The organism is Pseudomonas sp. Au-Pse12 (assembly GCF_021341665.1).
Taxonomy (GTDB): domain Bacteria; phylum Pseudomonadota; class Gammaproteobacteria; order Pseudomonadales; family Pseudomonadaceae; genus Aquipseudomonas.
This window is the reverse complement of sequence record NZ_JAJTTH010000011.1, coordinates 54639-110152: the sequence shown is the minus strand read 5'-3', so window position 1 is coordinate 110152 and position 55514 is coordinate 54639. Positions and strand designations below refer to the sequence as shown.

Annotated in this window: 56 protein-coding genes, 1 tRNA gene, 1 pseudogene and 1 riboswitch (2 of these 59 cut by a window edge); of the genes and pseudogenes, 33 read left to right on the top strand and 25 right to left on the bottom strand. The window is 62.6% G+C overall.

All coding sequences use genetic code 11. From position 1 onward, the window contains the following. Window positions 1-897, top strand: partial view of a LysR family transcriptional regulator gene (locus LXM55_RS26500; RefSeq protein WP_233323112.1) — the 3' portion only. The gene continues 36 nt to the left of window position 1, outside the view; only the last 897 of its 933 coding nucleotides appear in the window; its start codon lies beyond the left edge, outside the window; it ends in the stop codon at window positions 895-897. Here LXM55_RS26500 and LXM55_RS26495 read toward each other — a convergent pair. The 5 genes from LXM55_RS26495 to LXM55_RS26475 form a co-directional block, all read right to left on the bottom strand. Further along, the gene (locus LXM55_RS26495; RefSeq protein ID WP_233323111.1) at window positions 886-3621 is read right to left on the bottom strand and encodes a LuxR C-terminal-related transcriptional regulator; all 2736 of its coding nucleotides are present in this window, start codon (window positions 3619-3621) and stop codon (window positions 886-888) included. The two genes, LXM55_RS26500 and LXM55_RS26495, sit on opposite strands and share 12 nt — an antisense overlap. 308 nt (window positions 3622-3929) lie before the next feature. Next, window positions 3930-5294 (bottom strand): DUF1329 domain-containing protein, encoded by a 1365-nt coding sequence (locus LXM55_RS26490; RefSeq protein ID WP_233323110.1) that lies wholly within the window; start codon window positions 5292-5294, stop codon window positions 3930-3932. A gap of 30 nt (window positions 5295-5324) precedes the next feature. Further along, window positions 5325-7187, bottom strand: a complete 1863-nt coding sequence (locus LXM55_RS26485; RefSeq protein ID WP_233323109.1) for a DUF1302 domain-containing protein — start codon at window positions 7185-7187, stop codon at window positions 5325-5327. Between the two features lie 337 nt (window positions 7188-7524). Next, window positions 7525-9207 (bottom strand): fatty acid--CoA ligase, encoded by a 1683-nt coding sequence (locus LXM55_RS26480; protein WP_233323108.1) that lies wholly within the window; start codon window positions 9205-9207, stop codon window positions 7525-7527. A gap of 146 nt (window positions 9208-9353) precedes the next feature. Then, window positions 9354-10538 (bottom strand): MFS transporter, encoded by a 1185-nt coding sequence (locus tag LXM55_RS26475; RefSeq protein ID WP_233323107.1) that lies wholly within the window; start codon window positions 10536-10538, stop codon window positions 9354-9356. 85 nt (window positions 10539-10623) lie between these two features. Here LXM55_RS26475 and LXM55_RS26470 point away from each other — a divergent pair, with 85 nt between their 5' ends. Further along, window positions 10624-11397, top strand: a complete 774-nt coding sequence (locus LXM55_RS26470) for an AraC family transcriptional regulator (RefSeq protein WP_233323106.1) — start codon at window positions 10624-10626, stop codon at window positions 11395-11397. Here the strand turns inward: LXM55_RS26470 and LXM55_RS26465 are convergent. After that, complete coding sequence (locus tag LXM55_RS26465; protein WP_233323105.1) at window positions 11381-12010, bottom strand: LysE family translocator; 630 nt, start codon at window positions 12008-12010, stop codon at window positions 11381-11383. The two genes, LXM55_RS26470 and LXM55_RS26465, sit on opposite strands and share 17 nt — an antisense overlap. Before the next feature lie 84 nt (window positions 12011-12094). Between LXM55_RS26465 and LXM55_RS26460 the strand changes: the two genes are divergently transcribed. The 3 genes from LXM55_RS26460 (at window position 12095) to LXM55_RS26450 (ending at window position 14940) form a co-directional block, all read left to right on the top strand. Continuing rightward, window positions 12095-13060 (top strand): 2-hydroxyacid dehydrogenase, encoded by a 966-nt coding sequence (locus LXM55_RS26460; RefSeq protein WP_233323104.1) that lies wholly within the window; start codon window positions 12095-12097, stop codon window positions 13058-13060. Between the two features lie 30 nt (window positions 13061-13090). Then, window positions 13091-14089, top strand: a complete 999-nt coding sequence (locus tag LXM55_RS26455) for a class I SAM-dependent methyltransferase (protein WP_233323103.1) — start codon at window positions 13091-13093, stop codon at window positions 14087-14089. Between the two features lie 51 nt (window positions 14090-14140). Further along, window positions 14141-14264: riboswitch (yybP-ykoY riboswitch) on the top strand. A 91-nt stretch (window positions 14265-14355) separates the two neighbouring features. After that, window positions 14356-14940, top strand: a complete 585-nt coding sequence (locus tag LXM55_RS26450) for a TMEM165/GDT1 family protein (RefSeq protein ID WP_233323204.1) — start codon at window positions 14356-14358, stop codon at window positions 14938-14940. An 84-nt stretch (window positions 14941-15024) separates the two neighbouring features. On the opposite strand, the gene LXM55_RS26445 is transcribed toward LXM55_RS26450, so the two are convergent. After that, entirely contained in the window at window positions 15025-15843 is an 819-nt protein-coding gene (locus LXM55_RS26445) for a M48 family metallopeptidase (RefSeq protein WP_233323102.1), read from the bottom strand. Between the two features lie 273 nt (window positions 15844-16116). On the opposite strand from LXM55_RS26445, the pseudogene LXM55_RS32815 reads away from it, so the two are divergent. Both LXM55_RS32815 and LXM55_RS32810 read left to right on the top strand, forming a co-directional pair. Next, window positions 16117-17403 (top strand): annotated as a pseudogene (locus LXM55_RS32815) (HAMP domain-containing protein); the annotation flags it as partial. A gap of 12 nt (window positions 17404-17415) precedes the next feature. Further along, a complete protein-coding gene (locus tag LXM55_RS32810; RefSeq protein ID WP_442799790.1) occupies window positions 17416-18258 on the top strand; it encodes a methyl-accepting chemotaxis protein in 843 nt (280 codons plus the stop codon). A gap of 19 nt (window positions 18259-18277) precedes the next feature. Here LXM55_RS32810 and LXM55_RS26435 read toward each other — a convergent pair whose 3' ends face one another. The 3 genes from LXM55_RS26435 to LXM55_RS26425 are packed head-to-tail and all read right to left on the bottom strand — an operon-like array spanning window position 18278 to window position 19393. Further along, window positions 18278-18898: an SOS response-associated peptidase gene (locus LXM55_RS26435; RefSeq protein WP_233323100.1), complete on the bottom strand. Its 621-nt coding sequence runs from the start codon at window positions 18896-18898 to the stop codon at window positions 18278-18280. A 35-nt stretch (window positions 18899-18933) separates the two neighbouring features. Then, window positions 18934-19194, bottom strand: a complete 261-nt coding sequence (locus LXM55_RS26430; protein WP_233323099.1) for a putative signal transducing protein — start codon at window positions 19192-19194, stop codon at window positions 18934-18936. A 16-nt stretch (window positions 19195-19210) separates the two neighbouring features. Then, window positions 19211-19393 (bottom strand): CPXCG motif-containing cysteine-rich protein, encoded by a 183-nt coding sequence (locus LXM55_RS26425; RefSeq protein ID WP_016967048.1) that lies wholly within the window; start codon window positions 19391-19393, stop codon window positions 19211-19213. Window positions 19394-19533: 140 nt separating this feature from the next. Between LXM55_RS26425 and LXM55_RS26420 the strand changes: the two genes are divergently transcribed. Continuing rightward, complete coding sequence (locus tag LXM55_RS26420) at window positions 19534-20700, top strand: 1-acyl-sn-glycerol-3-phosphate acyltransferase (protein WP_233323098.1); 1167 nt, start codon at window positions 19534-19536, stop codon at window positions 20698-20700. A gap of 66 nt (window positions 20701-20766) precedes the next feature. Here the strand turns inward: LXM55_RS26420 and LXM55_RS26415 are convergent, their stop codons facing one another. Beyond that, complete coding sequence (locus tag LXM55_RS26415) at window positions 20767-21054, bottom strand: hypothetical protein (protein WP_233323097.1); 288 nt, start codon at window positions 21052-21054, stop codon at window positions 20767-20769. 189 nt (window positions 21055-21243) lie between these two features. Between LXM55_RS26415 and LXM55_RS26410 the strand changes: the two genes are divergently transcribed. After that, window positions 21244-21450, top strand: coding sequence for a hypothetical protein (locus LXM55_RS26410; protein ID WP_233323096.1), 207 nt, complete (start codon window positions 21244-21246; stop codon window positions 21448-21450). 85 nt (window positions 21451-21535) lie between these two features. Here LXM55_RS26410 and LXM55_RS26405 read toward each other — a convergent pair whose 3' ends face one another. Further along, window positions 21536-22120, bottom strand: a complete 585-nt coding sequence (locus LXM55_RS26405; protein ID WP_233323095.1) for a YajG family lipoprotein — start codon at window positions 22118-22120, stop codon at window positions 21536-21538. A 206-nt stretch (window positions 22121-22326) separates the two neighbouring features. Between LXM55_RS26405 and LXM55_RS26400 the strand changes: the two genes are divergently transcribed. Both LXM55_RS26400 and mqo read left to right on the top strand, forming a co-directional pair. Then, window positions 22327-22560, top strand: coding sequence for a hypothetical protein (locus tag LXM55_RS26400; RefSeq protein ID WP_233323094.1), 234 nt, complete (start codon window positions 22327-22329; stop codon window positions 22558-22560). Between the two features lie 735 nt (window positions 22561-23295). Then, on the top strand, window positions 23296-24807 hold the full coding sequence (mqo, locus tag LXM55_RS26395) for a malate dehydrogenase (quinone) (protein ID WP_233323093.1): 1512 nt from the start codon (window positions 23296-23298) through the stop codon (window positions 24805-24807). Window positions 24808-24874: 67 nt separating this feature from the next. Here mqo and LXM55_RS26390 read toward each other — a convergent pair whose 3' ends face one another. From LXM55_RS26390 to LXM55_RS26375, 4 genes are all read right to left on the bottom strand, one after another. After that, window positions 24875-25162: a PA4642 family protein gene (locus LXM55_RS26390; RefSeq protein ID WP_233323092.1), complete on the bottom strand. Its 288-nt coding sequence runs from the start codon at window positions 25160-25162 to the stop codon at window positions 24875-24877. 63 nt (window positions 25163-25225) lie between these two features. Next, entirely contained in the window at window positions 25226-25711 is a 486-nt protein-coding gene (locus LXM55_RS26385; RefSeq protein WP_233323091.1) for a hypothetical protein, read from the bottom strand. A 101-nt stretch (window positions 25712-25812) separates the two neighbouring features. Continuing rightward, a complete protein-coding gene (locus LXM55_RS26380) occupies window positions 25813-26286 on the bottom strand; it encodes a WbuC family cupin fold metalloprotein (RefSeq protein ID WP_233323090.1) in 474 nt (157 codons plus the stop codon). A gap of 3 nt (window positions 26287-26289) precedes the next feature. Further along, window positions 26290-26847, bottom strand: coding sequence for a hypoxanthine-guanine phosphoribosyltransferase (locus LXM55_RS26375; protein WP_011063385.1), 558 nt, complete (start codon window positions 26845-26847; stop codon window positions 26290-26292). Window positions 26848-27012: 165 nt separating this feature from the next. On the opposite strand from LXM55_RS26375, the gene upp reads away from it, so the two are divergent. Both upp and LXM55_RS26365 read left to right on the top strand, forming a co-directional pair. Continuing rightward, window positions 27013-27651, top strand: a complete 639-nt coding sequence (gene upp / locus LXM55_RS26370; protein ID WP_011063386.1) for a uracil phosphoribosyltransferase — start codon at window positions 27013-27015, stop codon at window positions 27649-27651. A gap of 2 nt (window positions 27652-27653) precedes the next feature. Beyond that, the gene (locus LXM55_RS26365; RefSeq protein ID WP_016965962.1) at window positions 27654-28928 is read left to right on the top strand and encodes a uracil-xanthine permease family protein; all 1275 of its coding nucleotides are present in this window, start codon (window positions 27654-27656) and stop codon (window positions 28926-28928) included. Window positions 28929-28992: 64 nt separating this feature from the next. On the opposite strand, the gene hemH is transcribed toward LXM55_RS26365, so the two are convergent. After that, complete coding sequence (gene hemH / locus LXM55_RS26360; protein WP_233323089.1) at window positions 28993-30018, bottom strand: ferrochelatase; 1026 nt, start codon at window positions 30016-30018, stop codon at window positions 28993-28995. 8 nt (window positions 30019-30026) lie between these two features. Continuing rightward, the gene (locus tag LXM55_RS26355) at window positions 30027-30935 is read right to left on the bottom strand and encodes a TIGR01777 family oxidoreductase (RefSeq protein WP_233323088.1); all 909 of its coding nucleotides are present in this window, start codon (window positions 30933-30935) and stop codon (window positions 30027-30029) included. Between the two features lie 194 nt (window positions 30936-31129). On the opposite strand from LXM55_RS26355, the gene LXM55_RS26350 reads away from it, so the two are divergent. The 12 genes from LXM55_RS26350 (at window position 31130) to LXM55_RS26295 (ending at window position 41164) form a co-directional block, all read left to right on the top strand. Continuing rightward, window positions 31130-32116, top strand: a complete 987-nt coding sequence (locus LXM55_RS26350) for an NAD(P)/FAD-dependent oxidoreductase (RefSeq protein WP_233323087.1) — start codon at window positions 31130-31132, stop codon at window positions 32114-32116. Continuing rightward, window positions 32113-32328 carry a TIGR02450 family Trp-rich protein gene (locus tag LXM55_RS26345; protein WP_233323086.1) on the top strand — a complete coding sequence of 72 codons (216 nt, stop codon included), beginning with the start codon at window positions 32113-32115 and terminating at the stop codon, window positions 32326-32328. Before LXM55_RS26350 ends, LXM55_RS26345 begins: the two co-directional genes overlap by 4 nt. 120 nt (window positions 32329-32448) lie before the next feature. Further along, window positions 32449-33399 carry a YbgA family protein gene (locus LXM55_RS26340; protein ID WP_233323085.1) on the top strand — a complete coding sequence of 317 codons (951 nt, stop codon included), beginning with the start codon at window positions 32449-32451 and terminating at the stop codon, window positions 33397-33399. A 3-nt stretch (window positions 33400-33402) separates the two neighbouring features. Then, the gene (locus LXM55_RS26335) at window positions 33403-34338 is read left to right on the top strand and encodes a MerR family transcriptional regulator (RefSeq protein ID WP_233323084.1); all 936 of its coding nucleotides are present in this window, start codon (window positions 33403-33405) and stop codon (window positions 34336-34338) included. 13 nt (window positions 34339-34351) lie between these two features. Continuing rightward, window positions 34352-35797, top strand: coding sequence for a deoxyribodipyrimidine photo-lyase (phrB, locus tag LXM55_RS26330; RefSeq protein ID WP_233323083.1), 1446 nt, complete (start codon window positions 34352-34354; stop codon window positions 35795-35797). Continuing rightward, the gene (locus LXM55_RS26325; RefSeq protein WP_233323082.1) at window positions 35790-36215 is read left to right on the top strand and encodes a nuclear transport factor 2 family protein; all 426 of its coding nucleotides are present in this window, start codon (window positions 35790-35792) and stop codon (window positions 36213-36215) included. Before phrB ends, LXM55_RS26325 begins: the two co-directional genes overlap by 8 nt. Then, complete coding sequence (locus LXM55_RS26320; protein ID WP_233323081.1) at window positions 36212-36982, top strand: SDR family NAD(P)-dependent oxidoreductase; 771 nt, start codon at window positions 36212-36214, stop codon at window positions 36980-36982. The genes LXM55_RS26325 and LXM55_RS26320 overlap by 4 nt, the downstream gene beginning before the upstream one ends. Beyond that, window positions 36979-38226: an NAD(P)/FAD-dependent oxidoreductase gene (locus tag LXM55_RS26315; RefSeq protein WP_233323080.1), complete on the top strand. Its 1248-nt coding sequence runs from the start codon at window positions 36979-36981 to the stop codon at window positions 38224-38226. Before LXM55_RS26320 ends, LXM55_RS26315 begins: the two co-directional genes overlap by 4 nt. Beyond that, a complete protein-coding gene (locus LXM55_RS26310) occupies window positions 38223-39038 on the top strand; it encodes a DUF1365 domain-containing protein (protein ID WP_233323079.1) in 816 nt (271 codons plus the stop codon). The genes LXM55_RS26315 and LXM55_RS26310 overlap by 4 nt, the downstream gene beginning before the upstream one ends. Beyond that, window positions 39025-40296, top strand: coding sequence for an SAM-dependent methyltransferase (locus LXM55_RS26305; RefSeq protein ID WP_233323078.1), 1272 nt, complete (start codon window positions 39025-39027; stop codon window positions 40294-40296). The genes LXM55_RS26310 and LXM55_RS26305 overlap by 14 nt, the downstream gene beginning before the upstream one ends. Further along, window positions 40289-40804, top strand: a complete 516-nt coding sequence (locus LXM55_RS26300) for a DUF2878 domain-containing protein (protein ID WP_233323077.1) — start codon at window positions 40289-40291, stop codon at window positions 40802-40804. The genes LXM55_RS26305 and LXM55_RS26300 overlap by 8 nt, the downstream gene beginning before the upstream one ends. A 54-nt stretch (window positions 40805-40858) precedes the next feature. Beyond that, complete coding sequence (locus tag LXM55_RS26295) at window positions 40859-41164, top strand: YkgJ family cysteine cluster protein (RefSeq protein ID WP_233323076.1); 306 nt, start codon at window positions 40859-40861, stop codon at window positions 41162-41164. 8 nt (window positions 41165-41172) lie between these two features. On the opposite strand, the gene LXM55_RS26290 is transcribed toward LXM55_RS26295, so the two are convergent. From LXM55_RS26290 to hemA, 6 genes are all read right to left on the bottom strand, one after another. Next, window positions 41173-41691 (bottom strand): acyloxyacyl hydrolase, encoded by a 519-nt coding sequence (locus LXM55_RS26290; protein ID WP_233323075.1) that lies wholly within the window; start codon window positions 41689-41691, stop codon window positions 41173-41175. A gap of 115 nt (window positions 41692-41806) precedes the next feature. Then, complete coding sequence (murI, locus tag LXM55_RS26285; protein ID WP_233323074.1) at window positions 41807-42598, bottom strand: glutamate racemase; 792 nt, start codon at window positions 42596-42598, stop codon at window positions 41807-41809. Then, on the bottom strand, window positions 42591-43346 hold the full coding sequence (locus LXM55_RS26280; RefSeq protein ID WP_233323073.1) for a molybdopterin-synthase adenylyltransferase MoeB: 756 nt from the start codon (window positions 43344-43346) through the stop codon (window positions 42591-42593). Before LXM55_RS26280 ends, murI begins: the two co-directional genes overlap by 8 nt. Then, window positions 43340-44170, bottom strand: a complete 831-nt coding sequence (gene prmC / locus LXM55_RS26275; RefSeq protein ID WP_233323072.1) for a peptide chain release factor N(5)-glutamine methyltransferase — start codon at window positions 44168-44170, stop codon at window positions 43340-43342. The genes LXM55_RS26280 and prmC overlap by 7 nt, the downstream gene beginning before the upstream one ends. After that, complete coding sequence (gene prfA, locus LXM55_RS26270; RefSeq protein ID WP_233323071.1) at window positions 44171-45253, bottom strand: peptide chain release factor 1; 1083 nt, start codon at window positions 45251-45253, stop codon at window positions 44171-44173. It lies immediately after the preceding gene. Beyond that, window positions 45253-46527, bottom strand: coding sequence for a glutamyl-tRNA reductase (gene hemA / locus LXM55_RS26265; protein ID WP_233323070.1), 1275 nt, complete (start codon window positions 46525-46527; stop codon window positions 45253-45255). The genes prfA and hemA overlap by 1 nt, the downstream gene beginning before the upstream one ends. Window positions 46528-46710: 183 nt before the next feature. On the opposite strand from hemA, the gene LXM55_RS26260 reads away from it, so the two are divergent. From LXM55_RS26260 to ychF, 8 genes are all read left to right on the top strand, one after another. Next, a complete protein-coding gene (locus tag LXM55_RS26260) occupies window positions 46711-48435 on the top strand; it encodes a tetratricopeptide repeat protein (protein ID WP_233323069.1) in 1725 nt (574 codons plus the stop codon). Window positions 48436-48439: 4 nt separating this feature from the next. Continuing rightward, complete coding sequence (gene lolB / locus LXM55_RS26255; protein WP_233323068.1) at window positions 48440-49057, top strand: lipoprotein insertase outer membrane protein LolB; 618 nt, start codon at window positions 48440-48442, stop codon at window positions 49055-49057. A gap of 1 nt (window position 49058) precedes the next feature. Beyond that, window positions 49059-49910, top strand: a complete 852-nt coding sequence (gene ispE, locus LXM55_RS26250) for a 4-(cytidine 5'-diphospho)-2-C-methyl-D-erythritol kinase (protein WP_233323067.1) — start codon at window positions 49059-49061, stop codon at window positions 49908-49910. A gap of 36 nt (window positions 49911-49946) precedes the next feature. After that, window positions 49947-50021, top strand: a tRNA-Gln gene (locus tag LXM55_RS26245). 48 nt (window positions 50022-50069) lie between these two features. Further along, a complete protein-coding gene (locus LXM55_RS26240) occupies window positions 50070-51011 on the top strand; it encodes a ribose-phosphate pyrophosphokinase (RefSeq protein WP_003171603.1) in 942 nt (313 codons plus the stop codon). Between the two features lie 138 nt (window positions 51012-51149). Beyond that, window positions 51150-51749 carry a 50S ribosomal protein L25/general stress protein Ctc gene (locus LXM55_RS26235; RefSeq protein ID WP_233323066.1) on the top strand — a complete coding sequence of 200 codons (600 nt, stop codon included), beginning with the start codon at window positions 51150-51152 and terminating at the stop codon, window positions 51747-51749. Window positions 51750-51917: 168 nt separating this feature from the next. After that, a complete protein-coding gene (pth, locus tag LXM55_RS26230; RefSeq protein ID WP_047306057.1) occupies window positions 51918-52502 on the top strand; it encodes an aminoacyl-tRNA hydrolase in 585 nt (194 codons plus the stop codon). Window positions 52503-52525: 23 nt separating this feature from the next. After that, window positions 52526-53626, top strand: coding sequence for a redox-regulated ATPase YchF (gene ychF / locus LXM55_RS26225; protein WP_016967414.1), 1101 nt, complete (start codon window positions 52526-52528; stop codon window positions 53624-53626). A 57-nt stretch (window positions 53627-53683) separates the two neighbouring features. Here the strand turns inward: ychF and LXM55_RS26220 are convergent, their stop codons facing one another. After that, window positions 53684-55514: the 3' portion of a TonB-dependent receptor domain-containing protein gene (locus LXM55_RS26220; protein WP_233323065.1), read on the bottom strand. 224 nt of this gene lie beyond the right edge of the window; 1831 of the gene's 2055 nt are visible here — the last part of the coding sequence; its start codon lies beyond the right edge, outside the window — the gene reads right to left on this strand; the stop codon is at window positions 53684-53686.

Here is a 55514-nt window from a genome sequence, read left to right as displayed (position 1 = left end):
ATCACCACCGTCGAGTGCGGCAGCGTCGCCGAGGCGTCGCGCAAGCTGTACATCGCCCAGCCATCGATCTCCACCGCCATCAAAGGCCTGGAAGACAGCTTCGGGGTGCAGTTGCTGATCCGCCATCACGCCCTCGGTGTATCGCTGACCCCCAGCGGTGCACGCTTTTACCGCAAGGCCCAGGAGCTGTTGCGCATGGCCAAGGAGTTCGAGCAGAACGCACTGGCGGACAACGACGTGGTGTCCGGGCAGATCGATATCGGCTGCTTTGAAACCGTGGCTCCGTTGTACCTGCCGCAGCTGATCGCCGGTTTCAGCGCGCTCTATCCCGGCGTGGAAATCCGCATCCGCGACGGTGAGCAACAGGAACTGGTGCAGGGCCTGACCGGGGGCGCGTTCGACCTGGCAATCCTCTATGAGCACGACCTGGACGGCACCATCGAAACCGAGCCTCTGATGCCGCCGCAACGGCCCTACGCACTGCTGCCGGCCGGTCATCGCTATGCCAAGCAGCCCCAGGTATCGCTGCGCGACCTGTGCCTGGAACCGATGATCTTGCTGGACGTGCAACCCAGCCGGACCTACTTCGTCAGCCTGTTCGAAGAACTGGGGCTGACGCCGCAGATAGCCTTCAGCTCGCCGTCCATCGAAATGGTCCGCGGGATGGTGGGACAGGGCTTCGGCTTCTCGATCCTAGTGACCCGCCCCCACTCGCCGTTCTCCTACGACGGCAAGCCGGTGGTCTGTGTGGACATTGTCGAGGACGTCACCGGCTCGGGCCTGGTGGCGGCCTGGCTCAAGCGCGGCCAGTTGACCAAGCCGGCGCGGCTGTTCGCCGATTACTGCAAGGAGCATCTGGCCCGGCAGCCATTGCCGCCGGCAGCACTACCCCAATAGCCCCAACTCCTGGGCCCGGGCCACGGCCTGGGTACGACGCTCGACCCCCAGCTTGCTATTGATGTGGCTGGCATGGGTTTTCACCGTATGCAGCGAAATGAACAGGCGCTCGCTGATTTCCTGGTTGGAGCAGCCCTGGGCAATCAACTGCAGCACCGAAAGCTCGCGGGAGCTCAAGGATTCACTATGCGCGGCCGCCTCCTGAGGTTCACGGGGCGCCGCCGGTAGCCGCTCCAGCAATGCCTGGGTCAGGGCTGTCGATACGCCGTATTGCAACTGCTCGCGCATCCAGCCGGGGTGCTGCTGGAGCAGTGCCATGAACGGCTGCACAGCGCCTCCGACCCCGGCTTCCAGGGCCTGGGCCAGGTCCTGGCGGGCCTCGGGACCGCGGCCAAGCGCCAGCAACAGAGCGGCTTTCTGGGTCAGGGCCATCACGCTCAACAGTTGTCGACCACTGTGCTGGCCATGCTCGACCAAACGGTTCAAGCGCTGCTCCGCCCGGCTCGGATCGCCCTTGATGGTTTCCAGCTGGGCCTGCTGCAATTCGATGTGCAACGGCAGTTGCGGATGGAACTCCGGTGGCGCGGCCGCCTGCTCGCCGGTATAGGTCTGGCCCAGACGGGCCAGCCAGGCTTCGGCCAGATCGGTACGCCCCTGGGCCAGCCAGAGCTCGCATTTCACCAGGGTGATCATTGCCAGGTAATAGATCGGCGGCACGTCCCAGATGTGCATCAGGCGCTCGGCCTCAGCCAGCTCGGCAAAGGCCCGGGAGAATTCGCCGCACAAGCCTTCCTGCTTGGCGATCACGCAATGGCCGATCAGCACGCTGATATCACGGCAGGCCCGGGCCTCCACCAGCCCAGCCTGCAAGCGCAGCAGGCCGGCCTCGGGCTGGGCGCGCAAGGTCAGCAGATAACCGTCATACAGGGTCAGCCGGGCTCGCACCGCATACAGCCGCAGGGACGACAGCCCCTGCAACCGCCACAGCCCCTGGTGCACTTCCTCCAGCGCCCGCAGTATTTCGCCACGGGCCTGCAGGACCCGCGCCCGATCGTAGTGGGCCAAGGCCTCGAACAACGGATTGCCGACCCGTTGCGCCAGCTCCAGGGACTCGCGATTGAGGCTGCGGGCGCGCCACAGGTCGGCATCGGTAATCGCCAGGTTGGACAAGGTCGACAGGCACATCAGGCGCTGCCCATAACGTTTCGGGGGCAGGCTTTGCAGGGCCTCGCTGCAATAGGCCAGGGTGTTTTCCCGTTGGCCGCGACCACGGGCGATGATCCCGCTCAGGGCCAGCCATTGCGCCAGCATCGACTTTTGCGCAGTGGCCGAGGGCGCCGGCAGGAAACGGCTCAGATGGCTGGCCAGTTCCTCCGCCGCGTCCAGCTGGCAGGCCAGGCCCAGAGCCCAGCTGTAGAGCACGATCAGCCGCGGAGTGCTGATCAGCAGGCTGTCCGGCAGGTCCATCTTCCAGCGCAGCAGCATGCCAACGTTCTGCTCCGCCAGCAGTTGCTCTTCGGACAGGTTCTGCACCAGGTTGGCCGCCACATCCAGATGCCCGGCACGCAGGGCCTGCTCCACCGCTTCGTCGAGCAGCCCCTGGGCGTTGAACCAGCGGCAGGCGCGTAAATGCAGGCTGGCGGCCGGCACCAGGGCATTGACCGCAGGCCGGCTGCGCAGCAGGTCGGAAAACAGATGGTGATACCGGTACCAGTGGCCGTGTTCGTCCAGGGGCACCAGGAACACCTGGTGGGCCTGGAGGAAACCCAGGATCTCGGCGCTGTCATGGGCTTCGCGCAGGGCATCGCACAGCTCGGCGCAAAACCGCTCCTGGGGCGCCGTGTCATACAGGAATGACTGGACTTCGGCGGGCAGGCAATCGATGACCTCTTCCAGCAGGTAGTCGCGGATCAGCCCTTCTCCACCGTGCAGCCCCTGGGGCAGCGCGCCCACCGCTCCGGCTTCGGACGCCGCCAACAACCAGAAGCGCAGCCCGGCCACCCAGCCCTCGCTGCGCTGGATGAGGTTTTCCAGGGCCTCGCCGCGCAACGAACTGCTGTGCCGGTCCAGCAGGCTCAGCGACTCGTCGTAAGTCAGGCGCAGGTCCTGTTCATTGAGCTCCAGCAACTGCCGGGACAGCCGCAGCCGGGCCAGGTGCCAGTCCGGACGCTGGCGGCTGGTGACCAGCACCAACAGGCCATCGGGCAGGTGATTGAGAAAAAACTGCAGGCAACGATCGAGTACCGGGCCCTGGGCCAGGTGATAGTCGTCCAGCACCAGCAACAGAGGGTTGGCACCGGACAATTGCACCGCCAGCTCGTCCAGCAGCCCGTCCAGCCACTCTTCAAAGGCGAAGGGCTGGTGACGCTGACGCATTTTCAACAGGCCCAGGGACTGTCGGCCCAATTGCGGAAAATACTGCTGCAAGCCGGCCAACAGGCGCTCAAGAAAGCGCCCGGGATCGCTGTCCCGGCGGCTCAACCCCAGCCACAGGCTCTGCCAATTCCCCGGCAAACCCTGACAGAACTCCACCGCCAACGAGCTCTTGCCGAACCCGGCCGGCGCACTGACCAGCAACAGCCGGCCCTGCAACCCGGCGCTCAAGCGTTCGCAAAGACGCGGCCGCTGCACGTATCCGTCGGGCAGGGGGGGTCGATAGAAACGCCCTTCCAACGCGGGAATCACCGCGCTGGCAGACCGTTGAAGGGGGGACAGCTCAGTCATGGCCAACTCTTATAGATGTAGGGGTGTCGGCGTAGCAGATGCCCGCAGACTAGCGGTAAAAAGCGACCAGTTGAAGATTTTTGCGACCATTCGGGTGAAAAAGACTATGACCAAATGGATCAGATACATCTGATTAATAAACCGACATTTCACTCATTTATCCGACAACTTACTAATTCGCTTGGAGAAAACCGGCCGGGCCAGCCTAGATTGTTGTGCATTTCCGCAAATGCACAATTTTCCAGGCAAAAAAAAGCCCCGAACCAGTCGGGGCAATTTCCGAGGATGCGGCCTCTATTTGCAGCGGATCAGCGAACCCCGTCCTGACGCAGCGCGGCTGGGGTGAAATCGCTGGTGGTCGCGGTGAAGCCGAAGTCGTACGCCTGTTTCTCTTCGTTCTTCATGCCCAGCGCCAGGTAGCGGCCGGACTGCAGGTCGTAGAGGGTTTCCAGGGCGTACCACGGCACTTGCTTGTCGTAGTAGTTCTCGGCATGGGCCTCGGCCACGCGCCACAGTTGGCCACGACCGTCGTAATGGTCGATCACCGCCGCCTGCCAGGTGTCTTCGTCGATATAGAAGTCACGCTTGGCGTAGATGTGGCGCTGGCCTTCCTTCAGGGTCGCGACCACATGCCAGACCCGGCGCAGCTCGTAGCGAGCCAGGTCCTGGTTGATGTGCCCGGCCTTGATGATGTCGGCGTACTTCAGGCTCGGCGAGTCGAGCTTGTAGCTGTCGGAGGCGATGTACATCTCCTTCTTGCCTTCCAGCTTCCAGTCGTAGCGATCCGGAGCACCGTTGTACATGTCCAGGTTGTCCGAGGTACGCAGGCCGTCGGCGGCAGTACCCGGGCCGTCATAGGAGACTTGCGGAGCACGGCGCACACGACGCTGGCCAGCGTTGTAGACCCAGGCCGAACGCGGTTCCTTCACCTGGTCGAGGGTTTCGTGGACCAGCAGCACACCACCGGCCAGACGCGCCGGAGCGGTCACTTTCTGCTTGAAGTAGAACAGGATGTTGCCCGGGTTTTTCGGGTCGTAATCCTTCATCTTGTCGCGGAACACGAACTGGTCCTGGAAGTACACCAGGCTGTAGGAGCCGTTGGCCTGTGGCGTGGCCTGGGTCACCAGGCGGGTCACGCTGCCACCGCGATAGCGGGTGATGTGGTTCCAGATCACTTCCACGCCGCTTTTCGGGATCGGGAACGGAACCGCGGTTTCGAAGTTCTCCAGACCGTTGCCGCCGGACACCAGGTTGGTGCTGGTGGCGTTGCGCTTGATCGCGGCAAACACGTCGGCCGGCACGGTTGCCCCACGATGGGACGGATAGACCGGCATCTTGAAGGTTTCCGGGTAGCGCTTGAACATCGCGTACTGCCCCGGTGCCAGCTTGTCCTTGTACTGCTCGACATTCTGCGCGGTGATGGTGAACAGCGGTTGCTCGCTGCCATACGGGTTGGACAGGAAGCCTTTGCTGTCCACGGTGCCGGCATTGGTCGCCAGCGGCTTCCAGGCCGGAATGGTGCCGGCGGCGTTGCCGGCCATCTCTGCGCCCATCGGCGTCAGGCTGGTGCCCAGCTTGGCGGCTTCATCGGCCGAGACCGCGGCCATGACCCCGGTGGCCAGCAGTGACAGTCCCAGCACACCGACGTGCAACAGACTCTTGGTGATGTTCATAGTGTCGTTCTTCCTGAAAATGCAGTGTGCTTAGAAGTTCACGCCAACGCTCAAGGCGAGGAAGTCCCGATCATCCACGGTGCTGTAGTCGCCACCAAAGAAGTTGGTGTAGGCCAGGCTCGCGGTGTAGGTGTTCTGGTACTCGGCATCCAGCCCCAGGCTGATGGCCTTGCGGCCTTCCTCGAAGTTGCCGCCAGGGCCTGGCGAGTAACCCTTGACGTCATGCGACCAGGCCACGTTGGGCTTGAGGTTCACGCCGGCGAACACATCCGGGTATTCCCAGATGGCACGGCCGCGGTAGCCCCAGGAGGTGGCGGTGGTGAAGCCGTCGTTGTTGCAGTTGGTGTTCAGGCCACTGGAGTTGGCCAGACCTGCGCCTGTAGCGATGGAAGAGGCAAGAGCTGAGCAGGCCCCTCCAGGCAACTCTCCCGACCCCTTAACCGGATCACGGCCGTAACGGACGTCAGACTTGCTTTCTAAACCGCCCACGTAGGTAACACCGAACTCACCCACAAGGGTCAAGCGGCTGGCTCCCATGACCTGATCGAAAAAGTGAGTGAAGGTAGTCTGGAACTGAGTGATCTCTTTACGGCGGTAGCCGTGCAGGTCCTGCCCAGGAACACCATTCAACAATGAAGCATTGCCCAGCACCGGACCGCCCAAGGGACGTACACCGGCAAACAGGATATCGGTGGAGTTCAGTTGCACTGGAGCATTAGGCCGGTAGCTCAATTCGCCACTCCAAGCAGTCCCCGTAGGTAAGGTCGTGGAGAAGCTCAAGCCGTAAAGACGAATATCCTCTGGATACTCGACGAAGTAGTTGGAATTACCTGCCACGATCAAAGGAGCCAACGCACCGAACAAACGCGCCCGGTCGTAAACACTTTGTGACGCCCCGGTTGCACTGAAAATTGGCGCCCGGCTGTGATAGTTCATGAAGTAAGCGCCAAACTCGGTATCCAGCGGCTCGTAGTTGTAGTGGAAGGCCACGCCGAACTGGCCACTGTCGCGGGCATCACGATCCGCACCACGGCGGACCAGAACACCTTCGTTGTTGATATCCACGCCTTGTGCCTGCAGGGCCGGCAAAAAAGCACCAGGAACGGTCGAGCGTTTGCTCAACACCCGCAGGTTGTTGTCGCAACCATCGGAAATGATGTCCGGCTGCGAGAAGAAGGTGCCGCAGTTATCGGTAACGGTCTGGTCCCATTCCAGCTGGTAGAAAGCCTCGGCCGACAGGTTTTCGGTCAGGGTCTGGGAGACATAGAACATGTTGACCGGAATCAGGCCTTCCTTGATCTCCGCACCAGGGCGGCGAAACGCTGAAACGTCGATCGGGTTGATCGAGTTGATGCCGCCGCCAATGAAGGTACTTTCGCCCCAGCTCACTACCTGCTTGCCGAAACGCACCGAACCCGGCTCATCGCCAATGGAGTAGTTGTGATAGACGAAGGCGTCGAGAATCTGCCCGCCGGAAGACTTGGCGCCTTCCTTGCGGTTGTTGTCGCTGACATTCTTGAAGTCCAGGTCTTCGTCCTTGAGCTTGAAGTCGTACCAGTACTTGCCCCGGACAAACACGCCGGTATCGCCGTACTTCAACTCCAGGTCATGGATGCCCTTGAAGATCTTCGAGAAGGTCTGGCCCTTGTTGAAGTTCAAGTGACCGTCATCGGAGGTCTGGGACAGGCCCTTACCACCGTTGTTGGCCCCGATCAGATCTCGGTTGCGCTCCGCTGTGGACCAACTGGCCCCCAGGGACAGGGAAGAATCGAAGCTGCCTTCGATTTCACCGATGTTGAAGCTGACGCCGAATGCCGGCCCGGCGAGCGTGGAGGCGAGACCGACGGCCAGGGGCAGTTTTGCCCGGCGCCAGAACTGGTTTGCTGATGTCATCGACGCTACTCCATGTGCATTATTGTTATGGCAGTACGCTCTTCTGAATACGCTTCGGATACCGGACCGATCACTACGGCCCCGGGCCCGAAGTTGCGTGGCGCGAGCCCCCCGCAATGCTCCGTCGTTCAGAAAAATCCGTGAACGGACTATATCCAGCAGGGATTACTGCTTGATCCCTCTAAAGTGTGATTTGCAGCCACCCACCGCGCTGGAACAGCCCTTTGCCACAACCATTGAAAAACGGCGCAGCAAGAATGGCTGAAAATTTCATAAGCACAAGGCAAAGGCTTGCCGGGTGGGCGTACCGTGCCCGGGCGGGCACGGCCGTGGAGGCTCAGAGCGTGGAAAGGAAGGTGCTGTTACTGGCTTGCCATTCGCTGATGTCGATGCGAATGCGCTTCTTGTCGAGCTTGCCCACGCTGGTCTTGGGAATTTCAGTAACAAGGGCGATCTGGCTGGGGATCGCCCACTTGCTCAAGTGGCCCAACTCCACGAATGGCTTGAGATGCTCCTTGAGCTCACGAGCATCAATTGCGTGGCCTTCGCGGATCACCAGCAAGGCGAACGGGCGCTCGCCCCACTGCGGATCAGCAATGCCCACCACTGCTACTTCGCGTACCGCCACGTGGCGGCTGATGAGGTCTTCCAGGTCCAGGGAGGAGATCCACTCACCACCGGTCTTGATCACGTCCTTGATCCGGTCGCGGATATCGATCACCCCCATGCTGTCCAGGGTTGCCACGTCGCCGGTGTGCAACCAGCCGCCCTCCCAGAGCTCGGCGCCCTTCTGCGGTTCGTTGAAATAGCCCTCGGTCAGCCAGGGCGCCCGCAGCACCAGTTCGCCCTGGGCCTCGCCGTCCGCCGGCAGGAAGTTGCCTTCGGCATCGATGATCGCCGCTTCCACCAACGGCCCCGGCACCCCGGCCTTGATCCGGTAGGTGGTGCGCTCATCTTCGCTGCCCGCCATCAGCTCGTCATTGAGGTGGGCACAGGACACCAGCGGGCCGGTTTCCGACATGCCATAGGCCGCCGTCAGCTGGATGCCCTTGGCCTTGGCCGCCTCGTACAGCGCACGGTTCAGCGCGCTGCCGCCGATGACGATCTTCCAGCCACCGAAATCGCTGCCCTGGGCCGCCTTGGCGTTGAGCAGCATTTGCAGGATGGTCGGCACGCAGTGAGAGAACGTGACCTTCTCCCGGCGCCACAGCTCCACCAGGTATTCCGGATCGTAGCGCCCGGGATAGACCTGCTTGAGGCCAAGCATGGTGGCCACATAGGGCAGGCCCCAGGCATGCACGTGGAACATCGGGGTAATGGGCATGTACACGTCGTTGGTGCCCAGCAGGCGCACGCTGTCGATGGCGCCCATGATGGTGGACACGCCCAGGGTGTGCAGCACCAACTGCCGGTGGGTGAAATACACGCCCTTGGGGTTGCCGGTGGTGCCGGTGGTGTAGAAGGTGGTGGCCACCGAGTTCTCGTCGAAATCCTCGAACTGATACTGCGGGCTGGCGGCGGCCAGCAGGCTCTCATACTCGCCCACCAGGTTCGGCAGCTCGGCGGTTTTCTCCGGCGCATCGGTGAGCAGCAGGGTTTTCTCCACCGTCGTCAGGTGCCCGGCGATGGCCTGGTACAGGCCGACGAACTCGCTGTTGACCAGCACGAAGCGGTCTTCGGCGTGGTTCATGGTGTAGAGGATCTGCTCCGGCGACAGACGCACGTTGATGGTGTGGATCACCGCGCCAATCATCGGGATGGCGAACATGCACTCCAGGTAGCGATGGCTGTCCCAGTCCATCACCGCCACGGTGTCTCCGGCCTTGACTCCGGCCGCGGTCAACACGTTGGCCAGGCGCGCAACACGCTCGATCAGGGTTGGGTAGGTGTAGCGCAGCTGGTCGCGATAGATGATTTCGCGGGTTTTCTCGTAGCGGGCGCCGGACATCAGCAGCCGCTTGATCAGAAGTGGGTATTGATAAGCGCCTTCGGCGGGAGGAATAACGCGAGTCTGCAACATAAGAATCCCTTTTCTGACGGCTCGGTCGTGACTGGAGGATAACCACTCTAGAGCTCTCGCGCGTTGGCTAAATCAGCCAAAGGGATGATTTGCAGGGCCGCACAAATACTAGCTTCAGGCCAGTATCCGCGCGGCTCTGCGTGACCTTATGCGCGTTGTCCCACTGCGGCTTCGGCCGGGGTACGAGGAAAGGCCAGCGCTGCGGCAAAGGTCAGCCCCGCGAACCCGGCCAGGATCAGATACAGCCCGCTCAACCCCTGGCGCGGCTCCACCAGGGCAATCAACGGAATCGCCGTGGCACTGGCACCGAACGACAAGCAGTAACGCAAGGCGAAAACGCGCGACTGCCACTGCGGTGCAACAAAGTTGGCGACCATCGCATCGTTCACCGTGACCTGACCGAACACCACGAACATGAACGATGCGCCCAGGACAATCACGCCCCAGCCCTCGCAGTGGGCCATGGCCAGCAGCAACGGGCCCTGGAACAGGGTCAAGACGATGAACGGCCATTTCAGGCTGAAACGGTGCAACACCCGGCCGATCAACAACTGCGCCACCGCACCGAAGGCATAAGCCAGGCTAACCACCACGCCCAGGGTCTGCGGCGAGGTGAACAGCTCATGCAGGCGCTCCTGGAACAGTTTCGGATAAGTCATGGTGGTGGCGTTGAACACCACGCCGCCCGTGGCCGTGGCCAGGGCCAGCACGCCGAACACCAGGAACATGGAAATCTGCTGCCCCCCCTTGCCCTTGAGCTGCACATGGGGGCGCGCAGGGACGGGTTCGTCACGCACCTGCAGGGCAAAACCAATGCCCAGCAGGATCGCCACGCCCCCCGGCAGGATGAATGCCGAGCGCCAGCCGAACTGCGCCACCAACAGGCCGGTGACCAGCGCCGAAAAAGCCACGCCGAGGTTGCCCCACATGCCGTTGATGCCAATCTCGCGCCCACGGTTCTGCGCATAGGCCACCAGCATCGCCGTGCCCACCGGGTGATAGATCGCGGCAAATACGCCCATCAGGGTCAGACCGATCACCAGCATGCTCGGGCTGTTGCTGAGCCCGGTGAGGACCGAGGAGGCGCCGATACCGAAGAAGAACAACAGCATCATCTGCCGTCGGCTCCAGTGGTCCCCCAGCCAGCCGGCGGGTAGCGAACAGGCGCCAAAAGCGATGAAGCCCCCCAGGGACAAGCCGATCAATGCGGCATAGTCGAGGGCAAAAGCCTGAGTCATGCCCAGTACAGCAGCGGGAAAGATCAGCATGAACATGTGATCGATGACATGGGCAGCATTGACGTAGCGGATAACATTTCGAGCTTGATTCATGGCGGCACGCTGGGTTGGTTGTTGTGCCGTTCATGCTAAGTTGGCATCCAACAGTATTCCTGACAACAAAGTCATTGAAGCAGACATGTTAATCAGCCACTTCCACCACGGCCCGGTCAGCGCCTACCCCCGGGACTATCCGGATGCCGCTCATCAAGCGTCCCACCGCCATCGCGAGGCGCAGTTTCTCTATGCCGCCTGCGGCACCATGCGCGTGGTCACCGCCCAGGGCGCCTGGGTCATTCCGCCGACCCGGGCCGTATGGATTCCGCCACGGGTGGAGCATGAGATTTTCATGGTCGGCGAGGTGCGCATGCGCTCGCTGTTCATCGACCCGGACCTGTCTCCAGCAACCCTCCAGCAATGCTGTGTATTGGCGGTAACCCCCTTGCTTCGAGAACTGATCCTGCGCGCGGTGCAAGGCCCCGAGCAGGCGGAAAACCCCTTGATCCAGAAGCTGATGCTGGAAGAAATCAGCGCCCTGGAGAATCTGCCCTTGCATGTTCCCATGCCCCAGGACCGACGCCTGCAAGCCATCTGCCGGACCTTGCTGCAAGCGCCGGATCACCCCCACACCCTGGAAGACTGGGCACAGCAGGTCGGCGCCAGTTCACGAACCCTGGCGCGGCTGTTTCAGCAGCAGGTGCAGATGAATTTCAATGCCTGGCGCCAGCAACTGCGCCTGATGGAAGCCCTGCCACGCCTGCTCGCCGGGGAAAGCGTACACAGCGTGGCCGACTCATTGGGATACGGCAGCACCCGGGCCTTCAGCGCAATGTTCTGCCGTTTGCTCGGGGACACGCCACGGCATTACGTGGCGACCCTGAACCAGCTCAGTGCAATCAATGCATCTCGGTGAATGCCAGCTTTACACCGATGGCAATCAATACCGCGCCCATGGTGCGATCAAACCAATGGCCCATGCGGGCAAAGCCGGCGCGAACCCGTTGCTGGCTGAAGAGCATGGCCACCAGGCAGAACCACACAGCCGTGGCCGCCGCCAGGTACACGCCGTAACCGGCCTGGATCGCCAGCGGCGTGTGCGGGTTGATCACCACGGTGAACAGCGAGAGGAAGAACAGCGTCGCCTTGGGGTTCAGGCCATTGGTCACGAAGCCTGAAGTAAAGGCCCCGCGAGCGGTACGAATGCCGGCCTCCTTGTGCAGATCATCCGCCGCCGGCTTGGCCGGCTGGGCGCGCAGGGCCTTGTAGCCGATATACAGCAGGTAGGCCGCGGCCAGCCATTTCAGGGCGTTGAACAGCACGATGGACTGGGAAACGATCAGGCCGATACCCAGCAGCGAGTAGCCCACATGCAGGAAGATCGCACAGCCCACCCCTAGAGCGGTCCAGGTGCCGGCGCGACGGCCGTGGGTCACGCTTTCGCGCACCACCACGGCGAAGTCCGGACCAGGGCTGGCCACCGCCAGAAGATGGATAAGGGCAACGGTCAAGAACTCGGTGAAGTACATGCAGGCTCCTGTGTATGTCTAATTATTTCATCTGTTAGGCTCGGCAGATTACGCCTTAGATCCCCCGTGCAAAAGGTACAGTTCATGACTAACAATCGCCGCGCCGTCTTCCTTGATCACAGCTCACTGGACCTGGGTGACCTGGATCTGGGGGCGCTGCATGACAGCTTCAGCGCCCTGCAGGTGCATCCCCACACGGCCCCGGAACACGTCGCCGAACGCCTGCAAGGCGCCCAGGTGGCCATCAGCAACAAAGTGCCACTGAGCGCTGAGACCCTGGCCGCCTGCCCCGACCTGCAACTGATCCTGGTGGCCGCCACCGGCACCAATAACGTCGATCTGGCTGCGGCCCGCCAGCAGGGCATCACTGTCAGCAACTGCCAGGGCTATGGCACTCCATCGGTGGCCCAGCACACCCTGATGCTGCTGCTCAACCTGGCCACCCGAGTTGCCGATTACCAGCAGGCCGTGGCCGCCGGGCGCTGGCAGCAGGCCAAGCAGTTCTGCCTTTTGGACTATCCGATCGTCGAACTGGCGGGCAAGAACCTGGGCCTGCTGGGCAACGGCGAACTGGGCAGCGCCGTCGCGCGCCTGGCCGAAGCCTTTGGCATGCGCGTGCTGCTGGGGCAGATTCCCGGACGCCCGGCCCGACCGGACCGCCTGCCGCTGGAGGAACTGCTGCCACAAGTGGATGCCCTGACCCTGCACTGCCCCCTCAACGAGCACACCCGAAACTTTATCGGTGCCCGGGAGCTGGCCCTGCTCAAACCCGGCGCCCTGGTGGTCAACACCGCCCGCGGCGGCCTGATCGATGAGCAAGCCCTGGCCGATGCACTGCGCAGTGGCCACCTGGGCGGAGCTGCCACCGACGTGCTGAGCGTCGAACCGCCGGTGGCCGGCAATCCACTGCTGGCCAGCGACATCCCGCGCCTGATCGTGACCCCGCACAACGCCTGGGGCAGCCGCGAGGCGCGCCAGCGAATCGTCGGCCAACTGACGGAAAACGCCCAGGCCTTCTTCAATGGCGCCCCGCTGCGAGTCGTGAGTTGATAAACTTCGCCACTTTTTTCGGGGCCGATCATGGACACACGCAGTGAAGTACTGTTACGCCAAGCTGAATTGTTTCAAGGCTCACTGCTGCTGGCCGGCCTGGCCGCCGATGACCTGCTCGGCCGCCTGCCCAACGCCCGGGGCTGGAGCTGGCACGCCGGCGATCAGGCAGCCCTGGAGGCGCGTTTTCCAGGCCGCAGCCACTTTGGCGTAGAAGCACCGGCCGAGCCCTTCGACAGCGCCGTGCTGTTCCTGCCCAAGTCCAAGGACCTCACCGATTACCTGCTCAACGCCCTGGCCACGCGCCTGGCCGGGCGCGAGTTGTACCTGGTGGGGGAGAAACGCAGCGGCGTGGAAAGTGCCGCCAAGCAGCTCAACCCTTTCGGCAAACCGCGCAAGCTCGACAGCGCACGACACTGCCAGCTGTGGCAGGTGACGGTGGCCAATGCCCCTGAACCGGTCGCCCTGCAGAGCCTGGCCGAAGAGTACGAATTGCCTTTGGCCGAAGGCCCTCTGAAAGTCATCAGCCTGCCCGGGGTGTTCAGCCACGGCCGGCTGGATCGTGGCACCGCGCTGCTGCTGGAACACCTGGACCACCTGCCGGCCGGCCATCTGCTGGACTTCGGCTGTGGCGCCGGGGTACTGGGGGCCACGGTGAAACGCCGCTACCCGGACAACCGCGTGACCCTGCTGGATGTGGATGCCTTCGCCGCCGCCAGCAGTCGCCTGACCCTGGCCGCCAACGGTCTTGAGGCCGAGGTTCTGACCGGCGACGGTATCGATGCCGCGCCCATGGAATTGAACGGCATCCTGACCAATCCCCCGTTCCACACCGGGGTTCACACCGACTACCAGGCGACAGAGAATCTGCTGCGAAAAGCAGCAAAACACCTGCAAAAAGGTGGAGAACTTCGGGTAGTCGCCAACAGTTTCCTGCGCTACCAGCCGCTGATCGAAGAGCACCTGGGGCCTTGCGCAATCAAGGCCGAAGGCCAGGGCTTCCGGATTTATCGGGCCAAGCGCGGCTGAGCGTTTTTTTCACAATCAAGGCTTGCCGAATGGATTTTGCCTAGGCAGAATCCGCTCCGTCCTAGGGGAGTAGTCTCCCACGAGCGCCACGCTCGTCCGGCATGCGTCAACATACTTGGTCCTCAGACCATGGCGCATGCGACCCAAGAGTCCGCACAGACGGACCGCAGGGTTTGACAAGACCTATGACACGCACACCTTACCCGGGGCGGGAAGGCTGTACGTGTCATAGCCGTGTCGACCCGCCCCTTAGGAAAACCCTGATGATGTTGGATTCCCTGCTCGTTCCCACCGCAATCGTTGCCTTGGCCGAAATCGGCGACAAGACGCAACTGCTTGCCCTGATTCTCGCCGCGCGCTTTCGCAAACCCTGGCCGATCATCGCCGGCATCATTGCCGCGACCCTGGCCAACCACGCGGCAGCCGGTGCGGTAGGCGCCTGGTTCGGCAGCTTCTTCTCGGATTCGACCCTGCACTGGATCCTTGCCGCCAGCTTCACCGCCACCGCATTGTGGACCCTGGTCCCGGACAAGATGGACGATGACGAAGCCAACACCGCACGCAAGTTCGGCCCCTTCCTGACAACCCTGATCGCCTTCTTCCTGGCGGAAATCGGTGACAAGACCCAAGTCGCCACGGTCATGCTGGCCGCGCAATACCCGGATCTGTGGCTGGTGATCATCGGCACCACCCTGGGCATGCTGATTGCCAACGTGCCGGTGGTCCTGGCGGGCAACTTCGCAGCGGACAAGCTGCCCCTGACCCTGATTCGCCGCCTGGCCGCGTCGGCCTTCTTCATCCTCGCCGTGGTGGCGGTGTACAAGGCCATGCAGATCAGTGGCTGGCTGTAAATGAAATCGCCGTCAAGCCGGCTCCTACACAACCTGTAGGAGCCGGCTTGACGGCGAAAGCGTCAGCGAAAATGAAGCGATGGATCAGGACTTCTTGGCCTGCTCATACAGCGGCATCACCTTCGGAATCGCCGCCTGCAAGGAAGCGATTCGGCTGGTGGACGCCGGGTGAGTGCTCATGAACTCGGGCGGTGCGGAACCACCGGCAGCCTGGCCCATCTTGTTCCACAGGCTGATGGCTGCGTTCGGGTTGTAGCCGGCACGCGCGGCCAGCTCCAGACCGATCAGGTCCGCCTCGTTTTCATTCTCACGGCTGTTGGGCAGGGTCATCAGTAGGCTCACCCCGTTGTCGCCCAGGGCGACGGTTTCCTGCGAGACACCGAACAGGGTTGCGATCTGCTTGCCAGCACCCACTGCGTACTGCTTGGACATCGCTTCACGACCGTGTTCGCGCAGGGCGTGGGCAATCTCATGGCCCATGACCGCAGCGATTTCATCGTCGGTCAGCTTCAGCTTTTCGATCAGGCCGGAGTAGAAAATGATCTTGCCGCCAGGACCGCAGTTGGCGTTGAGCTCATCGCTCTTGATCAGGTTGACCTCCCACTTCCACTGCGCGCAGTCGGGGCGGAAAGTTGGCGCCTGAGCGATCAGACGGTTGGCAATGACCTGCAGGCGCTTGGCATTGGCACTGGTCTTGTCCAGCACGCCTTGGCTGCTGGCCTCACCCAAGGTCTCTTGATAGGACTGGGCATAGGATTGGTTGACTTCAGCGCTGGAGACCATGCTGAACATCGACTGCTTGCGATCCACACCGACCACGCCACCGTTGGTGGTGTTGACCGTTTCACAACCGCTGAGCAGTACTGCGGCACTCAATGCACATACAACCAACGACTTCTTCATCATGAAACCTCCCTGAAAACATGGCGCGTATCCTAAGGGCGGAAATGTATCCGCGCTAGCTGTAAAACCGGCAACGGATCGGATTTCAGATACATGCCGCCCAACGGAAATAAAATCGCTGGCGCCGGCTAGCCGCCGCCAATGGGCAGGCGCACTTCGCCAATAGCGACATAAAACACCCTGAAACAGTCATTTTTCCATGTAAGGCTAATGGCCAGCGCTGCCGCGGCCGATACAGTTCGGCAGACCTAAATTCCTGCGCCCGGAGCCTCTATGAAGTTCAAGTCGATCCAGTTTTCCGTGGCCGCGCTGGCCGGTGCCATCGTCCTCAGTGTGGTTGCAGCCCTGGTGTTGTACGCCCTGTTCTCCGGGGCCAGGACCCAGCAAATGGTGCAAGAGCGAACCCAGGCTCAGTTCGAGCAAGTCATCGAGCAACGCCTGAGCGGCCTGGCGCAGACCCAGGTCAGCCAGATCCAGCGGGAGCTGGAGGCGCCCCTGCTGATTGCCGGCGGCCTGGTGCGGGTCAACGCGCTGATGGGCAGCCAAGACTCGCAAGGCCACGCCAGCCTGAGCTTGAGCCGCGAACAACTGATCGCGCTGATCAAGGAAAACGTCACCCAGAATCCAAAGATCCTCGGCGCCTACATCGGCTGGGAGCCTGGCGCGATCGATCACAACGACGCCGCCTACGTGGGCACTTCGGTGGTGGGTATCGACGCCGCCAACGGGCGCTTCCTGCCGTGGTGGTTCCGCAACGAAGACGGCAGCCTGGGCCTGGACAAACTGGCCGACGTCAACGACCGCACCCTGCTCTCCACCGGCGTGCGCACCAGCGAGTACTACCTCTGCTCCCAGGACAGCCTCAAGCCCTGCGCCATCGACCCCGCGCCCTACAAGGTCGGTGACAAGGTGGTGATGCTGGCCTCCTTTATTCAACCGATCCTGCTCAACGGCAAGTTTCAGGGCATCGTCGGTGCGGACCTGTCGGTGAACTTCATCCAGGACATGCTGCTGGGCGCCAATCAGAAGCTCTACGGCGGCGCCGGGGAAATGGCCCTGATTGGCGGCAATGGACGCCTGGTGGCCTACACCAAGGACTCGAGCAAGTTCGGCGAAAAAGTCAGCGATGTGCTCACCAGCGACGCGGTCGCCAAGCTGTCCAGCCTCAAGCGTGGCGAAGTGACGTATGACGTCGACCAGGCCAACGGCAACATCAAGCTGTACCTGCCGTTCGGCATCGGCCAGACCGACGCGCACTGGACCCTGATGCTGCAACTGCCGCTGAGCGCGGTGATGGCCGACCTCAATAAACTGCAAAGCGACCTGGCCGAACAGCGCCAGGCCGACACCTTCGGCATGGCCATGGTCGGCCTGCTGATTGCCGGCCTCGGCCTACTGGTGATCTGGCTGGTGGGCCATGGCATCGCCCGGCCGCTGCGGCAGATGGTGGCGATGCTTGACGATATCGCCCAGGGCGAAGGTGACCTGACCCGGCGCCTGACCAGCGACCGCGCCGATGAACTGGGCTCGATCGCCAAGGGTTTCAATACCTTCCTGGCCAAGTTGCAGGCGATGATCAGCCAGGTGGTGACCTCGGTGCAGAGCGTCAGCGACTCTTCGGAACACACCGCCGACATCGCTATCCGCACCAACCAGGGCGTGCACAAGCAAATGGTGGAAATCGATCAGGTAGCCACCGCAGTCCACGAAATGACCGCCACCGCCCAGGACGTCGCACGCAATGCGACCCAAGCCGCGCAAGCCGCGAGCCATGCCGACCAGGCCGCGAGCCAGGGCATGCAGATCGTGCGCGACACTTCCAGCGCCATTGGCGCCCTGGCCGAGGAAATCGGCCGCGCGGTGGGCGTGGTGCAAACCCTGGCCAAGGACAGCGAAAACATCAACGCCATCCTCATTGCCATTCGCGGGATTGCCGAGCAGACCAATCTGCTGGCCCTCAACGCAGCCATCGAGGCGGCCCGGGCCGGCGAGCAAGGCCGTGGTTTTGCAGTGGTTGCCGACGAGGTGCGCAACCTGGCGCAGAAAACCCAGCAGGCCACCGAAGAAATCCAGTCGATGATCCAGCAACTGCAGCAGGGTACTCGGGAAGTGGTACGGGTCATGGAAGACAGCCAGCACAAGACCGACCAGAGCGTGGAACATGCGGCCAAGGCTGCCGAGGCCCTGGAAACCATCACCCAGGCGGTGTCGGTGATCAACGACATGAACACCCAGATCGCCAGCGCCGCCGAGGAGCAGAGCGCGGTGGCCGAGGACATCAACCGCAACGTGATCAATATCGGCCAGGTGGCCAATGAAGTGGCGGGCGGTGCCGACGAGTCCAGCGCGGCCAGTGCCGGGCTGACCAAGCTGGCGGAACAGCAACGGCGCCTGATCAATCAGTTCAAGGTGTAACCCCGCCGGAGCCGGTGTGTCAGGCGGGGGTCAGGCACTCGGGACCATTGAGCTTGGGGTCGTTGACCAGGTTGGCCAGGACCCGCTCGCGCAAGGCCGCCGGCGGGCTCGCCAGCAAGGCTTGCAGGGCATGCAAGGGCGTCTCGGGATCCAGCCAGGCTTCCTGGCCGGCGGCATCGAGAATCAGCGGGCGACGCAGGTTGGAAGCGGCCTGGGTCACCACCGCGGTGCTCAGCCAGACTTGTTCCTGCACCGGATAGGCTTCCCAGATGGCGGCAAAGAAGATCGACGAACCTTCACCCGGCGTCAGCCAGTAGGGGCGCTTGCGAGTACCGCCGCGCCATTCGTAGAAACCATTGGCCGGCAGCAGGCAGCGCCGCTCGCGAAAGGCCTGGCGAAACATCGGCTGCTCGGCCAGGGTTTCCGCCCGGGCATGAGCGGGGGTGCGCGACAGGTCGGTGAGCCACGGCGGCGTCAGCCCCCAGCGGGCCCGGGCCAGGGTGCGCTGGCCATTTTCCACGCGCTGGATCAGCACCGAATCATTGGGCGAGATATTCCACTGCGCCTTCTGGTCGACGGGAAATCCCGGCAAGGCGGCAAACGCGGGGTTCCAGCGAAACAGGGCATAACGTCCACACATGGGGCAATACAACTCTCGGCAAATCGGCGCTCAGCCTAACAGACCAGCACCCCGGCAAAACTGTCCGGTTCTTCAAAGGGCAACGGCAGGGCGGCATTGTACGCAGCGATCAGCTCCCGCGCCTGTTGCGCCTGGTGGTTTTCCACCGACAGCCCCAGCAACCCGAACAGCGGCAGCTCCCCTGCCCCGCCCAACAGGTCGCGCCCCTGCAGATGGGCCTCGATTCCCTCGCTGGCCAGCATGCACTGGAGCAACTCGCCTTCCAGCAGGTTTTCCGGCTCGTAGATGCGCAGCATAAGGAACACTCCCCACTCAGTCGTTTTCACTGTGCACGTCGAGCATCCATTCCCGACCGTCGGTTTGCAGGGTGAAGACAATGGGCCGGCAGCACACCGGGCAGTCTTCTATATAGGTCTGATCGCCAGCGGACAGGTCCAGAACCGCTTCCGCCTGTTCGCCACAGTAAGGGCATTGATAATGGTCGGTTTCCAGCATCGCCGTCTCCAGAGTGACTTATGCGTATAATCGCCGGTCTATTTGCAGGGCTTTTTTTGTTTGAGCTGAATTTTCAGACCGTGCCCGGCTTTTTTTCGATCCGAACCTTTTCTTACCCTAGCCGTTTCTAACAAGAGAGCATGATGGGCGAATTCGATGCCATCCGACCTTACCACGACAGCGAAGTACCAGCGGTGCTGGCCCGGCTGCTCAGCGACAAGGCGTTTCTAGATATCCTCACCCACTTTCGCTTCCCGCGTTTTGCCCATACTTTCGGCTGGCTGCTCAAACCCCTGATCGCTCACCGCCTGCGTCGTGAGTTCGCTGGGGTCACTTCGGTGGCCACGCTGCAGGACAAGGTCGAGTTCTACGTCGACCACACTATCGAACGGGCTACCGACGGCGTGACCTACACCGGCGTCGAGCAGCTCAAGTCAGGCACTGCCTACGTATTCCTGGCCAACCATCGCGACATCGTCATGGACCCGGCGTTCGTCAACTACGCGGTGTACCACGCCGGGTTGCCGACACCGCGCATCGCCATTGGCGACAACCTGCTGCAGAAGCCGTTCGTCAGCGACCTGATGCGCCTGAACAAGAGCTTCATCGTGCACCGCTCCATCAGCGGCCGCCGGGAAAAGCTCGCGGCCTACCAACTGCTGTCGGCCTATATCAACCATTCGATCCGCAACGACGGCCAGTCGATCTGGATCGCCCAGGCCGAAGGCCGGGCCAAGGATGGCGACGATCGCACCGAGTCGGCGATCCTCAAGATGTTCCACATGAGCCGCAAGGACGAGCCGTTCGGCGAGGTCATCCGCTCGCTGAACCTGACTCCGGTGTCGATCAGCTACGAATACGACCCGTGCGATCAGGCCAAGGCCCGCGAGCTGTATATCCGCGCCACGACCGGTAGCTATACCAAGGCGCCGGGCGAGGACGACGTCAGCATCGCCAAGGGCATTACCGGCTATAAGGGCCGGGTCCACGTGAACTTCGCCGCGCCCATCAGCGAGTCGTTCGAGGACACCAAGCAACTGGCCATGGAAATGGACCGGCAGATCCTCGGCGGCTACCGCCTGTTCCCGGTGCACTACCTGGCCTATGCCCAGTGGAGCGATGCCGACCCGCAGTTGCAGGTTCCAACGGCCGCCGAGGTGTTCCCGGCCCAGGAACTGGCCAAGGCCGAGCAGGAATGGCAGCGCCGGCTGGAAGCCTGCCCGGCGGAACACCGGCCTTACCTGGTACTGCAATACGCCAACCCGGTGCGCAACCAGTATCGGGTCAAGGCTGGCCTGGCGCTGTAATCGCAGCGCCGCAAAGTACAACGGCGCCCGCGGGCGCCGTTGTCGTATCTGTCGCCTGAAGGCTGATCAGAACCGGGTACTGATCCAGGACACCAGCAACGCCAGCCCCAAGCAGGCAAAGCCGAAGCGGTAGAAAAACCGATTGATGCGCAAGGTCGCGGAGTCCAGCATCAGCAGGGGCTGATCCACGGCCCGGCCTTCACTCTGCACGGCCAGGTTGGCCAGGGCCCGCAACTCGCGGCGGCGGGTGGCGTGCAGCAACCAGCTGCCCGGGCAGGCGAACAGCAGGGCGAGCAGATTGATCAGTTTGGCGGGATGAGCGTTGAACATCGACCAGATCAGTTGCAGCGACATCATGAACCTCGAAGAAGAGCCGTATTCGGGCCGTCGAGAGCACCCGCGGCGCGAATTCTACTCAATCCCCGTCGAATCGCGGGGGCCTTTCCGACCAGTAACGAGGCCGGGGCCGATTAATTTAACGCGTCATCTTTTCGTCATCTAAACAAGCCAGTCTGTCGCCCCTCGAAACCCACGGAGCTTGTCATGCTGCACGCCGAAAACCAGGATCGCCTCTATCTGATTGCCCCCAGCGAAGAACAGCAGGCGCTGGTCGGTGCCCTGGCCTTCAACGTTCAGGACCGGCATTGGCTGGTGTACTGCGCCCTGGGCGGTCACCCCCACGCGGACCTGCCGGAAACCGACCTGCTGACCGGCGTCAGCATCCTGGATTTCTACATCGAAGCGGCCTGAACGGCGCCCAGCAAAAAGCCCGGCTGCCTGATGGGCAGCCGGGCTTTTTCGTTACGCGGCCAGGGCACGGGCCTGGCGCAATGGATTACTCTCCGAGGATCTGGCCCACGGTCGGATCCTTGAACAGGCGGGTCAAGGCATCGCTCAGTACATCACCCACCAGCTTGGTGTTGGTGTCCTGGTTCGGCGCCATGCCGAAACGCTGATCCAGGGAGGCGCCATAACGACCGCTGTAACGGCGGTTGGCGTTCTGCACGTCGGAGCGGAAAGTAGCGCCGATGGTGGCTTCGGTCACGTACAGGCCTTCTTTAGGCGACTGGTACTTGAGCTCGGCCAGGGTCACGGTCAGTTGCGGAACGTTAGCGCCACCGGCCGTCGGGGTGAAGCCCAGCAGACGGACCGCAGCTTCAGCCTGGGCCTGCAGCTTGGGCAGGATCTGCGCGCTCTGCACGGTGATGGCGCTGGTTTCCGGATACAGGCCACCGCGGGTGCCCAGGGTCGGCGAAGGACGTCCGTCTACCACTTTCACCACCACCGGCTGGCCGTGGCCGACAGGCGCCAGCTGAGTCGTGAGCTTGGGCTCCGGGCTGAGTTGTTGCGGGCTGTGGGCACAACCCACCAGCGACAGGCTGGTCACAGTGATCAAACCGAACAACAGGCGTTGCAACATGCTCATTTCTCCAGGAATCAGGCACAAACAGGCCCGCAGTATAGCGGTGCACAAGGACGCCAAACCAGCGCCAGGCATGACTTAGTCAAGACTCAGACAGGTCCCGTACAAGTGGGTTCCTGTAACCTGCCTTTAACTCGCAATACATCATGATGTAACGGTTCAAGGACATTCTTATCGTCAATGACACATTCAGGTGCCTGGTCATGAACTTCCTTCGCTCCCTGTTCGCACCCCGCCAACAATTTCGCAGCTTCGCCCTGCTCGACAGCCAGGGGCGTTGCCAGGCCTTCAAGCACTGCCTGCTGGCCCCGGTCGGCGATGGCTGGGTGGAAATCCAGGAGATTCGCCTCAACTGGTTGCACCAGGCGCTGCCCGCCAACGCCCGGCTCAGCCCACACTGCGCCCGCTCCACGGTGCAACCGATACTGGCCACCTGACCAAAAGCCTAATAAAAGTCGCGAAACAGGATCATTTCTGCGCATTTCTTCGTTACAATCTCCCCCCGATTATAAGGACGTCTCCTGATCGGGCCTCGCAGTACGCCAATGCCACTGCTTTGGCACCCCGCACCGCCCACAGAGAGCCGCCCACACAGTTCGAGTGAAGCTGGCGTGCTTGCTGTTCACCTTGCAAACCTCCACTTTTCGCGAAACTGCAGAGCTGCCGTTGCTCGGCCACTTAAAGCTGTTCGCCCGTTGTGCCTGCACCCTTGTGCCGGCATCACCGCTCGGGCCAGGTGCCAGGCTGAGGCAGCCCTTTTTTGAGGTTCACGTCTTCAAAAGAGCGTGAAAAAACGGGTTTTCACAACTTCACAAGAGTGTGGCGAGCAAATGAATAGTTTTGCGTCTGAACTGGCACCATTAGCCTCTACAACAGCCCGATTACACAGGACCGAGCACTCCTCAAGAACTGGTGCTTGAAGCCTGTCCGCTGACGGATTTGGTTGCACGAGCGGATGTATCGACCATAAGTCGAATTGCCCGAGGCTCCCCGAGATGCGTTCATACGCACCTTGAGGCCCGGTTGGCAGCGTCCGTGGTAGTTGCAAAAAATTGCGAAGATTCGGACATGGCGATCCTGGCCATGGGTAACCTGGGGCATTACGTGAACCGCCCCGTCACTCCTGGCAGCCATGCCGTCAATTTGGTGCTGCAGATTTTGGAGACGCGTTAATGGCGCATAACGAAGCAGTAGACGTCGTATTGGTCGGGGCCGGCATCATGAGTGCCACCCTTGCTGTACTGCTCAAAGAGCTCGACCCCGCAATCAAGCTGGAAGTCGTCGAGCTGATGGATTCAGGTGCCGCGGAAAGTTCCAACCCGTGGAACAACGCCGGTACCGGCCATGCCGGCCTCTGTGAGCTGAACTACACGCCACAGGCCGCCGATGGCAGCATCGACATCAAGAAAGCCGTACACATCAACACCCAGTTCGAGGTGTCGAAGCAGTTCTGGTCCTACCTGACCAAGAAAGGCACCTTCGGCTCGTCCAAGTCCTTCATCAGCCCGGTGCCGCACCTGAGCTTCGTGCAAGGCGACAAAGGCGTTTCCTTCCTCAAGAAACGCTTTGAAGTGCTGAGCCAGCACCATGCCTTCGCGGACATGGAATACACCGAAGACAAGGCCAAGATGGCCGAGTGGATGCCGCTGATGATGCCGGGCCGCCCGGCGGATGAAACCATCGCCGCCACCCGCGTGCTCAACGGCACCGACGTCAACTTCGGCGCCCTGACCAACCAGTTGCTCAAGCACCTGACCAGCGCCCCCGATGCCCAGGTCAAGTACTGCAAGCGCGTGACCGGTCTGAAACGCAACAAGGCCAATGGCTGGACCGTCAGCATCAAGGACGTCAACAGCGGCAACACCCGTGAAGTCGATGCCAAGTTCGTGTTCCTCGGCGCCGGTGGCGCGGCCCTGCCGCTGCTGCAAGCCTCGGGCATTGAGGAAAGCAAGGGCTTCGGCGGCTTCCCGGTCAGCGGCCAGTGGCTGCGTTGCGACAACCCGGAAGTGGTCAAGCAGCACCAGGCCAAGGTCTACAGCCAGGCTGCCGTAGGCTCGCCACCGATGTCCGTGCCACACCTGGACACCCGCGTGGTCGAGGGCAAGAAATCCCTGCTGTTCGGGCCTTATGCCGGTTTCACCACCAAGTTCCTCAAGCACGGCTCGTTCCTCGACCTGCCCATGTCGGTGCGTGCCGGCAATATCGGCCCGATGCTCGCCGTGGCCCGGGACAACATGGACCTGACCAAGTACCTGGTCAGCGAAGTCATGCAGTCCATGGAGCAGCGCCTGGAATCCCTGCGCCGCTTCTACCCCGAGGCCAAGGCCGAGGACTGGCGCCTGGAAGTGGCCGGCCAACGGGTGCAGATCATCAAGAAGGACCCGAAAAAAGGCGGCGTCCTGCAGTTCGGTACCGAACTGGTGGCGGCCAAGGACGGTTCTCTGGCCGCCCTGCTCGGCGCCTCGCCAGGTGCTTCGGTCACCGTTTCGATCATGCTGGAACTGATCGAGCGCTGCTTCCCGGCCCAGGCCAGCGGTGAATGGGCTGCCAAGCTCAAGGAAATCTTCCCGGCGCGGGAAAAGGTCCTGGAAACCGACGCGGCGCTGTACCACCAGATCAACAGCCAAAACAACCTGAGCCTGGAGCTGGTCGAGCCAAGCAAGGAAACCGAAAGCTGCGCCTGATCTGACGCCCATGAAAAACGCCCCGGCCTGCAAAGGACGGGGCGTTTTTTTATGCGTTTTACGCAGTTCAGCCGCGGGCGTTGTTCATCAGTTCGATGTAGTCGGCGGCATTGCGTTGATCCTTGATCAGGTCGACAAAGGTCTGGCCGTGCTCATCCTTGCCGTCCAGATCCAGGCCGGCCGCGACGAAAAAGCCCAGGAAACGCTCGAAATCATCGATGCGCAGGCCACGGTAGGCCTTGATCAGTTTATGCAGGGACGGCGAAGTCGCGTCGACCGGTTCGAAATCGAGGAACAACTTGATCTGCTCGTCGCTGATCTCGTCACCAATCACTTGTTTCTTATCTTTACGCATTGCCGACTCCAGCTCGCAGACATTTCACGGGGCAGGCAGTTTACCCTCAGCCCGCGCCCTGCCTCAACGCGGACGCACACTACCGGTGTGCAAGTCGGCCCAGATATGCCCATTGGCGTAACTGAGGAACTGGCAATACACCGCGTCGTTGCGCAGCAGGTCCATCACTGCACGGTACTGGGCCAGCGGGTAGTACAGGGTCAGGGTCCGGCTCTTGGCGTCGTACTGCGGCTTTTTCAGGCTTTTGCTTTCGCCATCGAAACTCACCAGCACCTGGCTGATGGTCGCGCCCTTGTTCAGCGGCTTGCCCTTGAGGCGCACCCACACCGGCGACGTCACCGGAATGGGCTGCTGGTTGGATTGGCGCTGACTGCCGATCACCACCGAATACTCGGTGACCTGCAACAGCTGCTGCTGTTCAGGAACGCTATCGCGCAGGCTCAGGTCGTCTGGCGGCAGGAACTGCCCGTGCAAGGGCGCCGGGGCGGCTGCCAGGGGCAGGCTCACGCTCAGGAGAAGGGCCGCGCTAGTGCGAATCAACAGGCTCATGACAGGCTCCAATCAGGGGCTGAGCACTCTAGCACGGGTTTTTGCCGCAAATCTTCCACCGCTAGCGCGACCGGCAGCAGTGCAAGGCGCAGGGGGTCTTTTCAGTCGAAGTGAGCGCGCATCCAGGCCTGGTACTCGGCCACGCCGGGTTCGCCTTCGCGCGGCGCCCAATAGGCCTGTTCGCCTTCGCTCACCGGGCGATAAGGCCCCGCCTTGCATTCGAACATCAGGCTGTCGGGCTCCAGCACGACCAAGCCGTGGAACACCCCGGCCGGCAAGTCCACGCCGACGCAGTCGCCACCGGCCTGCAACACTCGCTGGCTCTGGACCTGGCCCGCCTCATCGAAAATCAGCACGCCCAGCCGCCCCTTGAGCACCAGCAGGGTCTCGGCCTTGTCGGCGCTCAGGTGCCGATGCGGCGCAATATAGGTCGAAGGCTGCAAACCCACCGCCATACGGTGGCAAGGCTCTTCCATGGCATGGAAGTTGTGATGCTGACGACCACGGGGGTTGGCGGCGGCTTTCTCAGCCAGGTCGCTGAACAACGCTTGATCGAGAAAGCTCGGCCCGGTCATCGCTTACATGCCCTTCACGGCATAAATGCCGGCAGCGTTACGCCAGTAGCCCTTGTAGTCCATGCCGTAGCCGAAGACGTAGCGATCCACGCACGGCAGGCCCATGTAGTCGGCCTTGAGGTCCGGGCGGGCCTTGCGGTCGTGATCCTTGTCGATCAGTACGGCGGTATGCACGGCGCGGGCACCGGCGTGTTTGCAGAAGTCGATGATCGCGCCCAGGGTGTGACCTTCATCGAGGATGTCGTCGATGATCAGCACGTCGCGGTCAATAAAGGAGACTTCCGGCTTGGATTTCCAGAACAGTTCGCCACCGCTGGTTTCATTGCGGTAACGGGTGGCGTGCAGGTACGACGCTTCCAGGGGAAACCGCAGGTGGGTCAGCAGCTTGCCCGCGAAGATCAGGCCACCGTTCATGACGCAGAACACCACCGGATTGCGCTCAGCCAGTTCTTCAGTGATTTGTGCACCGACCCGGGCGATGGCCGCCTCGACTTCAGCTTCGGTGTACAGGCAGTCAGCCTCGCGCATGATTTGACGGATATGCTCGAGATCAGCGGACATGGCGCTCTCCAAGGGGGTGGCAGTTTCGGAAAAGCGGGCAAAGGTACGCATCCGGCCCGATCAGATCAAGCGTTTCTGGACTAACGTACTTTATGTCTATAGGACAACTACCCCGGATAGATTAATCTAGGCCGTTTTTTTTGCCCGCCGCCGGAGCCTTTCCCTATGCCCATCCGTGAGATCCGCCATCCGCTGATCCGACACAAACTTGGCCTTATGCGCCGCGCAGACATTAGCACGAAGAACTTTCGCGAGCTCGCTCAGGAAGTCGGTGCCCTGCTGACATACGAAGCCACCAAAGACCTGCCCCTGGAAAGCTACGAGATTCCAGGCTGGTGCGGCCCTGTCCAGGTCGAGAAGATCGCCGGCAAGAAAATTACCGTGGTGCCGATCCTGCGCGCCGGTATCGGCATGCTCGAAGGCGTGCTGAGCCTGATCCCGGGCGCCAAGGTCAGCGCCGTGGGCGTGGCCCGCAACGAGGAAACCCTGCAGGCCCACACCTACCTGGAAAAACTGGTCCCGGAAATCGACGAGCGCCTGGCGATGATCATCGACCCGATGCTGGCCACCGGCAGCTCCATGGTCGCTACCATCGACCTGCTGAAAAAAGCCGGCTGCCGGGATATCCGCGCCATGGTCCTGGTGGCCGCCCCGGAAGGCATCGCCGCCGTCGAGCAGGCGCATCCGGACGTGACCATCTACACCGCTTCCATCGATCAGAAGCTCAACGAACATGGCTACATCATTCCAGGCCTGGGTGATGCCGGTGACAAGATCTTCGGCACCAAGCAGAAGGACTCCTGATCATGCAGGACGAGTTCAACGATCCGCTCTGGCGCCAGGTGCTGTCTGGCGCGCAGATGCTCTTCGTGGCCTTCGGTGCCCTGGTGTTGATGCCGCTGATCACCGGTCTCGACCCGAACGTGGCGCTGTTCACGGCGGGTCTCGGGACTCTGTTGTTCCAGGTAGTGACCGGGCGCCAGGTGCCGGTATTCCTGGCCTCGAGCTTTGCCTTCATCACCCCGATCATTCTCGCCAAGGGCCAGTTCGGCCTTGCCGCGACCATGGGCGGGGTCATGGCGGCAGGCTTCGTCTACACCTTTCTCGGCCTGGCGGTGAAGATCAAGGGCACCGGTTTCATCGACCGTCTGCTGCCACCGGTGGTCATTGGCCCGGTGATCATCTCCATCGGCCTGGCCATGGCCCCCATCGCCGCCAACATGGCCATGGGCAAGGCCGGTGACGGCAGCGAGCTGATCCATTACCAGACGGCCATGATGATCTCGATGCCGGCGCTGCTCACCACGCTGATCGTGGCGGTGTTCGGCAAGGGCATCTTCCGCCTGGTGCCGATCATCTCCGGGGTGCTGGTGGGCTTTGCCCTGTCCTTCTACTTCGGCGTGGTGGACACCGCGAAGATCGCCGCCGCCCCCTGGCTGGCGCTGCCGCACTTCACCGCACCGGAGTTCAACTGGCAGGCGATCCTGTTCATTGTCCCGGTCGCCCTGGCGCCGGCCATCGAGCACATCGGCGGAGTGATCGCCGTCGGCAGCGTGACCGGTCGCGACTACCTGAAGAAGCCCGGCCTGCACCGCACCCTGTTCGGTGATGGCATCGCCACCACCGCAGCCGGCCTGTTCGGCGGCCCGCCCAACACCACCTACGCCGAAGTCACAGGCGCGGTGATGCTGACCAAGAACTACAACCCGAAAATCATGACCTGGGCGGCGGTCTTCGCCATCACCCTGGCCTTTATCGGCAAGTTCGGCGCGCTGCTGCAAAGCATTCCGGTCCCCGTGATGGGCGGGATTCTCTGCCTGCTGTTCGGTTCGATTGCCGCGGTGGGGATGAACACCCTGATCCGCCACAAGATCGACCTGGGCGAAGCCCGCAACCTGGTGATCGTCTCGGTGACCCTGGTGTTCGGGATTGGCGGCGTGCTGGTGGGAACCGGCACCGGCCCGGATGACTTCGGCCTCAAGGGCATCGCCCTGTGCGCCATCGTCGCCATCGTGCTGAACCTGGTGCTGCCGGGTAATGACGGCTGGAAGAACAAGAAGGCCGACGAGCCTTTGATCTGAAGACGCGTTCGCCGGCCAGCCGGCTCCTACCACAACGTAGGAGCCGGCTGGCCGGCGAAGCTGTTTACAACGCCAACGGCGCCCTGACGCACAAGGTGTTCAAAGCCTGGGCCCACTGCGGGTCGTCATTCAGGCATGGGATCAACACCAGATCCTCCCCTCCCGCCTCACGGAACTGCTCGCGCCCGCGATCACCGATCTCCTCTAGGGTCTCGATGCAATCGGCGACAAACGCCGGGCACATCACCATGACTTTCTTCACGCCCTGCCTGGCCAGTTCATCAAGCCGCGCCTCGGTGTAGGGCTCGATCCACTTGGCCCGCCCCAGACGCGACTGGAACGACACCGACCACGCGCCATCCGCCAGCCCCAGGTGCTCGGCCAAAGCCGATGCGGTGCGCATGCACTGGGCGCGGTAACAGGTGGCCAACACCGCAGGAGACGCGTTGCGGCAACAGTCGGCATCCTTGAAGCAATGCTGGCCGCTGGGGTCAAGCTTGGTCAGGTGCCGCTCCGGCAGACCGTGGAAGCTCAGCAGCAGGTGATCATGCTCCTGGGCCAGGTAGGGCTTGGCACTGGCCGCCAGGGCCTGGATGTACTCCGGCTGATCGTAGAACGGCTGCAGCACGCTGAATTGCACATCCAGCTTGCGCTCGCGCACCACGCGCCGGGCCTCTTCGATCACGGTGGTCACGGTGCTGTCGGCGAACTGTGGATAGAGTGGCGCCAGGGTAACTTTCTTCTGTCCCTGGGCCACCAGCTTGAGCAGCGCCGACTCGATTGAAGGCTCGCCGTAACGCATCGCCAGTTCTACCGGGCCCTGCTTCCACTGCTCGCTCATCACCTGCTGCAAGCGCCGGCTGAGCACCACCAGCGGCGAGCCTTCCTCCCACCAGATCGAGGCATAGGCGTGGGCCGACTGCTCCGGGCGCTTGATCAGGATCAGCGACACCAATAACCGCCGCACCGGCCAGGGCAGGTCGATCACGTAGGGGTCCATGAGAAATTGGTTGAGGTAGCTGCGCACGTCCGCCACCGAGGTGGAAGCCGGCGAACCGAGGTTGACCAGGAGCAACGCGTGATCGGTCATGCAACGTCCTATTTCAAAGGCGGCCGGACACAGTGGTCCAGGGCCGCAGACAAATCAGTGAACTGGAAAGTGAACCCTGCTTCGAGCAAACGCGCAGGAACGGCACGCTGGCCTCCCAGCAGCAGCAACGACAACTCACCCAAGGCCAGGCGCAGGAAAAACGCCGGCAGCGGAATCAGCGCCGGCCGGTGCAACACCCGCCCCAGGCTCTTGGCGAACTCGCGGTTGCGCACCGGTTTTGGCGCGCAGGCATTATAAGGACCCTGCGCCCCAGGCTGATGCACAAGAAAATCAATCAGGGCGATTTGGTCATCGATATGAATCCACGGCATCCACTGCCGACCATTGCCGATCGGCCCGCCCAACCCGAGCTTGAAGGGCAGCAGCAGGCGCGACAAAAAGCCGCCCTCGGGCGACAGCACCAAACCGGTGCGCACCAGCACCACCCGCACGCCCATGGCTTCGGCACGCTGGGCCGTTTCTTCCCAGGCAATGCACAGCTGGCTGGCAAAGTCCTCGTTGACCGGCGGCGAATCTTCGCTCAGTTCCCGCTCGCCGCCGTCGCCGTACCAGCCCACCGCCGACCCCGAGACCAGCACGCTGGGCTTGTGCTCGCGGCTTTCCAGCCAGGCCAGCAGGGTTTCGGTCAGGGCAATGCGGCTGCTCCACAGCAGTGCCTTGCGCTTGTGGCTCCAGGGCCGATCGGCAATCGGCGCTCCGGCCAGATTGATCACCGCATCCACCGGGGTCTGGTCCAGCTCTTGCAACGCTTTGACAGCCCGCACCTGAGGGCCGCACAAAGTGGCCACTTTATCGGGCTGACGAGTCCATACACTCAACTGATGACCTTGGGCCTGCCAGTAACGACACAGCGCACGCCCGATCAAACCAGTACCGCCGGTCAGCAATATATGCATGACATCTTCCTCGCGTGGCGTTTTACCCGAATCACTAGTCTATTTTTATAAGCAGGGATCTTTTCAATCGGACAGGCTGTGTTTTAACGATAGACAACCTGAACAACCGATGACGCCGAAAGCTATACCAAAAAACAATATTGTACAGGTTTTGGCAGCGGCGTAATCTGTACAGAAAGGTAAACGAGGCCCCTATGACAGTACCCATCGCAATCATTGGTGCCGGCATTGCCGGACTCTCCGCCGCCCAGGCGTTACGAGATGCCGGGCATATCGTCCACCTCTTCGACAAAAGCCGCGGCAGCGGCGGGCGCATGTCGAGCAAACGCAGCGATGCTGGCAGCCTGGACCTGGGGGCCCAGTATTTTACCGCCCGCGATCGTCGTTTCGTCACCGAAGTCCAGCGCTGGCAAGCCAAGGGCTGGGTCGCCGAATGGACCCCACAACTCTACAACTCCCACGGCGGGCAACTCAGCCCCTCGCCGGACGAGCAGACCCGCTGGGTCGGCACCCCACGCATGAGCGCCATCACCCGCGCCCTGATCGGCAACCTCGAAGCACACTTCGCCTGCCGTATCACCGAAGTCTTTCGTGGCGAGCAGCACTGGCATCTGCAAGATGCCGAAGGCTTTACCCACGGCCCCTTCAGCCATGTGGTGATTGCCACCCCGGCACCGCAAGCCACCGCTTTGCTGGCCGCCGCGCCGAAGCTCGCGGGAGTCGCCGCCGGGGTGAAAATGGACCCGACCTGGGCCGTCGCCCTGGCGTTCGACACCCCCCTGGAAACGCCGATGGAAGGCTGCTTCGTGCAGGACAGCCCGCTGGATTGGTTGGCCCGCAACCGCAGCAAGCCCGGACGCGACAGCCACCTCGACACCTGGATCCTGCATGCCACCAGCGCCTGGAGCCGACAGCATATCGACCTCTCGAAAGAAGCCGTGACCGAGCAACTGCACGGGGCCTTCGCCGAGCTGCTGCACAGCGTCATGCCCGCCCCAACCTTCAGCCTGGCGCATCGCTGGCTCTACGCCCGCCCGGCCACCAGCCATGAATGGGGCGCCCTGGCCGACGCCGACCTGGGCCTGTACGTATGTGGTGACTGGTGCCTGTCCGGCCGCGTTGAAGGCGCTTGGCTAAGTGGCCAGGAGGCCGCCCGCCGGCTCCACGAGAACCTGCAGTGAATCGCCTCAATCCGCGCAAACTGCTGCTGTCGAAGTGGACAGCAGCCCAACCGCAACAACGTGAGAAACACTTCCTGGTCACCGAGCTTTTCCGCGATGAGGAAGGCACGGTACTGGAAATCGAACTTCAGGCTGTACTCACTCGACGCAGCCAGCGCCTGGGCTGGCAAACCCTGCAAAACGACAGCGAGTGGCGCATGGGCTGGCAGTGACCCGCCCACCTGCGAGGCCATACCTGTACAAAAAAATTGACTTGTACAACTTTAATTCTATGATGAATGAAAGTTGTACAGTATTAGTTTTTTGTACAGGTAAGTCCCGGAGGTTGCCCCATGTCCGCCAAGCCGAAAATTGCCATCAGCGCCTGCCTGATGGGCGTAGAAGTCCGCTACAACGGCGGGCACAAAGAATCCCGCCTGTGCAGCCGAGTACTCACTGAACACTTCGATTTCGTGCCCCTGTGCCCGGAAGTCGCCATTGGCATGGGCACCCCCCGCGAGCCGATCCGGCTGGTGGGCGACCCCGAGCAACCTCGGGCCGTAGGCACGGTGGATGCCGCCCTGGATGTGACCCAGCCCCTGGTGGAATATGGCGAGCGCATGGCGGCCCAAGTGGGCGACCTCTGCGGCTACATCTTCATGCAGAACTCGCCATCCTGCGGGCTGGAGCGGGTCAAGGTGTACCAGGCCAACGGCATTCCCCACCGCAACGGCGGACGCGGCCTCTACGCCCAAGCGTTTTGCCAGAAACACCCCGACCTGCCGGTGGAAGAAGCCGGACGCCTGAACGACCCGGTGCTGCGGGAAAACTTCCTGACCCGGGTCTACGTCTATCGCGACTGGCAGGCACTGCTCAAGCAGGGCCTGACCCGCCGGGCCCTCACCGACTTCCACTCGCGCTGCAAATACCTGCTGATGGCCCACCACCCGGTGCAATACAAGACCCTGGGCAATCTGCTGGGCAGCATGGGCAAGGGCGATCCGAACCTGATCGGCCCACGCTACTTCAGCGAGTTGATGGCCGCACTCAGCCAATGCGCCACCCGCGGCACCCACAGCAACGTGCTGCAGCACCTGAGCGGCTACCTCAAGCAAGCCATCAGCCGCGAGGACAAACAGGAAGTGCTGCACGTGATCGGCCAGTATCGCCACGGCATCGTGCCGCTGGTGGTGCCCCTGACCCTGCTCAAGCACCACTTCCGCCAACACCCCGATCCCTACATCGCCCAACAGCTGTACCTGCAGCCGCACCCGGAAAACCTCAGCCTGCGCAACGCGATCTAGGCCATGAAACCACTCGCCCAAGAGGCCGAAGACAACAGCACCCACTACCGGCGCGCCCTGGACGAAGGCTGGCTGCCGATTCGTGAAGTGGCGCGCCAGACCGGGGTCAACGCCGTGACCCTGCGGGCCTGGGAACGCCGCTACGGTCTGATCGTGCCGCTGCGAACCCCCAAGGGCCATCGCCTGTACTCCCAGGAACAGGTGCAAGAGATCCTGACCATCCTCACCTGGCTCAATCGCGGGGTCGCGGTCAGCCAGGTCAAACACCTGCTGGACAGCACCCCGAGCGCCAGCCCACCAGCCGAGAATGACTGGCAGCGCCTGCGCCAGGCCCTGAGCCTGGCCATCAGCCAATTGGCCGAACGCAAGGTCGACGACACCTTCAACCAGGCCATGGCCCTGTACCCGCCCCGCACCTTGTGCGAGCACCTGCTGATGCCTTTGCTGGCGGAACTGGAGCAGCGCTGGCAAGGGCAGTTCGGCAGCCAGATGGAACAGGTGTTTTTCTACTCCTGGTTGCGCAGCAAGCTCGGTGCGCGGATCTATCACAACAACCGCCAACTGCAAGAAGCCCCGCTGCTGCTGGTCAACCAGTCGGACCTGCCGCTGGAACCCGCCCTGTGGCTGACCGCCTGGCTGGCCAGCAGCGCCGACTGCCCGGTGGAAGTCTTCGACTGGCCTCTGCCCGGCGCCGAACTGGCACTGGCGGTCGAACGGCTGCAGGCGCGGGGGCTGCTGCTGTATGCCAGCAAGGCCCTCAACCTTGCGCAGTTGCCCCGGTTGCTCAATGGCATCGCCTGCAAAAAATTCATCGCCGGACCCGCGGTGTGCATCCACCCCGCCGAGTGGTCCGTATGTCTCTCTGAAATCGCTGATCTGCACCTGGCCCAAGACCCGATCTCGGCCTGCCAGGCGCTGCTTGAGCGAGGACTCTTCTGAACCGGGAATCAGCATGCAATTGATCTGGCTGCGCAGCGACCTGCGCCTACATGACAACACCGCCCTCTGCGCCGCCGCCCAGCGTGGCCCGACCGTGGCGGTGTACCTGCTGAGCCCGGAACAGTGGCTGGCCCACGACGACGCGCCGTGCAAGGTCGACTTCTGGCTGCGCAACCTGCAGTCCCTGGGCAGCGCCCTGGGCCAGCTGAACATTCCGCTGCTGATCCGCAGCGCCGCCACCTGGGACCAGGCGCCCCAGGTCCTGCTGGAACTGTGCCGGCAACTGCAGGTACGCATGCTGCACTTCAACCAGGAGTACGGCATCCACGAAAGCCGCCGCGATGCCGCGGTGACCCACGTCCTGGAAGAGGCCGATATCAGCGTCCAGGGTTACCTCGACCAACTGCTGTTCCAGCCTGGCAGCGTACTGACCAAGAGCGGCGGCTACTTCCAGGTCTTCAGCCAGTTCCGCAAGGTCTGCTACAGCCGCCTGCACAGTGCACTCCCCGCCCTGGTCACCCCACCCAAGGCGCAACAGCCACTGTCGATCCAGGCCGATCCCGTGCCACGCCATATCGACGGGTTTGCGCGCCCCAGCCAGGCCATGCGCGACCTCTGGCCGGCCGGTGAAGACGAAGCCCTGGGCCGCCTGGAACAGTTCACCGACGAGCAGATCCACTACTACCAGAGCGAACGCGACTTCCCAGCCAAGCCCGGCACCAGCCAGCTTTCGCCCTACCTCGCCGCGGGAGTGATCTCGCCCCGCCAGTGCCTGCACGCGGCCTTGCGCTGCAACCAGGGAGAGTTCGAGAGCGGCAACCCCGGCGCCGTCACCTGGATCAACGAACTGCTGTGGCGCGAGTTCTACAAACACATCCTGGTGGGTTACCCGCGGGTTTCCCGGCACCGGGCCTTTCGCCCGGAAACCGAAGCCGTGGCCTGGCGCGACGCCCCCGAAGACCTGGCGGCCTGGCAAGAAGGCCGCACCGGCCTGCCAATCATCGACGCCGCCATGCACCAGCTGCTGGAGACCGGCTGGATGCACAACCGCCTGCGAATGGTGGTGGCGATGTTCCTGACCAAGAACCTGCTGATCGACTGGCGCGAAGGCGAGCGTTTCTTCATGCGCCACCTGATCGACGGCGACCTGGCGGCGAACAATGGCGGCTGGCAGTGGAGCTCCTCCACCGGCACCGACGCCGCGCCGTACTTCCGCATCTTCAACCCGGTCAGCCAGTCAGAACGCTTCGACGCCGAAGGGCGCTTCATCAAGCACTGGCTGCCGCAGCTGGCGGGCTTGAACAAAAAAGATATCCACAACCCTGGCGCCATGGGCGGCCTGTTCGCGATTGCCGACTACCCGGCACCCATGGTCAACCTGTCGATGTCCCGGGATCGAGCCCTGGCAGCCTTCAAGGCCCTGCCTTCGCGTCTGGATGCGGGAGGTACCCATGAGTGACTTCCTCGATCGCTTCGCCCGGGACTTCGCCCGCCTCGACAAACACAACCTGCAGCGCCTGGACCAGCTCTACAGCGAGGACATCCAGTTCAGCGACCCGCTGCACGATATCCACGGGCTGCCGCGCCTGCGGCACTACTTCGCCGAGCTGTACGCCCATGTCCGCGAGCTGCGCTTCGACTTCCACGGCATCGACACCTGCGGCGAAGGCCAGGGCTACCTGCGCTGGACCATGAGCTACCGCCACCCGCGCCTGCGCGGTGGCCAGTTGATCCGGGTCGCCGGCTGCTCGCACCTGCACTGGCGCGACGGCAAGGTCTATCGCCACCGCGATTACTTCGACGCGGGGGCGCTGCTCTATGAACACCTGCCGGTACTCGGCACGGTGATCGCCTGGTTGAAAAGGAGGCTCGGATGAACCCGGCAATGCCACGGCGGATCTGGCTCACCGGTGCCAGCAGCGGCATCGGCGCGGCACTCGCCGAAGAGCTGCTCAAGGTCGGCGCCCAAGTAGCCGTCAGTGCGCGTTCACGCGAGCCCCTGGAGGCCCTGGCCCAGCGTTATCCGGGCCGAGTGCTGGTGGTGCCCGGCGACCTTACCGACGCCCTGCAGGTGCGCGAGATCGGCAAGCGCATCGCCCAGGCCTGGGGCGCCCTGGACACGGTGATTGTCAATGCCGGGACCTGTGAATACATCGACGTGCAGGCGTTCGAGGCGGCGCTGATCCAGCGCGTGCTGAGCAGCAACCTGCTGTCCGCCAGCTACTGCATCGAAGCCGCGCTGCCCCTGTTGCGCGCCGGCCAGCGCCCCTATCTGGTGGGCGTGGCCAGCTCCGTGACCTACCTCCCGCTGCCCCGGGCCGGTGCCTACGGGGCCTCCAAGGCAGCCCTGCGCTACCTGCTGCAATCCTTGCGCATCGACCTGGCCGCCGAAGGTATCGACGTCACCGTGGTCAGCCCGGGGTTCGTCGATACCCCGCTGACCGCGCGCAACGACTTTGCCATGCCCATGAGCTGGTCCGCCGCCAAGGCCGCCCGGCATATCCACAAGCGTCTGTCACACCGGGATCTGGAGATCGCTTTCCCCGCCCCGTTCATCTTCGGCCTCAAGCTGCTGTCCTGGCTGCCCGGCCGCCTGCAACTGGCCATCGCCAAACGCCTGGCCCGCACGGGGAATGCATCGTGAAAATCGCCATCATCGGTAGCGGCATCGCCGGCCTGACCTGCGCCTACGTTCTCAACCGCCGTCATGACATCCGGGTCTTCGAGGCCGGCAGCTGGATTGGCGGGCACACCCACACCGTGGAGGTCAGCCACAACGGCGAGACCCAGGCGGTGGATACTGGTTTCATCGTCTTCAACGACTGGACCTACCCCAACTTCATCCGCCTGCTGGGCCAGCTCGGGGTCACGTTCAAACCCACCGAGATGAGCTTCTCGGTGTGCGATCCGGCCTCAGGCCTGGAGTACAACGGCAACACCCTCAACAGCCTGTTCGCCCAGCGGCGCAACCTGCTCTCACCCGGGTTCTGGGGCATGCTGCGGGACATTCTGCGCTTCAACAAAACCTCGCTGCTGGATCTGCAGCAACAGCGGATCGCCGCCGACACCACCCTGGGCGACTACCTGGAAAGCCAGGGCTACGGCGAGCGTTTCATCCAGCACTACATCGTGCCCATGGGCTCGGCGATCTGGTCGATGTCACGGGGGCAGATGCTCGGTTTCCCCTTGCAGTTCTTTGTCCGCTTCTTCAAGAACCACGGCTTGTTGTCGGTGAACAACCGCCCGCAGTGGTGCGTGATCGAGGGCGGCTCAAGCCGCTACATCGAGCCACTGACCGCCTCGTTCCGCGAGCACATCCGCCTCGACTGCCCAGTGCGGCGGGTCGAGCGCGACAACTCCGGCGTGCTGATCCACAGCGCCGCCGGCAGCGAGCGCTTCGACAAGGTGGTGTTCGCCTGTCACAGCGACCAGGCCCTGCAACTGCTGGCCAGCCCCAGCCGGGCCGAACGGGAGATTCTCCAGGCCCTGCCCTACGCCGATAACGACGTGGTGCTGCACACCGACACCCGGCTGCTGCCCCGTCGGCGCCTGGCCTGGGCCAGCTGGAACTACCGCCTGGACGCCAGCGGCGACAAAGCCGCCGCCGTGACCTACGACATGAACATCCTGCAAGGCCTGAAGAGCGACACCACCTTCTGCGTCAGCCTCAACCAGACCGCCGCCATCGACCCGACGCACATCCTTGCCCGCTTCACTTACGCCCATCCGCAATACAGCCTCGAAGCGGTGGCGGCCCAGGCCCGCTGGAGCGAACTGCAAGGCGCCCAGCACAGCTTCTACTGCGGCGCCTACTGGGCCAACGGCTTTCACGAGGACGGTGTGGTCAGTGCGTTGCGCGTGGCCCAGGCCTTTGGAGAGCAACTGTGAACAGCGCCCTGTACAGCGGCTGGATCAGCCATCGGCGCTTTGCCCCCAAGGCCCACGCGTTCCGCTACCGGATCGGCCTGCTGTACCTGGACCTGGACGAGCAGGACGCGGTGCTGGGCCTGTCGCCCCTGGCCGGGTCAAGCCGCTATGCGCCATTCGCCTTTCGTGAAAGCGATTACCTCTCGGCCTTCACCGGCCAGGGCATGCGCCTGATCGACGCGGTGCGCCAACAAGTGGCCCTGGCCACCGGCCATGCACCCAGCGGCGCAATACGCCTGCTGACCCAGGTGCGCAGTTGGGGGCTGGCGTTCAATCCGGTGAGCTTCTTCTACTGCTTCGAGGCCGACGGGCAACTGGCGGCGATTCTCTGCGAAGTCACCAATACCCCGTGGCGCGAGCGCTATCACTACGTGCTGCCGGCCCGCCCGGACACCGCCACAACTCCCGAACACCAGCACTTCGCCGTGGCCAAGGCCTTTCACGTATCGCCGTTTTTGCCCCGTGACCTTGAATACCGCATGAGCTTCAGCCCGCCGGCCGAGCGCCTGGGCGTGCACATGGCCGACTGGCAGGGCGAGCTCAAGGTGTTCGACGCCACCCTCAACCTGCAACGCCAGGCCCTCGATCGCCGCAGCCTGCACCAGTACCTGCGGCACTTTCCCTGGATGACCGCCAAGACCTGCCTGGCGATCTACTGGCAGGCCCTGCGCCTGGCCGCCAAGGGCATCCGCTTTTTCCCCCATCAGGCCGCCGCCGGCGCCTATCGCACAGCCGCTGCACAACCCAAGGATCGCCCACATGAAATCCTCTAGCGTCTCGGCCAAAACCCCAACCTTCAGCACCCACAGCCTCACCGCCAGCCTGCTGCGTCGGGGCGTGCTGCGGCAACTGGCGCAACTGCGGCACGGCCAACTGGTGGTCTACGACGACGGCGAGCGCCGGGTGTTCGGCGGCAGCGGCGCTAGCCTGCAGGGAGAAATACACATCCACGACAGCAGCGCCTGGGGCCTGGTGGCCAGCAGCGGCTCGATCGGCGCCGGCGAGGCCTTCATCCATGGCTACTGGAGCACCCCGGACCTGACGGCGGTGATTCGTGTGTTCGTCAGCAACCTGGAGGTGCTGGACGCCATGGAGGGTGGCTTGGCGCGCCTCGGCCGGCCTCTGGTGCGCGGCCTGCACTGGCTCAACCGCAATACGCGCAAGGGCTCGCAGAAAAACATCGCCGCCCACTACGACCTCGGCAATGAGCTGTTCGAGCAGTTTCTCGACCCCACCATGATGTATTCCGCCGCGCAGTTTCGCAGCGCCGAGGACAGCCTGGAGCAGGCCCAGCTGAACAAGCTGCAACGGATCTGCCAGAAGCTGGCGCTAAAACCCGAGGACCACCTGCTGGAGATCGGCACCGGCTGGGGCAGCATGGCCCTGTATGCCGCGCAGCACTATGGCTGTCGGGTCACCACCACGACCCTGTCCAAGGAGCAGTTCGCCTACACCCGGCAACGGATCGAGGCCGCCGGCCTGCAGGACCGAGTCACCCTGCTGCTGGAGGACTACCGCGATCTGCGCGGCCAGTTCGACAAACTGGTATCAATCGAGATGATCGAAGCTGTGGGCCACCGCTTCCTGCCCACCTACTTCAAGCAATGCGCGCGGTTGCTCAAGAGCAACGGCCTGATGCTGCTGCAGGCCATCACCATTCGCGACCAGCGTTATGAACAGGCGAAGAACGGCGTGGACTTCATCCAGCGCTACATCTTCCCGGGCGGCGCCCTGCCTTGTGTACAGAAAATGCTCGAAGTGGTCAGCCGCGACACCGACATGAACCTGCTGCACATGGAAGATTTCGGCCTGCACTACGCCCGCACCCTGCGCCTGTGGCACGAGAATTTTCGCCGGGCCCATGGTCGCCTCAGCGAACTGGGCTACGACGAGTATTTCCTTCGGCTCTGGGAGTTCTACCTGTGCTACTGCGAAGGCGGCTTCCTGGAGCGCAGCATCGGTACCGCGCAATTGCTCCTGGCCAAACCTGCCGCGGCGCCACAACCGCTGCTGGGCCGCCTCGATGCGTAGGCAACTGGCCAATGCCCTGCTGTTCCAGCTGGGCTGGTTCACCTGCGTGCTCGGCGGCGACAGCCTCTGGCTGCTGTTGGGCGGCGGCGTCCTGCTGGCGCATTTTCGCTGGATCGGCCGCTGGGCCGACGAAGGCCCGATGATCGTCGGCATTGCCCTGATCGGCGTCACCCTGGACAGTTTCCTGCATTGGCTCGGGGTGTTTCAGTTCCAGCAAGTCAGCCTGCTGATTCCCCTGTGGCTGATGCTGCTCTGGGCCCTGCTGGCGACAACCTTGCGCCATTGCCTGGCCTGGAGTGCCCGGCCCTGGTGGCTGGCGAGCATGCTGGGGGCGCTGGGCGGGCCGCTGTCCTACTACGCCGGGGGGCGCCTGGCGGGGGTGAGTTTCCCCTACGGCGAGGGGCCGACCCTGATCGGCCTGGGGCTGCTCTGGGCACTGCTGCTGCCACTGCTGCACGTGCTGGCGCGGCCAACGCGGGAAGATCCACCACTGGTCAGCGGGGACTGAGCATCGGTCAGGGCGTTCACACAGCCAGGACGCACTGCCTTACACTGCGCGCCTATGAACACCATCCCCGTTACCCCCGTTGCCGAACCCGCCATCAGTTGCTCGACCTGTGCCGCCTGCTGCTGCCAGCTGGAAGTGATGCTGATCACCGACACCGGGGTGCCCGAGCGTTTTATCGACACCGACGACTGGGGCGGAGAAGTCATGCGCCGCCTGGACGACGGCTGGTGCGCGGCCCTGGACCGCGACAGCATGCGCTGCAGTATCTATGAGTTGCGGCCGTTGATCTGTCGCGAATTCGAACTGGGCGAGGCGGATTGCTTGAGCGAACGCCGGGGAATCGCCACGGCGTATCGCTGAGACCGGCCTCAGAGCGGCATCGTGTAATGCAGCGCGTAGCTTTCGATACCGTCGTTGGGGGTTTGAATACCTGCGTTGGAGTAATGCGTGGCACGGATCCCGACTTCATGCCCACCGGCGAAACGCAGGCCGAAACCAATACGGTCTTCGAATTGGAAGGATGAGCCCAGCTTGTTGTCCTCGACCTCGGTGTGGGCAAAGGCTGCCACCCCGATCCCCGCCTCGATGTAGGGCTTGACGCTGGCCCCGGCGAATTCATAGACCAGCACCGGCGAGAACGACAGGCTGTGATTGCTCGACTTCTTGTCGCCATCCCAATAGGTGTAGGCGCCGCTCCAGTAGCCGGTCAGGCGACCGACATCGCTGCGCAGCCAGCTCTTGTCCCACTCCCATTGCATACCCAACCGGTAGGTCTGGGTCGAATCGCTGGTCTGTCCCACGGAGAACTCGACTCCGGCGGCCTGCGCGGAAAAACTGTGCCCCAACAACCCGGCCGCCAGCGCGGCCAAACACAACAGTCGCTTCATCAGGAACGTCCTTTTTCAACGGTTACGTATGGTCTTGTACAACCTTCTGGAAAAGTTATAGAAGCCCGCGCGCGCTCAGAAGTTCAGCAACGGCCGAGGGTTTTTCACGTTTTTTTCACAATTCGAAACGCTGAACGCTACCCGGGCCTTTCCACAGCAGCGGCAATACCTGGACAAAGTGCGGGACGTCGCCGCTGGTCCAGAAACGGGTCTCGCGGGCTGGGCCCCGGGCCCGTAGCTCGCCCTCATCCAGCAGGCGTTGCAACTGCCGGGCAACGGCGCCGCCAGTGTCGATCAGGCTGATGTGCGTCGGCAGCATCTGCACCAGCACCGGCTTGAGAAACGGATAGTGGGTGCACCCCAGGATGATGGTGTCGCAACCGGCCGCCAGCAGCGGTTCGACATAGCCCTGCAACAGTTGCCGCAGAGCGCTGCTGTCGAGGTCGCCGTTTTCGATCATTTCCACCAGACCGGGACAGGGCTGGGTGACCACTTTCACATCCGTGGCAAAGCGGTCGAGCAAGGCGGCGAACTTGGCGCTCTGCAAGGTGCCGGTGGTGGCCAGCACGCCGACCACGCCGCTGCGGGTCGCCGCCGCCGCGGGCTTGACCGCAGGTTCCATGCCGACGATGGGCCAATCCGGGTAATCGCGGCGCAGGTCGGCCACTCCGGCCACGGTGGCGGTGTTGCAGGCCAGGACCAGGGCCTTGGCGCCCTGCTCGCGGAAGTAGCGCGCCATCAGGGCACAACGCTGGCGAATGAACTCCGGGGTCTTTTCGCCATAGGGGATATACCCGCAATCGCCGAAGTACAGCAGCGATTCGTTGGGCAGCAGGTGCTGTATTTCCGCCAATACCGACAGCCCGCCGACACCGGAATCGAACACCGCAATGGGCGCCTCACTCATGCTGAACTCCGCAGACACGGCAACCGGGATCACGCTTCACGCGCAGCTCACGAAAGCGCGTCCCCAGTGCATCGATCAATAACAGTCGGCCCACCAGAGGCTCGCCAAACCCGGCCAGCAGCTTCAGCGCTTCCAGCGCCTGCAGGCTGCCCACGGTGCCCACCAGCGGCCCGAGCACCCCGGCTTCGCTGCAGGTCAGTTCGGCTTCGCTGCCGTGCCCATACAGGCAGTGGTAGCAAGGGCTTTCCGGGCGGCGCGGGTCGAACACCGACAACTGCCCTTCCAGGCGAATCGCCGCACCACTGACCAGGGGCTTGCCGGCCATCACGCAAGCGGCGTTCACCGCCTCGCGGGTGCTGAAGTTGTCCGAGCAATCAAGCACCAGGTCCACCGCGGCCACGGCGGCGGCCAGACTGTCGACATCCAGTGCCTGGCGATGGGGCACCAGGCGGATTTCCGGGTTGAGGGCGGACAGCCGGCTGATGGCCGAATCCACCTTGCTGACCCCGACACTGTGGCTGTCGTGGATGATCTGGCGTTGCAGGTTGGTCAGGTCCACGCTGTCGAAGTCGGCCAGGTGCAGCTCGCCAACCCCGGCGGCCGCCAAGTACAAGGCTGCCGGGGCACCAAGGCCGCCGAGGCCGACAATCAGTACGCGGCTCTGCTTGAGGCGCAATTGGCCGTCGATATCAACGTGCTGCAACAGAATCTGCCGGCTATAGCGCAACAGCTCCTGATCGGTCAGCACGGCAGGCACCCGAGGCTGATGCGCTGATGCCCGCCGAGGTCGACCCGGCTGTGGACTTCGATGAAGCCTTGCGCGGTCAGCAACTCGCGGACCGCCTCCGCCTGGTCGTAACCGTGTTCCAGCATCAGCCAGCCACCGGCCTCCAGGTGTTGCGGGGCCTGGGCGACGATCAGGCGCAGGTCGTCAAGGCCATCCTTGCCCGCCACCAGGGCACTTTCCGGCTCGAAGCGCACGTCGCCGGCCACCAGATGCGGATCGGCCTCGGCAATGTAGGGCGGGTTGCTGATGATCAAGTGAAAGCGCTGGGACTCGATGGAACTGAACCAGTGGCTGCTCAGCACAGTGACGTTGTCCAACTGCAGGCGCTGGCGGTTGCGCTCGGCCAGGGCCACGGCCTCCAGCACCCGGTCCACCGCGGTAACCTGCCAAGCCGGGCGCTCGCTGGCCAGGGCCAGGGCGATGGCGCCGCTGCCAGTGCCCAGGTCGAGGACCTTGGCCGGGGTCGCGGGCAGCAGTTCCAGCGCCGCATCCACCAGCAGTTCGGTGTCCGGACGCGGGATCAGGGTGTGCGGCGCCACTTCCAGGTCGAGTTTCCAGAAGCCTTGCTGGCCGAGGATGTAGGCCACCGGCTCGCCGGAGCGGCGTCGTTGCAGGTATTCAGCGAACACCAGGGCCGCCTCGCTGGGCACGATGCGCTCCGGCCAGGTGTGGAGAAAGCTGCGGGGTTTGCCCAGCGCCGCAGCCAGGAGCAGCTCGGCATCCAGGCGCGGAGTCGGCGAGTCAGGCAGTTGGGCGGCGCGCAGCAGGCTGGCGATGATGGTCATTTACTCACCCAATGCCGCAAGTTGATCGGCCTGATATTCAGCCAGCAGCGGTTCGATGACCGCCTCCACACCCCCGGCGAGGATTTCGTCCAGGGAATACAGGGTCAGGTTGATCCGGTGATCGGTGACCCGGCCCTGGGGGAAGTTGTAGGTGCGGATGCGCTCGGAACGGTCGCCCGAGCCCACCAGCAGCTTGCGTTCGCTGGCTATCGCGTTGGCCGCGGCGCTGGTCTGCTGGTCGTTGAGCTTGGCCGACAGCCAGGACATGGCCCGCGCCCGGTTCTTGTGCTGGGAACGCTCTTCCTGGCACTCCACCACGATCCCCGAAGGGATGTGGGTGATGCGGATCGCCGAGTCGGTCTTGTTCACGTGCTGGCCGCCGGCACCCGAGGAGCGATAGGTGTCGATGCGCAAGTCCGCCGGGTTGATCTCGATGGCTTCCTGTTCGTCCGGTTCGGGCAGCACCGCCACGGTGCAGGCCGAGGTGTGGATACGGCCCTGGGATTCAGTGGCCGGCACCCGCTGCACGCGGTGCGCGCCAGACTCGAATTTCAGCTTGCCGTAGACGTTCTCGCCTTCGACCCGGGCAATCACTTCCTTGTAGCCGCCGTGCTCGCCCTCATTTTCCGAGAGGATCTCCAGCCGCCAGCCGCGCCGTTCGGCGTAGCGCGAATACATGCGGAACAGGTCGCCGGAGAAAATGGCCGCCTCGTCGCCACCGGTACCGGCGCGGATTTCCAGGAACACGTTGCGCCCGTCGTTCGGGTCCTTGGGCAGCAGCATGCGTTGCAGAGCGCTTTCCAGCTCGACCAGTTGTTCCTTGGCCTCGCGCACTTCCTCGGCGGCCATTTCCCGCAGGTCCGGGTCATTGTCCTTGAGCAGCGCCTGGGCGCCTTCGAGGTCCGCCTGGACCTTGAGCACCTGTTTATAGGAAGCAACGATCGGCTCGACCTCCGCGTACTCCTTGGAATAGGCACGGAACTTGGCCTGATCGGAAATGACCTCAGCATCGCCGAGCAAGGCGGTCAGTTCTTCGAAACGATCCTGGAGAATGTCCAGCTTACTGAGCAGTGACGCTTTCATTACGGGGTTTTATCCGATGAGCCCTCACCGAGGGCAAAGAGTTCTTGGGCCATGGCCAGCGCATCGAGGCGGCCTTCGGCGGAGAGCTTTTTCAGCTGCACGCTCGGCGCGTGCAACAATTTGTTGGTCAGGCCGCGGGCCAATTGGGCCAGCACGTCCTCGGCGCCGCTGCCGTTGGCCAGCATGCGCAGGGCTTTCTGCAATTCTTCGTCACGCAGGCGCTCGCTCTGTTGACGATAGGCCTTGAGCACATCCACCGCCGCCAATTCGCGCAGGCGCACCATGAAATCCTCGGCGCCGATGTTCACCAGTTCCTCGGCAGCCTGGGCCGCGCCCTGGCGACTCTTGAGGTTTTCCGCGACCACTTCGTGCAGGTCGTCGACGGTGTAGAGGTAAACGTCGTCCAACTCGCCGACTTCTGACTCGATATCCCGTGGAACGGCGATATCGACCATGAAAATCGGCTTGTGCTTGCGCAGTTTCAAGGCGCTTTCCACCGCGCCTTTACCCAGGATCGGCAGCTGGCTGGCGGTGGAACTGATGACGATGTCGCTGTGCACCAGCTCCTGCGGGATATCCGAAAGCAGCACCGCGTGAGCGCCGAACTGTTCGGCCAGCAAACTGGCGCGTTCCAGGGTGCGGTTGGCCACGACGATGCGCTTGACCCCCAGGTCGTGCAGGTGCCGGGCTACCAGGGTGATGGTCTCGCCCGCACCGATCAGCAACGCCTGGCTGCGTTGCAGGTCGCTGAAAATCTGTTTCGCCAGGCTCACCGCGGCAAAAGCCACAGACACCGGGTTCTCACCAATCGCGGTGTCGGTGCGCACCTGCTTGGCGGCGCTGAAGGTGGCCTGGAACAGCCGGCCCAGCAGCGGCCCGACGGTGCCGGCCTCGCGGGCCACGGCGTAGGCGGACTTCATCTGCCCGAGAATCTGCGGCTCGCCCAGCACCAGCGAATCCAGGCCCGATGCCACCCGCATCATGTGACGAACTGCCGCATCGTCTTCATGCACATAGGCACTGGCGCGAAGCTCGTCTAGGCTCAGGTGGTGATAGTCCGCCAGCCAGCGCAGCACCACATCCGCAGAAAGATGATCCTGTTCTATATAGAGCTCACTGCGATTGCAGGTGGAGAGGATCGCAGCTTCGCGGCTGTCGGTGAGTCGGCAGAGCTGCTGCAAGGCCTCAACCAACTGCTCAGGGGTAAAGGCCACGCGCTCGCGGACGTCTACGGAAGCAGTCTTGTGGTTAATACCGAGTGCAAGGAAGGCCATTCAAGGTCGCTGATGATGTCGAGAAGCCGGCAATTGTCCTACTTCGACCGACGCAGAACAACTACCGCCGACTATTGTCCTAATAGACTGCCTCTGTTCTGGCATCCCGTTGAGTCTCGGTTATGTTTGACCGAAGGCTTGTGTCATGATGATCCGACCGCAGGTTAGTCGCCCTCTTCCTATATGAATAGATCCTCCGCGTTGCTCCTCGCCTTTGTCTTCCTCAGTGGTTGCCAATCCCTGGCACCCATTTCATCGGACGCTACGTCGCCGGTGGAAGACAGCACCTCTGCCCCTGAAAAGCCCAAGGTCTATTCCTCGTTCAGCGAAGACACCGTCTTCAGCCTGCTGAGCGCTGAACTGGCGGGCCAGCGCAATCGTTTCGACATTGCCCTGGACAACTACGTGACCCAGGCCATCAACACCCAGGACCCTGGCATCTCCGAGCGGGCCTTTCGCATCGCCGAGTACCTGGGCGCCGACCAGGCGGCCCTGGACACTGCGCTGATCTGGGCGAAAAACGCGCCTGACGACCTCGAAGCGCAGCGAGCCGCCGCCATCCAGCTGGCCCGGGCCGGACGCTATGACGACTCCATGGCCTATATGGAGAAGGTTCTGCAAGGCAAGGGCGATACCCACTTCGACTTTCTCGCCCTGTCCGCTGCCGACACCGATCAGGACACGCGCAACGGCCTGATGAAAAGCTTCGACCGCCTGCTGCAGAAACACCCACACAACAGCCAGCTGATTTTTGGCAAGGCCTTGCTGATGCAACAGGACGGCGACGCCAAGGAAGCCCTGGCCCTGCTGGAGCAGAACCCGCCAGAAGACGGTGAGGTGGCCCCGCTGCTGCTGCGCGCGCGCCTGCTGCAAAGCCTGAACCGGGGCAAAGAAGCCCTGCCACTGCTGGAAAAAAGCATTCGCAAGTACCCGGACGACAAGCGTCTGCGCCTGACCTACGCCCGCATGCTGGTAGAGCAGGACCGCATGGACGATGCCAAGACCCAGTTCTCGAGCCTGGTCCAGCAGTATCCGGAAGACGACGAACTGCGCTATTCCCTGGCCCTGGTGTGCCTGGAAGCCAAGGCCTGGGAAGAAGCCAAGGGCTATCTGGAAGACCTGATTGCCCGTGAAAGCCACGAAGACTCGGCGCACCTGAACCTGGGGCGGATCGCCGAAGAGCTCAATGACCCGCAAGGGGCGCTGATCGAATACGGCCAGGTCGGCCCGGGCAATGACTACCTGCCGGCACAATTGCGCCAGGCCGATATCCTGATGAACAACGGCCGTACCGATGAGGCACAAAAACGCCTGGTGGCGGCCCGCGACGCCCAGCCCGACTACGCCATCCAGCTGTACCTGATCGAAGTCGAGACCCTGTCGGCGAACAATCAGGGCGAACGTGCCTGGAAAGTCATCCAGCAAGCCCTGCAGCAATACCCCGACGACATGAACCTGCTGTACACCCGCGCGATGCAGGCGGAAAAACGCAACGACCTGGCGCAGATGGAAAAGGACCTGCGCCTGATCATCCAGCACGAACCGGACAACGCCATGGCATTGAACGCCCTGGGCTACACCTTGTCTGACCGCACCACACGCTACGCCGAAGCCAAGACACTGATCGAGCAGGCCCACCAGTTGACTCCGGAAGACCCGGCGGTACTCGACAGCCTGGGCTGGGTGAATTTCCGCCTGGGCAACCTGGACGAGGCCGAGCGCCTGCTGCGCCAGGCCCTGGAACGTTTCCCCGATCAGGAAGTGGCGGCGCACCTGGGTGAAGTGCTGTGGAACAACGGCAAGCAGCGCGAGGCCAAGCAGATCTGGCGCAAGTTCCTCAAGGAGCAGCCGGACAGCCCCGTGCTACGCAGTACCATCAAACGCCTGACCGGATCAGAGACTCTTTAAGACCATGCTTTTGCGCCACTTCATTGTTTTCAGCTTTATCGCCCTGCTGGCCGGTTGTGCCGGCTTCGGTGCCCGCGAGTCCGTCCAGGGCCAGGGCAATCCCGCGCAATGGCGCCTGCACAAAGACCAACTGACCCGCCTCGACGGCTGGCAGATCAACGGCAAGATCGGCATTCGCGCCCCGAAGGACTCGGGTAGCGGCACCCTGTTCTGGCTGCAGCGCCAGGACTACTACGACATTCGCCTGTCCGGCCCGCTGGGCCGTGGCGCCGCGCGCCTGACCGGTCGTCCCGGCCAGGTCAGCCTGGAAGTGGCCAACCAGGGCCGCTATGAAGCTGCAAGCCCGGAAACCCTCCTGGAAGAACAGCTGGGCTGGAAACTGCCGGTGTCTCATCTGGCCTGGTGGGTTCGCGGCCTGCCCGCCCCCGACAGCAAAAGCCGCCTGACCCTGGACGGCGACAGCCACCTGGCCAGCCTGGAACAGGATGGCTGGCAGGTGGAATACAGCAGCTACTCGCAGCAGAACGGTTATTGGCTGCCCGAGCGAATCAAACTGCACGGCAGCGACCTTGACGTCACCCTGGTGATCAAGGAATGGCAGCCACGCAAGCTGGGGCAATGAGATGCCCGTGAAAAAACTGACCCTGCCCTCGCCGGCCAAACTCAACCTGATGCTGCATATCCTCGGTCGTCGCGAAGACGGTTATCACGAGTTGCAGACCCTGTTCCAGTTTCTCGACTACGGCGATGAAATCACCTTCGCCCTGCGTGATGACGGCGTGATTCGCCTGCATACCGAGTTCGAGGGCGTGCCCCACGACAGCAACCTGATCGTCAAGGCGGCAAAGAAACTCCAGGAACAGTCCGGCAGTACGCTGGGCATCGACATCTGGATCGACAAGATTCTGCCCATGGGCGGCGGTATCGGCGGCGGCAGTTCGAATGCCGCCACCACCTTGCTGGGCCTCAACCACCTGTGGCAACTGGGCTGGGACGAAGACCGGCTGGCCGCACTCGGTCTGACCCTGGGCGCCGACGTCCCGGTTTTCGTGCGTGGGCATGCCGCTTTCGCCGAAGGCGTCGGGGAAAAACTCACCCCCGAATACCCCGAAGAACCCTGGTATCTGGTGCTGGTGCCGCAAGTGTCTGTTAGTACAGCAGAAATTTTTTCAGATCCGTTGTTGACACGCGACACCGCGCCCATTAAAGTGCGCCCCGTTCCCAAGGGAAACAGCAGAAACGACTGCCTTCCGGTAGTCGCAAGGCGTTATCCAGAAGTACGTAACGCATTGAATTTGCTAGGTAAATTTACCGAAGCAAAACTGACTGGAACTGGAAGTTGTGTGTTTGGGGGCTTCCCAAGCAAAGCTGAAGCTGATAAAGTCTCGGCCCTTCTTACAGAGACCCTTACAGGGTTTGTGGCAAAAGGAAGCAACGTTTCGATGTTGCATCGCAAGCTGCAAAGTCTGCTCTAAAGGAACCGAGTGCCAGGCATTCGAAGCAACAGATACAGGGGCGTCGCCAAGCGGTAAGGCAGCAGGTTTTGATCCTGCCATGCGTTGGTTCGAATCCAGCCGCCCCTGCCATTTTCCTTATACTCATCCAGGTATACCCTCAGCCTTCAGGTACTGCGCGTGTCCAAGATGATGGTCTTTACGGGGAACGCTAACCCCGATCTGGCTCGGCGTGTCGTACGTCAGCTGCATATCCCTCTCGGTGACATCTCTGTTGGAAAATTTTCCGACGGCGAAATTACTGCCGAGATCAATGAAAATGTCCGCGGTAAAGACGTCTTCATTATTCAGCCGACTTGCGCTCCGACCAACGATAACCTGATGGAACTCGTCGTGATGGCTGATGCCTTCCGTCGCTCCTCAGCTACTCGTATCACTGCTGTTATTCCTTATTTTGGTTATGCCCGTCAGGATCGCCGTCCGCGTTCCGCACGTGTGGCTATCAGCGCGAAAGTCGTCGCTGACATGCTTACCGTAGTCGGCATCGACCGTGTTCTCACGGTTGATCTGCATGCTGACCAGATTCAGGGTTTCTTCGATATTCCGGTAGATAACATCTACGGTTCCCCGGTTCTGGTGGATGACATCGAAGATCAGCGTTTCGAAAACCTGATGATCGTGTCCCCGGACATTGGTGGCGTCGTGCGTGCACGTGCCGTGGCCAAGTCGCTGGGCGTGGATCTCGGGATCATCGACAAGCGTCGTGAGAAAGCCAATCACTCCGAAGTGATGCATATCATCGGCGACGTCGAAGGACGCACCTGCATTCTGGTCGATGACATGGTCGATACCGCCGGCACACTGTGCCACGCGGCCAAGGCCCTGAAAGAGCATGGCGCAGCCAAGGTCTTTGCCTACTGCACACACCCTGTGCTGTCGGGCCGGGCCATCGAGAACATTGAAAATTCCGTGCTGGACGAGCTGGTGGTGACCAACACCATCCCGCTGTCCGCTGCAGCACAAGCCTGCGCGCGTATCCGTCAACTGGATATCGCACCGGTAGTTGCCGAAGCGGTTCGCCGTATCAGCAACGAAGAATCGATCAGCGCGATGTTCCGCTAGGGCTCGTCCCTGGCAAAACATCCCGATGACGAAAAGCGCCCCGTCCCAACCTGTGTTGGGACGGGGCTTTTTTGCCCATATCGCCTTTAGCGCTGGTCGCAAACGCTGGGGCGAGTGTGGTTATTTTGGAGATACAACATGAACGATTTTACTCTGAATGCTGAAGTGCGTTCCGACCTGGGGAAAGGTGCGAGCCGCCGCCTGCGTCGTCTCGCAAGCCTGGTTCCAGCTGTAGTTTACGGTGGCGACAAAGCCCCTGAATCCATCAGCATGCTGGCCAAAGAAGTCGCCAAGCTGCTGGAAAACGAAGCTGCCTACAGCCACATCATCGAACTGAACGTTGGTGGCACCAAGCAGAACGTTGTGATCAAAGCCCTGCAACGTCACCCGGCCAAAGGCCACGTGATGCACGCTGACTTCGTTCGCGTGGTTGCTGGTCAGAAACTGACCGCCATGGTTCCAGTGCACCTGATCAACGAAGCAGCACCGATCAAGAAAGGCGGCGAGATCTTCCGCGCAGCCACCGAGATCGAAGTTTCCTGCCTGCCGAAAGACCTGCCTGAGTTCATCGAAGTCGACATGGCTGAAACCGACGTCGGCACCGTGATCCACCTGTCCAACCTCAACGCTCCTAAAGGCGTTGAGTTTGTTGCTCTGGCACACGGCAACGACCTGGCAGTAGCCAACGTCTACGCACCACGTGTTGCTTCTGAGAAAGAAGAAGGCGCAGCAGAGTAATTCACTCTGACGCCGGAGTTGAACGGAACACATCGCGGACTGGAACGTAGCGAGAAAGCGGGCGAGAACGCGAAGTTTGCCGCAAGGCAACCGAGCTCTTGTCGTCCCCTTTCGCCGTAGCACCGGTTGCGGCGATGTTATCCACCACTCCAAAGAAGGGCCCCTATCGTGACTGCCATCAAACTGATCGTTGGCCTGGGTAATCCAGGCGCCGAATACGAACAGACCCGGCATAACGCAGGGGCCCTTTTTGTTGAGCGCGTCGCCGAAAAACAAGGTGTCAACCTTGTCGCCGATCGCAAATATTTCGGCCTGACCGGGCGCTTCAGTCACCAGGGTCAGGACATTCGTCTGTTGATTCCCACCACCTACATGAACCGCAGCGGCCAGGCCGTGGCGGCGCTTGCCGGCTTCTTTCGCATCAAGCCGGAAGAGATCCTGGTGGCCCACGACGAACTCGACTTGCCACCCGGCGTCGCCAAGCTCAAGACCGGCGGCGGGCATGGCGGGCACAACGGACTGCGGGACATCATCGCGCAGCTCGGTAATCAGAATACCTTTCACCGCCTGCGGCTCGGCATTGGCCACCCGGGTGTTGCCAGTATGGTTTCAAACTTTGTCCTGGGTCGTGCGCCACGCGCCGAACAGGAAAAACTCGATGCCAGCATCGATTTTGCCCTCGGCGTGCTGCCGGATATCTTCGCCGGTGAATGGAACCGCGCGATGAAAAACCTGCACAGCCAGAAGGCCTGACTCTACTCCTCGGGGAATACACCATGGGATTCAATTGCGGCATCGTCGGCCTGCCTAACGTCGGCAAGTCCACCCTGTTCAACGCCCTGACCAAATCCGGGATCGCGGCCGAGAACTTCCCCTTCTGCACCATCGAGCCCAACAGCGGTATCGTGCCGATGCCCGACCCGCGCCTGGATGCCCTGGCGGCGATCGTCGTGCCGGAGCGCGTGCTGCCGACCACCATGGAGTTCGTCGACATCGCCGGCCTGGTGGCCGGTGCCTCGAAAGGTGAAGGCCTGGGTAACAAGTTCCTGGCCAACATCCGCGAAACCGATGCCATTGCCCACGTGGTTCGCTGCTTCGAAGACGACAACGTGATCCACGTGTCCAACAGCGTCGACCCCAAGCGCGACATCGAGATCATCGACCTGGAACTGATCTTCGCCGACCTCGACAGCTGCGAGAAACAGCTGCAGAAAGTCGCTCGCAACGCCAAGGGCGGTGACAAGGATGCGGTGGCCCAGAAAGCCCTGCTGGAGCAGCTGATTGCCCACTTCACCGAAGGCAAGCCGGCCCGCAGCCTGATGAAGGACATGAGCAGCGACGAGAAGCTGATCATCCGTGGCTTCCACCTGCTGACCACCAAGCCGGTGATGTACATCGCCAACGTTGCCGAAGACGGCTTCGAGAACAACCCGCTGCTGGACGTGGTCAAGGCCATCGCCGAAGAAGAAGGCGCCATGGTGGTGCCGGTGTGCAACAAGATCGAAGCGGAAATCGCCGAGCTTGAAGACGGCGAAGAAAAGGACATGTTCCTCGAGGCCCTGGGCCTGGAAGAGCCTGGCCTGAACCGGGTGATTCGCGCTGGCTACGAAATGCTCAACCTGCAGACCTACTTCACCGCCGGGGTGAAGGAAGTCCGCGCCTGGACCGTGCGCGTCGGCGCCACCGCGCCACAAGCGGCCGCCGTGATCCACACCGACTTCGAGAAAGGCTTCATCCGCGCCGAGGTCATCGCCTACAACGACTTCATCCAGTTCAAGGGTGAAGCCGGTGCCAAGGAAGCCGGTAAATGGCGCCTGGAAGGCAAGGAATACATCGTCAAGGATGGCGACGTGATGCACTTCCGCTTCAACGTTTAATCCCCTTCAGCCCCATTGCCTGGCAATGGGGCTGATTCCCCCGCTTCATCCAGCGGCCTAGAAGTAAGTGGTCGCCCCCGCGAAGAACGCCCGTCCGGGCACGTAGAAGTTGGTCGATCCGTCTCGCAGGTCCTTGTCCATCAGGTTCTGTACCCCGCCGTTCAGCGTCAGCCACTGGGTCACCGCCAGATTCGCCGTCAGGTCGTAGGTGGTGTAGGACTGCACGAAGTCATTGCCCATGCCCCGCTGCTTACCGACGTGCTGCGCCGACAGTTCGGTGCTCAAACGGTCGTTGATCTGCCAGTCCAGCGCGCTGAATGCCGACAGCTTGGGCGAGCTGATCAGATCTTCGCCGGTGCTCAGGTTCCTGCTTTCCAGCATGTAGGTAGCGTTGGTGCGCCACGTCACGGAATCACCCAGCGGCACCCGGGCGGTGCCTTCCCAGCCACGGGTGCGGGCCTTGTCGACGTTTTCCAGCATGGTCCACCAGCGGCCCTGAAACTTACCCAGCGGGCCGTATTCGATCTTGTCGGTGAAATCGGTGTGGAAGTAGGTCAGGCCGGCTTCCCAGCCGTCATGATCGAACGACAGGCCGATTTCCTTGTTGGTGCTGGTTTCCGGCATCAGGTTCGGGTTGCCCGCCATCCAGCAACTGCCGCCGCCATAACCCAGCGGACGCAAGGAGCCGCAACCACGGCCACCGGACTCGGTCGCCGCTCCCGCACTGCCTTCCTTCAGGCTCGGCGCACGAAAACCCTTGGAAACACCGCCGCGCACGGTCCAGTCCGGATGCGGGTGATAGACCACGTAAGCCCGCGGACTGTTGTGGTTGCCGTACTTGTCGCTGTGGTCGAAACGGTTGCCCAGGGTCAGGGACAGGTTGTCCAGCAGGAACAGTTCATCCTCGATAAAGGCCGCCGAATAATCGCCCTTCAAGGTCGAGCCATTGACCGGCGTGCCCTGGTAATCCACGGGCACGGTGCCAAGGGTATTGGTGTTGGTCAGTTCCTCACGCTTCCATTGCCCGCCCAGCGTCAGGCGCTGGTCCACCAGCAGTTCGAAGGGCATGTTGAGGCTGCCCTCGACGATCTTCTCTTCGGAGTTGGCCTTACCCACATCCAGGTCATTGCGGTACTTGTTCAGGTAGGCATCGAGCTTGGAGGTGCCGAAACTCCAATCGCCGCTGTGGGACAGGATGTAGCTGTCGCGGGTCAGCCGGCTGGGGCCGAAGGCGCCACCAACGGTTTCGTCCCAATCACCAAAGGTCTTCTTCGACGACCAGGCATGCTCAACGCCATGCACCGCCTCGAAGGACAGGCTCTGCGCTTCGTTGATCTGCCAGTCCAGCAGGGCATTGACGCTCTGGTCCTTGGAGCCGCCGGCGCCGTCGTCGTACATGAAGTCGCCCTGGGCATCGCGCCGCGCCGCGACCTCATCCGCTGCCCGCCGCGTAACGTTGGCGCCCAGGCGCAGGCCCAGGGATTCGGTCAACGGGCCCGCCGCATTGACGCTGTACTGGGTGGTCTGGCCCCGGTCGGAGTCCTTGGGCACGGTGATGTTGGTGCTGGCCGAACCGGTCCAGGTCCGCGAGACCTTGCGCGTGATGATGTTGATCACCCCGCCCATGGCGTCCGAGCCATACAGCGATGACATCGGCCCCCGCACGATCTCGATGCGCTCGATCATGTTCGGCGAGATCCAGTTCAGGTCCTGGCGCGCCAGGTCGCGACGATAACTCAGGTCGGCGGAGCTGCCGACGCGCTTGCCGTCCACCAGAATCAGCGTGTACTTGTCGTCCAGGCCCCGCAGCTTGATCTTCGACTGCTCGCCCACCGGGCCGAAACCACCGGTCACTCCCGGCACCCGGCGCAGCAGGGTGTTGAGGTCG

Coding starts and splice junctions, on each gene's coding strand:
- LXM55_RS26495 (WP_233323111.1), bottom strand. CDS start 3,621: ATGACTGAGCTGTCCCCCCTTCAACGGTCTGCCAGCGCGGTGATTCCC.
- LXM55_RS26490 (WP_233323110.1), bottom strand. CDS start 5,294: ATGAACATCACCAAGAGTCTGTTGCACGTCGGTGTGCTGGGACTGTCA.
- LXM55_RS26485 (WP_233323109.1), bottom strand. CDS start 7,187: ATGACATCAGCAAACCAGTTCTGGCGCCGGGCAAAACTGCCCCTGGCC.
- LXM55_RS26480 (WP_233323108.1), bottom strand. CDS start 9,207: ATGTTGCAGACTCGCGTTATTCCTCCCGCCGAAGGCGCTTATCAATAC.
- LXM55_RS26475 (WP_233323107.1), bottom strand. CDS start 10,538: ATGAATCAAGCTCGAAATGTTATCCGCTACGTCAATGCTGCCCATGTC.
- LXM55_RS26470 (WP_233323106.1), top strand. CDS start 10,624: ATGTTAATCAGCCACTTCCACCACGGCCCGGTCAGCGCCTACCCCCGG.
- LXM55_RS26465 (WP_233323105.1), bottom strand. CDS start 12,010: ATGTACTTCACCGAGTTCTTGACCGTTGCCCTTATCCATCTTCTGGCG.
- LXM55_RS26460 (WP_233323104.1), top strand. CDS start 12,095: ATGACTAACAATCGCCGCGCCGTCTTCCTTGATCACAGCTCACTGGAC.
- LXM55_RS26455 (WP_233323103.1), top strand. CDS start 13,091: ATGGACACACGCAGTGAAGTACTGTTACGCCAAGCTGAATTGTTTCAA.
- LXM55_RS26450 (WP_233323204.1), top strand. CDS start 14,356: ATGTTGGATTCCCTGCTCGTTCCCACCGCAATCGTTGCCTTGGCCGAA.
- LXM55_RS26445 (WP_233323102.1), bottom strand. CDS start 15,843: ATGAAGAAGTCGTTGGTTGTATGTGCATTGAGTGCCGCAGTACTGCTC.
- LXM55_RS32810 (WP_442799790.1), top strand. CDS start 17,416: ATGATCAGCCAGGTGGTGACCTCGGTGCAGAGCGTCAGCGACTCTTCG.
- LXM55_RS26435 (WP_233323100.1), bottom strand. CDS start 18,898: ATGTGTGGACGTTATGCCCTGTTTCGCTGGAACCCCGCGTTTGCCGCC.
- LXM55_RS26430 (WP_233323099.1), bottom strand. CDS start 19,194: ATGCTGCGCATCTACGAGCCGGAAAACCTGCTGGAAGGCGAGTTGCTC.
- LXM55_RS26425 (WP_016967048.1), bottom strand. CDS start 19,393: ATGCTGGAAACCGACCATTATCAATGCCCTTACTGTGGCGAACAGGCG.
- LXM55_RS26420 (WP_233323098.1), top strand. CDS start 19,534: ATGATGGGCGAATTCGATGCCATCCGACCTTACCACGACAGCGAAGTA.
- LXM55_RS26415 (WP_233323097.1), bottom strand. CDS start 21,054: ATGTCGCTGCAACTGATCTGGTCGATGTTCAACGCTCATCCCGCCAAA.
- LXM55_RS26410 (WP_233323096.1), top strand. CDS start 21,244: ATGCTGCACGCCGAAAACCAGGATCGCCTCTATCTGATTGCCCCCAGC.
- LXM55_RS26405 (WP_233323095.1), bottom strand. CDS start 22,120: ATGTTGCAACGCCTGTTGTTCGGTTTGATCACTGTGACCAGCCTGTCG.
- LXM55_RS26400 (WP_233323094.1), top strand. CDS start 22,327: ATGAACTTCCTTCGCTCCCTGTTCGCACCCCGCCAACAATTTCGCAGC.
- mqo (WP_233323093.1), top strand. CDS start 23,296: ATGGCGCATAACGAAGCAGTAGACGTCGTATTGGTCGGGGCCGGCATC.
- LXM55_RS26390 (WP_233323092.1), bottom strand. CDS start 25,162: ATGCGTAAAGATAAGAAACAAGTGATTGGTGACGAGATCAGCGACGAG.
- LXM55_RS26385 (WP_233323091.1), bottom strand. CDS start 25,711: ATGAGCCTGTTGATTCGCACTAGCGCGGCCCTTCTCCTGAGCGTGAGC.
- LXM55_RS26380 (WP_233323090.1), bottom strand. CDS start 26,286: ATGACCGGGCCGAGCTTTCTCGATCAAGCGTTGTTCAGCGACCTGGCT.
- LXM55_RS26375 (WP_011063385.1), bottom strand. CDS start 26,847: ATGTCCGCTGATCTCGAGCATATCCGTCAAATCATGCGCGAGGCTGAC.
- upp (WP_011063386.1), top strand. CDS start 27,013: ATGCCCATCCGTGAGATCCGCCATCCGCTGATCCGACACAAACTTGGC.
- LXM55_RS26365 (WP_016965962.1), top strand. CDS start 27,654: ATGCAGGACGAGTTCAACGATCCGCTCTGGCGCCAGGTGCTGTCTGGC.
- hemH (WP_233323089.1), bottom strand. CDS start 30,018: ATGACCGATCACGCGTTGCTCCTGGTCAACCTCGGTTCGCCGGCTTCC.
- LXM55_RS26355 (WP_233323088.1), bottom strand. CDS start 30,935: ATGCATATATTGCTGACCGGCGGTACTGGTTTGATCGGGCGTGCGCTG.
- LXM55_RS26350 (WP_233323087.1), top strand. CDS start 31,130: ATGACAGTACCCATCGCAATCATTGGTGCCGGCATTGCCGGACTCTCC.
- LXM55_RS26340 (WP_233323085.1), top strand. CDS start 32,449: ATGTCCGCCAAGCCGAAAATTGCCATCAGCGCCTGCCTGATGGGCGTA.
- LXM55_RS26335 (WP_233323084.1), top strand. CDS start 33,403: ATGAAACCACTCGCCCAAGAGGCCGAAGACAACAGCACCCACTACCGG.
- phrB (WP_233323083.1), top strand. CDS start 34,352: ATGCAATTGATCTGGCTGCGCAGCGACCTGCGCCTACATGACAACACC.
- LXM55_RS26325 (WP_233323082.1), top strand. CDS start 35,790: ATGAGTGACTTCCTCGATCGCTTCGCCCGGGACTTCGCCCGCCTCGAC.
- LXM55_RS26320 (WP_233323081.1), top strand. CDS start 36,212: ATGAACCCGGCAATGCCACGGCGGATCTGGCTCACCGGTGCCAGCAGC.
- LXM55_RS26305 (WP_233323078.1), top strand. CDS start 39,025: ATGAAATCCTCTAGCGTCTCGGCCAAAACCCCAACCTTCAGCACCCAC.
- LXM55_RS26300 (WP_233323077.1), top strand. CDS start 40,289: ATGCGTAGGCAACTGGCCAATGCCCTGCTGTTCCAGCTGGGCTGGTTC.
- LXM55_RS26295 (WP_233323076.1), top strand. CDS start 40,859: ATGAACACCATCCCCGTTACCCCCGTTGCCGAACCCGCCATCAGTTGC.
- LXM55_RS26290 (WP_233323075.1), bottom strand. CDS start 41,691: ATGAAGCGACTGTTGTGTTTGGCCGCGCTGGCGGCCGGGTTGTTGGGG.
- murI (WP_233323074.1), bottom strand. CDS start 42,598: ATGAGTGAGGCGCCCATTGCGGTGTTCGATTCCGGTGTCGGCGGGCTG.
- prmC (WP_233323072.1), bottom strand. CDS start 44,170: ATGACCATCATCGCCAGCCTGCTGCGCGCCGCCCAACTGCCTGACTCG.
- prfA (WP_233323071.1), bottom strand. CDS start 45,253: ATGAAAGCGTCACTGCTCAGTAAGCTGGACATTCTCCAGGATCGTTTC.
- hemA (WP_233323070.1), bottom strand. CDS start 46,527: ATGGCCTTCCTTGCACTCGGTATTAACCACAAGACTGCTTCCGTAGAC.
- LXM55_RS26260 (WP_233323069.1), top strand. CDS start 46,711: ATGAATAGATCCTCCGCGTTGCTCCTCGCCTTTGTCTTCCTCAGTGGT.
- lolB (WP_233323068.1), top strand. CDS start 48,440: ATGCTTTTGCGCCACTTCATTGTTTTCAGCTTTATCGCCCTGCTGGCC.
- ispE (WP_233323067.1), top strand. CDS start 49,059: ATGCCCGTGAAAAAACTGACCCTGCCCTCGCCGGCCAAACTCAACCTG.
- LXM55_RS26235 (WP_233323066.1), top strand. CDS start 51,150: ATGAACGATTTTACTCTGAATGCTGAAGTGCGTTCCGACCTGGGGAAA.
- ychF (WP_016967414.1), top strand. CDS start 52,526: ATGGGATTCAATTGCGGCATCGTCGGCCTGCCTAACGTCGGCAAGTCC.